At 62.4% G+C, this 56834-nt stretch carries 54 protein-coding genes and 2 pseudogenes (2 of these 56 cut by a window edge); 24 read left to right on the top strand and 32 right to left on the bottom strand.

What is annotated here, in order from left to right; all coding sequences use genetic code 11:
- Both EJ075_RS13430 and EJ075_RS13425 read right to left on the bottom strand, forming a co-directional pair.
- Positions 1-429: pseudogene (locus tag EJ075_RS13430) on the bottom strand (3-hydroxybutyrate dehydrogenase); it reaches 322 nt to the left of the window's first position.
- A gap of 69 nt (positions 430-498) precedes the next feature.
- A complete protein-coding gene (locus tag EJ075_RS13425; protein WP_095487096.1) occupies positions 499-1035 on the bottom strand; it encodes a TetR/AcrR family transcriptional regulator in 537 nt (178 codons plus the stop codon).
- Between the two features lie 145 nt (positions 1036-1180).
- On the opposite strand from EJ075_RS13425, the gene EJ075_RS13420 reads away from it, so the two are divergent.
- Together EJ075_RS13420 and EJ075_RS13415 are read left to right on the top strand one after the other, a co-directional pair.
- Positions 1181-2446, top strand: coding sequence for an efflux RND transporter periplasmic adaptor subunit (locus tag EJ075_RS13420; RefSeq protein ID WP_126107330.1), 1266 nt, complete (start codon positions 1181-1183; stop codon positions 2444-2446).
- Positions 2446-5532 carry an efflux RND transporter permease subunit gene (locus tag EJ075_RS13415; RefSeq protein ID WP_126104651.1) on the top strand — a complete coding sequence of 1029 codons (3087 nt, stop codon included), beginning with the start codon at positions 2446-2448 and terminating at the stop codon, positions 5530-5532. Before EJ075_RS13420 ends, EJ075_RS13415 begins: the two co-directional genes overlap by 1 nt.
- A 78-nt stretch (positions 5533-5610) precedes the next feature.
- Here EJ075_RS13415 and EJ075_RS13410 read toward each other — a convergent pair whose 3' ends face one another.
- Complete coding sequence (locus EJ075_RS13410) at positions 5611-6084, bottom strand: L,D-transpeptidase (RefSeq protein ID WP_095487655.1); 474 nt, start codon at positions 6082-6084, stop codon at positions 5611-5613.
- 237 nt (positions 6085-6321) lie between these two features.
- On the bottom strand, positions 6322-6822 hold the full coding sequence (locus tag EJ075_RS33120; protein ID WP_164547095.1) for a hypothetical protein: 501 nt from the start codon (positions 6820-6822) through the stop codon (positions 6322-6324).
- On the opposite strand from EJ075_RS33120, the gene EJ075_RS13400 reads away from it, so the two are divergent.
- Positions 6815-6982: a hypothetical protein gene (locus EJ075_RS13400; protein ID WP_126104649.1), complete on the top strand. Its 168-nt coding sequence runs from the start codon at positions 6815-6817 to the stop codon at positions 6980-6982. The two genes, EJ075_RS33120 and EJ075_RS13400, sit on opposite strands and share 8 nt — an antisense overlap.
- A 97-nt stretch (positions 6983-7079) precedes the next feature.
- Here the strand turns inward: EJ075_RS13400 and EJ075_RS13395 are convergent, their stop codons facing one another.
- Entirely contained in the window at positions 7080-7766 is a 687-nt protein-coding gene (locus tag EJ075_RS13395) for a response regulator transcription factor (RefSeq protein ID WP_126104648.1), read from the bottom strand.
- A 47-nt stretch (positions 7767-7813) separates the two neighbouring features.
- Here EJ075_RS13395 and EJ075_RS13390 point away from each other — a divergent pair, with 47 nt between their 5' ends.
- Positions 7814-8593: a response regulator transcription factor gene (locus EJ075_RS13390; RefSeq protein WP_185928140.1), complete on the top strand. Its 780-nt coding sequence runs from the start codon at positions 7814-7816 to the stop codon at positions 8591-8593.
- 73 nt (positions 8594-8666) lie between these two features.
- On the top strand, positions 8667-10754 hold the full coding sequence (locus EJ075_RS13385; RefSeq protein WP_164547093.1) for a PAS domain S-box protein: 2088 nt from the start codon (positions 8667-8669) through the stop codon (positions 10752-10754).
- Positions 10755-10887: 133 nt separating this feature from the next.
- On the opposite strand, the gene EJ075_RS13380 is transcribed toward EJ075_RS13385, so the two are convergent.
- Positions 10888-11298 (bottom strand): hypothetical protein, encoded by a 411-nt coding sequence (locus EJ075_RS13380; protein WP_095487107.1) that lies wholly within the window; start codon positions 11296-11298, stop codon positions 10888-10890.
- Between the two features lie 434 nt (positions 11299-11732).
- On the opposite strand from EJ075_RS13380, the gene EJ075_RS13375 reads away from it, so the two are divergent.
- Positions 11733-12935 (top strand): aromatic ring-hydroxylating dioxygenase subunit alpha, encoded by a 1203-nt coding sequence (locus EJ075_RS13375; protein WP_095487109.1) that lies wholly within the window; start codon positions 11733-11735, stop codon positions 12933-12935.
- A 177-nt stretch (positions 12936-13112) separates the two neighbouring features.
- Here EJ075_RS13375 and EJ075_RS13370 read toward each other — a convergent pair whose 3' ends face one another.
- Entirely contained in the window at positions 13113-14525 is a 1413-nt protein-coding gene (locus EJ075_RS13370) for an aminotransferase (RefSeq protein WP_126104647.1), read from the bottom strand.
- Between the two features lie 311 nt (positions 14526-14836).
- On the opposite strand from EJ075_RS13370, the gene EJ075_RS13365 reads away from it, so the two are divergent.
- The 3 genes from EJ075_RS13365 to EJ075_RS13355 are packed head-to-tail and all read left to right on the top strand — an operon-like array spanning position 14837 to position 17718.
- Positions 14837-15754 carry an ABC transporter permease gene (locus EJ075_RS13365; RefSeq protein WP_126104646.1) on the top strand — a complete coding sequence of 306 codons (918 nt, stop codon included), beginning with the start codon at positions 14837-14839 and terminating at the stop codon, positions 15752-15754.
- Between the two features lie 25 nt (positions 15755-15779).
- A complete protein-coding gene (locus EJ075_RS13360) occupies positions 15780-16604 on the top strand; it encodes an ABC transporter permease (RefSeq protein WP_095487113.1) in 825 nt (274 codons plus the stop codon).
- Positions 16605-16644: 40 nt separating this feature from the next.
- On the top strand, positions 16645-17718 hold the full coding sequence (locus EJ075_RS13355; RefSeq protein ID WP_126104645.1) for an ABC transporter ATP-binding protein: 1074 nt from the start codon (positions 16645-16647) through the stop codon (positions 17716-17718).
- On the opposite strand, the gene EJ075_RS13350 is transcribed toward EJ075_RS13355, so the two are convergent.
- The 5 genes from EJ075_RS13350 to EJ075_RS13330 form a co-directional block, all read right to left on the bottom strand.
- Entirely contained in the window at positions 17682-18992 is a 1311-nt protein-coding gene (locus EJ075_RS13350; protein WP_126104644.1) for a flavin monoamine oxidase family protein, read from the bottom strand. The two genes, EJ075_RS13355 and EJ075_RS13350, sit on opposite strands and share 37 nt — an antisense overlap.
- Positions 18989-20062: an extracellular solute-binding protein gene (locus tag EJ075_RS13345; protein WP_126104643.1), complete on the bottom strand. Its 1074-nt coding sequence runs from the start codon at positions 20060-20062 to the stop codon at positions 18989-18991. Before EJ075_RS13345 ends, EJ075_RS13350 begins: the two co-directional genes overlap by 4 nt.
- 114 nt (positions 20063-20176) lie before the next feature.
- Positions 20177-21259, bottom strand: a complete 1083-nt coding sequence (locus tag EJ075_RS13340; protein WP_126104642.1) for an ABC transporter substrate-binding protein — start codon at positions 21257-21259, stop codon at positions 20177-20179.
- A 27-nt stretch (positions 21260-21286) separates the two neighbouring features.
- Positions 21287-22003: a transcriptional regulator BetI gene (gene betI / locus EJ075_RS13335; protein ID WP_126104641.1), complete on the bottom strand. Its 717-nt coding sequence runs from the start codon at positions 22001-22003 to the stop codon at positions 21287-21289.
- Positions 22004-22009: 6 nt separating this feature from the next.
- Positions 22010-22804, bottom strand: a complete 795-nt coding sequence (locus tag EJ075_RS13330; protein ID WP_126104640.1) for a class I SAM-dependent methyltransferase — start codon at positions 22802-22804, stop codon at positions 22010-22012.
- A gap of 184 nt (positions 22805-22988) precedes the next feature.
- Here EJ075_RS13330 and EJ075_RS13325 point away from each other — a divergent pair, with 184 nt between their 5' ends.
- The 4 genes from EJ075_RS13325 (at position 22989) to EJ075_RS13310 (ending at position 27870) form a co-directional block, all read left to right on the top strand.
- Positions 22989-24608: an NAD(P)/FAD-dependent oxidoreductase gene (locus EJ075_RS13325; RefSeq protein WP_126104639.1), complete on the top strand. Its 1620-nt coding sequence runs from the start codon at positions 22989-22991 to the stop codon at positions 24606-24608.
- Positions 24595-26160 carry an NAD(P)/FAD-dependent oxidoreductase gene (locus tag EJ075_RS13320; protein ID WP_126104638.1) on the top strand — a complete coding sequence of 522 codons (1566 nt, stop codon included), beginning with the start codon at positions 24595-24597 and terminating at the stop codon, positions 26158-26160. Before EJ075_RS13325 ends, EJ075_RS13320 begins: the two co-directional genes overlap by 14 nt.
- Positions 26161-26371: 211 nt before the next feature.
- A complete protein-coding gene (locus tag EJ075_RS13315) occupies positions 26372-27607 on the top strand; it encodes an aminomethyltransferase family protein (RefSeq protein ID WP_126104637.1) in 1236 nt (411 codons plus the stop codon).
- 2 nt (positions 27608-27609) lie between these two features.
- Complete coding sequence (locus EJ075_RS13310; RefSeq protein WP_095487132.1) at positions 27610-27870, top strand: hypothetical protein; 261 nt, start codon at positions 27610-27612, stop codon at positions 27868-27870.
- A 249-nt stretch (positions 27871-28119) separates the two neighbouring features.
- Here the strand turns inward: EJ075_RS13310 and EJ075_RS13305 are convergent, their stop codons facing one another.
- The 4 genes from EJ075_RS13305 to EJ075_RS13290 form a co-directional block, all read right to left on the bottom strand.
- A complete protein-coding gene (locus EJ075_RS13305; RefSeq protein ID WP_126104636.1) occupies positions 28120-29178 on the bottom strand; it encodes a dipeptidase in 1059 nt (352 codons plus the stop codon).
- A 170-nt stretch (positions 29179-29348) separates the two neighbouring features.
- Positions 29349-29648 carry a GNAT family N-acetyltransferase gene (locus EJ075_RS13300; RefSeq protein ID WP_126104635.1) on the bottom strand — a complete coding sequence of 100 codons (300 nt, stop codon included), beginning with the start codon at positions 29646-29648 and terminating at the stop codon, positions 29349-29351.
- Positions 29649-29651: 3 nt separating this feature from the next.
- Complete coding sequence (locus tag EJ075_RS13295) at positions 29652-30275, bottom strand: alpha/beta hydrolase (RefSeq protein ID WP_126104634.1); 624 nt, start codon at positions 30273-30275, stop codon at positions 29652-29654.
- Between the two features lie 8 nt (positions 30276-30283).
- Entirely contained in the window at positions 30284-31216 is a 933-nt protein-coding gene (locus EJ075_RS13290) for a VOC family protein (RefSeq protein WP_126104633.1), read from the bottom strand.
- A gap of 223 nt (positions 31217-31439) precedes the next feature.
- On the opposite strand from EJ075_RS13290, the pseudogene EJ075_RS13285 reads away from it, so the two are divergent.
- Positions 31440-33016, top strand: a pseudogene (locus tag EJ075_RS13285) (alkaline phosphatase family protein).
- Between the two features lie 50 nt (positions 33017-33066).
- On the opposite strand, the gene EJ075_RS13280 reads toward EJ075_RS13285, so the two are convergent.
- On the bottom strand, positions 33067-34467 hold the full coding sequence (locus tag EJ075_RS13280; RefSeq protein ID WP_126104631.1) for a PRC-barrel domain-containing protein: 1401 nt from the start codon (positions 34465-34467) through the stop codon (positions 33067-33069).
- Positions 34468-34757: 290 nt separating this feature from the next.
- Between EJ075_RS13280 and EJ075_RS13275 the strand changes: the two genes are divergently transcribed.
- A complete protein-coding gene (locus EJ075_RS13275; protein WP_126104630.1) occupies positions 34758-35678 on the top strand; it encodes a diacylglycerol kinase family protein in 921 nt (306 codons plus the stop codon).
- A 29-nt stretch (positions 35679-35707) separates the two neighbouring features.
- Here EJ075_RS13275 and EJ075_RS13270 read toward each other — a convergent pair whose 3' ends face one another.
- On the bottom strand, positions 35708-35908 hold the full coding sequence (locus EJ075_RS13270; protein ID WP_095487148.1) for a hypothetical protein: 201 nt from the start codon (positions 35906-35908) through the stop codon (positions 35708-35710).
- A 178-nt stretch (positions 35909-36086) separates the two neighbouring features.
- On the opposite strand from EJ075_RS13270, the gene EJ075_RS13265 reads away from it, so the two are divergent.
- Positions 36087-37604, top strand: coding sequence for an HWE histidine kinase domain-containing protein (locus EJ075_RS13265; RefSeq protein ID WP_245458149.1), 1518 nt, complete (start codon positions 36087-36089; stop codon positions 37602-37604).
- 101 nt (positions 37605-37705) lie between these two features.
- Here the strand turns inward: EJ075_RS13265 and EJ075_RS13260 are convergent, their stop codons facing one another.
- On the bottom strand, positions 37706-38170 hold the full coding sequence (locus EJ075_RS13260) for a hypothetical protein (protein WP_126104628.1): 465 nt from the start codon (positions 38168-38170) through the stop codon (positions 37706-37708).
- 11 nt (positions 38171-38181) lie between these two features.
- Positions 38182-38508, bottom strand: a complete 327-nt coding sequence (locus tag EJ075_RS13255; protein ID WP_095487154.1) for a DUF883 family protein — start codon at positions 38506-38508, stop codon at positions 38182-38184.
- Between the two features lie 349 nt (positions 38509-38857).
- On the opposite strand from EJ075_RS13255, the gene EJ075_RS13250 reads away from it, so the two are divergent.
- Entirely contained in the window at positions 38858-39238 is a 381-nt protein-coding gene (locus EJ075_RS13250; RefSeq protein ID WP_126104627.1) for a response regulator, read from the top strand.
- Positions 39239-39276: 38 nt separating this feature from the next.
- On the opposite strand, the gene EJ075_RS13245 is transcribed toward EJ075_RS13250, so the two are convergent.
- The gene (locus EJ075_RS13245) at positions 39277-39828 is read right to left on the bottom strand and encodes an RNA polymerase sigma factor (protein ID WP_029348707.1); all 552 of its coding nucleotides are present in this window, start codon (positions 39826-39828) and stop codon (positions 39277-39279) included.
- 3 nt (positions 39829-39831) lie between these two features.
- On the bottom strand, positions 39832-40026 hold the full coding sequence (locus EJ075_RS13240; protein WP_095487158.1) for a NepR family anti-sigma factor: 195 nt from the start codon (positions 40024-40026) through the stop codon (positions 39832-39834).
- Positions 40027-40263: 237 nt separating this feature from the next.
- On the opposite strand from EJ075_RS13240, the gene EJ075_RS13235 reads away from it, so the two are divergent.
- From EJ075_RS13235 to EJ075_RS13215, 6 genes are all read left to right on the top strand, one after another.
- Positions 40264-41058: a response regulator gene (locus EJ075_RS13235; RefSeq protein WP_095487160.1), complete on the top strand. Its 795-nt coding sequence runs from the start codon at positions 40264-40266 to the stop codon at positions 41056-41058.
- Between the two features lie 216 nt (positions 41059-41274).
- Positions 41275-41442, top strand: a complete 168-nt coding sequence (locus EJ075_RS13230) for a DUF1328 domain-containing protein (protein WP_023797107.1) — start codon at positions 41275-41277, stop codon at positions 41440-41442.
- A 155-nt stretch (positions 41443-41597) separates the two neighbouring features.
- Positions 41598-42632 (top strand): sensor histidine kinase, encoded by a 1035-nt coding sequence (locus EJ075_RS13225; RefSeq protein ID WP_095487162.1) that lies wholly within the window; start codon positions 41598-41600, stop codon positions 42630-42632.
- 142 nt (positions 42633-42774) lie between these two features.
- Positions 42775-42957, top strand: a complete 183-nt coding sequence (locus tag EJ075_RS33115) for a hypothetical protein (RefSeq protein WP_095487164.1) — start codon at positions 42775-42777, stop codon at positions 42955-42957.
- A 135-nt stretch (positions 42958-43092) separates the two neighbouring features.
- Positions 43093-43419, top strand: a complete 327-nt coding sequence (locus tag EJ075_RS13220; RefSeq protein WP_126104626.1) for a hypothetical protein — start codon at positions 43093-43095, stop codon at positions 43417-43419.
- A gap of 79 nt (positions 43420-43498) precedes the next feature.
- The gene (locus EJ075_RS13215; protein ID WP_095487166.1) at positions 43499-43741 is read left to right on the top strand and encodes a YMGG-like glycine zipper-containing protein; all 243 of its coding nucleotides are present in this window, start codon (positions 43499-43501) and stop codon (positions 43739-43741) included.
- 94 nt (positions 43742-43835) lie between these two features.
- Here EJ075_RS13215 and EJ075_RS13210 read toward each other — a convergent pair whose 3' ends face one another.
- From EJ075_RS13210 to xylF, 4 genes are all read right to left on the bottom strand, one after another.
- A complete protein-coding gene (locus EJ075_RS13210) occupies positions 43836-45458 on the bottom strand; it encodes a CHASE domain-containing protein (protein WP_126104625.1) in 1623 nt (540 codons plus the stop codon).
- A gap of 129 nt (positions 45459-45587) precedes the next feature.
- Complete coding sequence (locus EJ075_RS13205; protein ID WP_095487170.1) at positions 45588-46388, bottom strand: ATP-binding cassette domain-containing protein; 801 nt, start codon at positions 46386-46388, stop codon at positions 45588-45590.
- Positions 46389-46400: 12 nt separating this feature from the next.
- The gene (locus EJ075_RS13200) at positions 46401-47732 is read right to left on the bottom strand and encodes a sugar ABC transporter permease (protein WP_126104624.1); all 1332 of its coding nucleotides are present in this window, start codon (positions 47730-47732) and stop codon (positions 46401-46403) included.
- A gap of 145 nt (positions 47733-47877) precedes the next feature.
- Complete coding sequence (xylF, locus tag EJ075_RS13195) at positions 47878-48918, bottom strand: D-xylose ABC transporter substrate-binding protein (protein WP_095487174.1); 1041 nt, start codon at positions 48916-48918, stop codon at positions 47878-47880.
- Positions 48919-49186: 268 nt separating this feature from the next.
- Between xylF and EJ075_RS13190 the strand changes: the two genes are divergently transcribed.
- Positions 49187-50434, top strand: a complete 1248-nt coding sequence (locus tag EJ075_RS13190; RefSeq protein WP_126104623.1) for an ROK family protein — start codon at positions 49187-49189, stop codon at positions 50432-50434.
- A 34-nt stretch (positions 50435-50468) separates the two neighbouring features.
- Here EJ075_RS13190 and phoB read toward each other — a convergent pair whose 3' ends face one another.
- The 6 genes from phoB to EJ075_RS13160 form a co-directional block, all read right to left on the bottom strand.
- Entirely contained in the window at positions 50469-51158 is a 690-nt protein-coding gene (phoB, locus tag EJ075_RS13185) for a phosphate regulon transcriptional regulator PhoB (protein ID WP_031254097.1), read from the bottom strand.
- A 16-nt stretch (positions 51159-51174) separates the two neighbouring features.
- Positions 51175-51882 (bottom strand): phosphate signaling complex protein PhoU, encoded by a 708-nt coding sequence (phoU, locus tag EJ075_RS13180; protein WP_126104622.1) that lies wholly within the window; start codon positions 51880-51882, stop codon positions 51175-51177.
- Positions 51883-51918: 36 nt separating this feature from the next.
- Positions 51919-52734 (bottom strand): phosphate ABC transporter ATP-binding protein PstB, encoded by an 816-nt coding sequence (gene pstB / locus EJ075_RS13175; RefSeq protein WP_095487180.1) that lies wholly within the window; start codon positions 52732-52734, stop codon positions 51919-51921.
- 12 nt (positions 52735-52746) lie between these two features.
- Complete coding sequence (gene pstA / locus EJ075_RS13170; RefSeq protein ID WP_126104621.1) at positions 52747-54360, bottom strand: phosphate ABC transporter permease PstA; 1614 nt, start codon at positions 54358-54360, stop codon at positions 52747-52749.
- Positions 54353-55741 (bottom strand): phosphate ABC transporter permease subunit PstC, encoded by a 1389-nt coding sequence (gene pstC / locus EJ075_RS13165; protein ID WP_126104620.1) that lies wholly within the window; start codon positions 55739-55741, stop codon positions 54353-54355. The genes pstA and pstC overlap by 8 nt, the downstream gene beginning before the upstream one ends.
- A gap of 121 nt (positions 55742-55862) precedes the next feature.
- Positions 55863-56834, bottom strand: the 3' portion of a protein-coding gene (locus EJ075_RS13160; protein ID WP_126104619.1) for a PstS family phosphate ABC transporter substrate-binding protein. It continues 33 nt past the right edge of the window; the window shows 972 of its 1005 coding nt (coding positions 34-1005); the start codon falls outside the window, past its right edge — the gene reads right to left on this strand; the stop codon is at positions 55863-55865.

The raw sequence follows: 56834 nt of genomic DNA, 5'->3' as shown, positions 1-56834 counted from the left end.
GGACTTGAACGGCGAGGCGACCAACGCGTGCGCCGACGCAGTGTTGATGATGCGGCCCCATTTGCGCGCCTTCATACCGGGCAGCACCGCCTTGATTGCATAGAAGGCGGCGAGCAAATTGATGCGGATGATGGCTTCCCATTTGTCGTCCGGGAATTCCTCGATCGGCGCGACATGCTGGATGCCGGCATTGTTGACCAGGATGTCGAGACTGCCGAAGGTCTCTTCGGCCTCGCGCACCATGGCGCTCACTGCTGCCGCATCCATCATGTTGGCGCCGGAGTAACGGCATTTGACGCCGAATCCGCTTCGATGCCGGCGCGCTCCCGCTCCATGGCGGCTGCTTCGGCCCAGGCCGTTGATGGTGACGTTGGCGCGCTCAAAAGCGCTGCTATCGACCTGACCCGAGGGTGCGCACCGGTTTTGGATAGGACGGAAAGGCTGCGCTGGGCCGCATCGGACGAGAAACCGTTGGCCGGCTCTGATGGCATCCTCGATCTATCCCGCAATTTCCAGCAAGGACGATACCAGCAATCGACGTTCGTCCCGTGAAAGGACGTCCGAATCGAAGAGGTTCATGCTGCGAAGCCCTTCGATGGCGAGATAGCAGACCAGCAGCGCCTTGAGGTCCGGCGTCTCTCCCTTGAGCCGCTCGAAGACCTGCCGCCTGAACGATTTTATCGGTGTCAGGAAATCGGGATCCTCGGCGATCGCCGAAAATATCCAGGAAGCCGACGGTTTCGACTCCTCGGCATGTTCGGCTGAAAGCTTGATGTAAGTCGCAAGCGGGCTTTCGCCGATGACGCCGGCCGTGCGGGCGGACTCCAGCGCCTGCTCGAAGGCGCGCAGGTAATCCTCCACCAGCGCCTGCATCAGTTTCGCCTTGGTCGGGAAATTGTACAGCAAGCCGCCTTTCGACACGCCGGCACGGCTGGCGACGGCGTCCAGCGACAGGCTGCCGGGCCCTGTCTCGCGTGCCACATCGGCGGCGGCGGCGAGAATCTTCTCACGCGAATTTGCTCTGCGGGCTTTCATCAATCGCCTCCCCATACATTAGCCTATGCGGAATTGACAAGACCGTCCAGACGGTACAGTAAGATCGCCGTCATTTGAAATCGGGACCAGTCACAGGTATGTGTTTCGGTCATCCGACCGTTATGCCGGGCCATGGCCAAGGGGACTGTTCGTGATCAAGCGCTTCATCATCGCCTTCATTCTGCTCGTGCTGGTGTGCGGCGGCATCGTCGGCTTCAATTTGTTCCGCGACAATGCGATCCAGCAATTCTTCGCCACGATGAAGCCGCCGGCCGCGACGGTGTCGACGACAATCGTCAAGCCGACCAGCTGGACGCCGGGCGTCGAAGCGATCGGCACGGTAAGCGCGGTACGCGGCGTCGACCTGACCGTCGAAACCGCCGGCATCGTCAAGGACATCCTATTTCACGCCAATCAGAAGGTTGAAGCCAACGCGGTTCTCCTTCAGCTCGACGATGCCGCCGAGCGCGCCGATCTCGATGCGACGAAGGCGCAAGCAGCGCTCGACCAGACGGCGTTGACACGCGCCCTTGAATTGCAGAAACGCGGTGTCGGCTCGGAATCGACGCTCGACACGGCGCGGGCAACTGCATCGGCTTCCGCTTCGCAGGTCAACAGGCTGCAGGCGGTGCTCGATCAGAAGCTGCTGACAGCGCCCTTCGGCGGCACGGTCGGTATTCCCAGGATCGATCTCGGCCAGTATCTCTCACCCGGCACTTCCGTAGTGACACTGCAGGACCTGGAGACGATGCGGGCCGATTTCTCGATTCCCGAACAGCAGCTCCCGCTACTGAAGATCGACCAGAAGCTGCGGCTGGGCATTGGCGACGGCGAGCTGCCGTTCGCCGGCACCATCCGCGGTATCGACCCGAAGATCGACCCGACCAGCCGGCTGGTGACGGTCAGGGCCGAGGTCGCTAACCCCGAAGGCAAGCTGACCCCTGGCCAGTTCGTGCAGGTGCGCGTCGAATTGCCCGAGGAAAACAACGTGCTGACGGTGCCGCAGACCGCGCTGACGTCCAGCCTGTACGGTGACTTTGTCTTTGTGGTGCGTCCGGCGAAGCCGGCCGCGGCCAGTGGCGCGGCCCCTGCTGCTGCGAAGCCGGAAGAAAAGCCCGCCACGGACACCGCGAAGCCCGCGGCCGAAGCACCCGCGGCAAAACCGGAGGAAAAACCGGCTGCTACCCCGGCCGAACCGAAAGCGGAAGAACAGAAGCCGCAGCTCGTGCTTGCCCAGGTGTTCGTTAAGCCCGGCCGCCGCAACGCCGGCCTAGTTGAGATCCTGGAAGGCATCCAGCCCGGCGACGAAGTCGTTACCGCCGGCCAGAACCGGCTCTCCAACGGCATGTCCGTTGCCGTCGACAACACGATCGACCCGACCAAGCCGGCAAACCAGCAGGCAACCCAGTAATGAGCTTTTCCGACCTCTTCATCCGCCGTCCGGTCCTTTCGACCGTGCTCGCCTTGATGATCCTGCTTCTGGGTTTCCAGGGCATCTTCAACCTTTCGATCCGGCAGTATCCGGAAGTTGAAGAAACGGCCATCACCATCACCACGGCCTATCCCGGCGCCAGCGCCGACTTGATCCAAGGGTTCATTTCCGCGCCGATCGCCCGTGCCGTCGCTTCGACCGAAAACATCGATTATGTCACGTCGGCGAGCCGGCCGTCCTCCAGCACCGTGACGGTGCAGATGAAACTCGGCTCCAACCCCGACATCGCGCTGAATGAAGTCTTGTCGAAGGTACAAGGCGTGCGCGGCGAGCTGCCGGACGAGGCCGAAGACCCGGTGATCGTCAAGGGCACCGGCGAGCAGTTCGCGATGATGTATATCTCGATGCAGAATCCGAACATGACGCCGGAACAGCTCACCGAATATATCGAACGAGTCGTGCGGCCGCGCATGTCGACGGTCGAGGGCGTTGCCGACGTGCAGATCTTCGGGGCCGCCGAATATTCGATGCGCGTCTGGATCGACCCGATCAAACTGGCGGCGCGCGGCGTGACGGCGGCGGAAGTGCTGACCGCCATTAACGAATCGAATTTCCTCTCCGCGCCCGGCAATACCGAAAACGAGTACGTGGCTTCCTCGATCACCGTCCGCTCGACGCTGCAGACGCCGGAGGCTTTCGCCGCCCTTCCGCTCCGCTCCAACAACGGCAATGTGGTGAGGCTGCGTGACGTCGCGCGCGTCGAGCTCGCCGCGGCGAACACCGACACCAGGGTCAGCTTCAACGGCAAGCCCGGCATCTTCCTCGCCATCTTCCCGACGCCGGCCGCCAATCCGCTGACGACAGCGGAGGCGATCCACGAAATTGTGCCGACCATCCAGGAGACGCTGCCGCTCGGCATGACGATCGAGATCGTCTACGATTCGACCGAGCAGATCAGCGCTTCGATCGAGGAGGTGTTCAAGACCATCGGCGAGGCGGTCATCATCGTCATCGTCGTCATCCTGCTCTTCCTCGGCTCATTCCGCTCGGTGTTGATGCCTATCGTGACCATTCCGCTGTCGCTGATCGGCGTCTGCTTCCTGCTGTTTTCGTTGGGCTATTCGATCAACCTTTTGTCGTTGCTGGCTATGGTGCTGGCGATCGGCCTCGTCGTCGACGATGCCATCGTGGTGGTGGAAAACATTCACCGCCACATGGAAGAAGACAACATGTCGCCGATGCAGGCGGCCTTCAACGGCATGCGGGAGATCTCCTCCGCCGTCGTCGCCATGACGATAACGCTGGCCGCCGTGTTCGCGCCGCTGGCCTTCACCGGCGGCCTGACCGGCGCACTGTTTCGCGAATTCGCGGTGACGCTTGCCGGCTCGGTGGTGCTTTCGGGTGTCGTCGCCCTCACCATCACACCGATGATGTCGGCACGCATCCTGAGGGCCGGCTCGCACAGCCGCTTCCAGCGCATTGTCGACAACACGTTCGGGCGCGTCGAAAACCTCTACGAGCGGCTGGTCAGCGGCTCGCTGAAATATCGCCCGGTGACGCTGATGATCGTCATCGCATTGGTCGCCACGACCGGCTTCATGTTCACCAGGACCGCGAGCGAACTGGCGCCGGAAGAAGACCAGGGCTTCCTGCTTTCGCTGGTGACCGCGCCGCGCTACGCGACGTCGGACTATACCGAGAGCTACGTCAATCAGATACTTGGCCTGGTCGATGACCTGCCTGAGACGCGGGCACGGTTCTCGGCGGTCGCCTTCGGCGGCGGCCAGACGAACACCGCTTTCGTCGGCTTTGCGTTCAAGGACTGGGCCGACCGCACGCGCAGCTCGAAGGAACTCCAGGAAGACATCACGGGTCGCCTCAGCAAGGTGGCGGGCGTCGAAGCTTTCGTCTTCGCACCGCCGACGCTGCCAGGCTCGGGCGGCGGCCTGCCGATCACAATGGTGGTGCGTTCGACCGGCGAGGCCTCCCAGGTCTACGAGGCGGCAGAGGACATCAAGAACAAGGCGCAGGCCTCCGGCCGCTTCATGGTCGTGCAGAACTCGATGACCTTCGACGCGCCGCAAGTGACGGTGACGATCGACCGCGACCGCGCTGCGGCGCTCAACCTGCCGATCGCCGACATCGGCCGGACACTGACCCTCTTGGTCGGTGGCGCCGAAGTGGCGCAATTCGACCGCGAATCCAACAGCTACGACATCATCCCGCAGGTGCCGCAGAAATTCCGCGACAACCCTGAAAAGCTGGCCGAGTATTTCGTGCGCAGCGCGTCGGGCGAGATGGTGCCGCTCTCGGCGGTGGTGAAGATCTCGACCAATGCCTCGCCGGCCGTGATCGAGCAGTTCAACCAGTTGAACTCCGCCACGATTTCCGCTCTGCCATTGCCCACCGTCACCACCGGCGACGGGTTGAAGACCATCGAGGATATCGCCAGGGAAAGCCTGCCCGACACGTTCTTCATCGACTATACCGGCCAGTCGCGGCAGGAGAAGGAACAGGGCTACACGATCATTATCGCCTTCGCGGCAGCCGTTCTCGTCATCTATCTGGTGCTGGCGGCGCAGTTCGAAAGCTTCCGCGATCCGTTGATCATCATGATGTCCGTGCCGCTGTCGATCTTCGGCGCGATCGTGCCGCTCAATCTGGGGCTGGGAACGCTCAACATCTATACGCAGGTCGGCCTGATCACGCTGATCGGTCTGATCACCAAGCACGGCATTCTTCTGGTCGAGTTCGCCAACCAGCAGCGCGAGCACCACGGGATGCGGCGCCGCGATGCCATCATCGCCTCGGCCAAGGTGCGGCTGCGGCCGATCCTGATGACGACGGCGGCGATGGCGCTCGGCGTGGTGCCGCTGATCATCTCCAGCGGCGCGGGTGCTGCGGCACGCTACTCGATGGGCCTGGTGATCTTCACCGGCATTCTGGTGGGAACCATGTTCACCCTGTTCGTGGTGCCGATGTTCTACACCTTCATCGCCAGCAAGGACCTGCCGCATCATGCCGAGAAGCCGGACCCGAAGCTGATGCCGGTGCCGATTGATTGAATGACGAAAAAAGGCCGGAACTTCCGGCCTTTTTCTTGGGCAGTCAGTCATACTCGTCAGGCCGATCGTCTCGGCTAGCTATTTGACGATAACGATCCGGGTATTGGCCGGGCCAAAAATCTCGACAAGCTGGTAGAAATCGGCGGCGTTGGCCGGATGCAGCCGCACGCAGCCATGCGAGGCCGGCTGTCCCAGGCGCTTGACGAAATTAGTCGCATGGACGGCGTAGCCACCCTTGAAGAAGACCGAATGCGGCATCGGCGCGTTGTCGTATTTCCTCGAATACCACATTTGGTGCATGCGGGTCGGCTTGAACGAGCCGGTCGGGGTGACATGCCCCTTGGCGCCGGTCGAGACCTTCCACGCGAAGGTCGGCCGCCCGTCGACCAGGACTTCCATCGTCTGTTGCGAAATCGAAATCCGCGCCACGATCTGATTGGCGGCCCGATTGGCGGCATGGGCGACGCCATTACCGGCGCCGAACAGAAGAGCTGCACCCGTCAGGGCGGCGGCAGCGACGTTGATGAGCTTGGCAGAAATGGCAGTGTACATGAGATCCCCCTGTCTGCCGGACATGGCCGGCTCCAATTCGATGACCGGCTTATCGTCGTGCGATGTTTCGAATTGATTTCGTGTGGCAGGCATTTCTGTTTCGAATCTGTTTCCTCTGGTTAACGACCGGAAGCCTATCCGTGGACATCCGAAAGGCGGAACCCGGAGGACATGACGCCCTCGTTTGACCGGCGGAAGCAGAAGGCGCAGTCATTGCTAAACGAAAGTAATATTGCCTCATATGAAAGAAATTTGACTTGCATCGAAACCAATTTGCAACAAAGCGCGCGCGCTAGCGGCATGATCTGGATACAGGCTACCCGCAGAGTTGACCCAACGAAAACAGCCGGCACAAACGAAGATGAACCTGCAATCGAACGCGATGTCCTGGGTTTTCAGGATAAGCATAGCCGCAGCGGTCCTTGGCGGCGTCGGCACCTTCGCTGGCGGCCCGACGACGAAGCTTGCGGGGATGACTTCAAGCGAAGTTTCGACGCTACATGCCGCACTGTTTTTCGCCACGGTCTGGATTGTGTCCAGCCTGCGCATCAACCGGCTCAAGGCCCTCTGGCGGGTCGGTTTTGGGCTGAAGAAGATGCGCGGCCCCTCCGGCAACTTGCAGCCGAGAGGACCGAAGGCCCGCGCCGCGACGGGGGGCTCCGCTGGCGGCGCGGGCGCTTCGGGGGTTTCCCTGAAGCGAACCTGAAACCGAATTTGGGGAACAAAACCGATGAACACGAAATTTGCTGCTTCGGTGCTTTCCGCACTGCTCTACGCGCAGGGCCTGCTCGGCTTTGCCGGCCTCGCCACCGTGCTCCTGAAAGATCGGGCCCATGCCAGCGAACTCGGCACGGCCTACGAAAGGCCGTCAGGGCCGTCGCTCCTCGTGGTGCGCTGAGTTGCAAGCGCATGCCCCCGAAATCGGAGACGATTTTCGCTGGGGATCATGCGCAAAATTGAAGTGCTACAGTATCCTTTGCGAAGTGGGCCAGCCGTCAGTCGGCGAACTGCGTCGGCGGATCGAACCGGTAACCCGCCCCCCTTATGGTGGTGATGGTTTCGGTGTCGAGCTTGCGGCGCAGCCGCACGATGCGCGAATCGATCGAGCGATCGAAGGCATCGGCATTTTCGGCGGGCGCGGCGGCAATGATGTCGTCGCGCGTCAAAACCTTGCGCGGGCTGGCCAGAAACAGTCTGAGCAGCGCCACCTGACCCGGCGACAATTGTTCTTCAGTGCCGGAGCGATGCATCACCATGGCCGACCGGAGGTCGACCGTCGCGTTCTCCAGCACGACCAATTCCCCGACGTTCCTGCCGCGCCTTGCCAGCAAGCCGCCGATACGGGCGGCGAGTTCCCTGACGTTGAGCGGGCTTTCGACGACATCGGCGGCGCCGAGTTCGAGCGCCAGCACCTTGTCGACGAGATCAGCCGGCCGGCAGATCAGGATGAAATCCGGCCCGCCCTCGCCGCCATGGCGCCTGAGCAGATCACGCCCTTCCGCCTGGCTGAGGCTGTCGCCGACGACGACGACATCGATGCCCTTTCCGGAAAGCAGGGATTCGGCCTCCCACGGCTGCCGCACCGCGCGCACGTCATGACCGCGCCGTTCAAGATGGTCGGCGAGATCGGTCGCGACCACTTCGGCGACGGAAACAAGCGCGATAATGGATCGTGCAGCCATTTTTTTCCCACCCTGCAACCGGCAACCCAAGATGAGCGCTGGACATGATGTTTATACCCAATCTACTTTCCACTGAAAGCGGGAGCGAGAGCATAGTGCGGGCACGAATTGTCATCGTCGAGGACGAGCCCGATCTGAGGGACGCGGTCGCCGAGTATCTCGGCGCCAGCGGCTATGATGTCGCCACGGCCGAGAGTGCCAGTGCCGCGCGAACCTTGCTGGAAACGCAGTCGTTTCACCTGGCCATCCTCGACATCGCCATGCCAGGCGAAGACGGCCTGTCACTCGGCCGCTGGCTGCGCTCGAAAATGCCGATCGGCATCATCTATGCCACCGCCGCCGGCACCGCGCTCGACCGCATCGTCGGGCTGGAACTTGGGGCCGACGACTACATCGTCAAGCCTTATGAATTGCGCGAGGTGCTGGCGAGGGTCCGCAGCGTGCTGCGCCGCGTTCCGCAGCCGACCGAGCCGCAGAGCGCCAAGGCCGAAGCAACAGCCAATCGCCGTTACATGAGCTTTGGCCCCTTCCATGCCGATCTCGACGGCAGGTTTGTCACCGGCACCAATGGGACGGTCATCGACATGGCCAAGAGCGAGTTCGACGTGCTGGAGGTCTTCCTGACACGCGCCAACCGATTGTTGACGCGTGCGGCGATCTCCGAGGCGATCGGCTTCGTGGAAGATCCTGAATCGTCGCGCGCGGTCGACATCCGCATCATGCGGCTGAGAAAGAAGATCGAGGCGGACCCGGCCAATCCGAAATTCCTGCGCACGGTGCGCGGCGAAGGCTATATCTTCTCGCTGCCGACCGGCGAAAGCAACTGAGCGGAGCGACCGCCTGGTATCATCTAGCCCGGCGTCACTCTGGCTTGGTACGATTCTGAAATGATGGCTGACCATGACGGTTGAAGCAGCACCCAGCGATATGCACGGCGTCAGGCAGGGCGCGGCGATGGCCGCTGTCCATGTCGTTCGCCGGCTTCGCGAAGCTGGCGACTGGCAGCGCGAGATGGACAGCATTCTTGAAACGCTCTGCGGGGCCATGGATTGCCAGCGCGGCATCCTGTTCCGGTTGCGCGAGCTGCCCGGCCAGGGGTTTGCCCAGTCGGTCGCGGCCTACTGGATCGATCCCCGATTTGGCGACGAGCTGGCGTCGCCGACGATCATCATGCAGTCGGTCGTCAATTCGGACCCGCTGCTGGAACGGTTGGCGGAGGACGAGCGGCAAGGCAAGATCTTCGCCGGACACACGCGCGACCTCGAAGGCTTTCTGAGGACCGACTTCGAAAAGCAGCACATCAAGTCATTCCTGTCGGTGTCGGTCTTTGCGCATGGCCATTTGTGGGGCACGCTGGCGGTCAACGCCTGCGTGAACGAGCGTGAATGGACCGACGAGGAAGAGGCGACGCTGCACATCGTGGCACTGGCCATCGGCGACGCCATCGAACGATCGCTTTCCGATGCCCATGCCAGCGAAGTGATCCGCCGCACGATGCTGCAGGCTTCTCTCGACGCCATCATCGTCATCGACGAGACCGGTTCTATCATCGAATTCAATCCGGCCGCCGAAAAGATGTTCGGCTACCAGCGCAGCGGCATCCTCGGCAAGGACCTGCTCGACACCGTCGTTCCGGAATATTATCGCAAGGGCTATGTGTCGGGCGCCGAATACATGTCGGGCCGCGGCGCGCCGATGGTCGGCCAGCGGATCGAGACCGTCACCCAGAATGCGGCCGGCGAGGTCTTTCCGATCGAACTGACAGCGACCGAGATGCGGGTCGCCGATCGCCGCCTGATCTTCGGCTCGATCCGCGACCTTCGCGACAAATTGCGTGCCGAGGAGGAGATCGGCCGCCAGCGTGAAAAGCTGCACCAGAACGAGAAGATGGCGGCGATGGGCTCGCTGCTGGCCGGCGTGTCACACGAGCTCAACAACCCGCTTGCCGTGGTCGTCGCCCAATCGACGCTGTTGCATGAATTCGCATCTGACCCGCAGACCAAGGTGCGCGCCGAGAAGGTGCGCGCCGCCGCCGAGCGCTGCGGCCGTATCGTCAAGAGCTTTCTCTCGATGGTCCGCCTGCATCCCGCGTCGCAGGCCGAGACCGACCTCAACCAGGTGGTCCGCGCGGCACTCGAAGTGACCGCCTACGGCGCCAGGTCGAGCGGCATCATCATCGACACCGATTTCGCCAGCGGTCCGCTGCTGGCCATGGCCGACGCCGACCATGTGACGCAAGTGGCGGCCAATTTCCTTATCAACAGCCAGCATGCTTTGGCCGGCATCGCCGGCGACCGGCTGATCAAGGTCCGTACGTTTCGCGGCGACCACGGCAATCCCGGATTTTCGGTCGAGGACAACGGGCTGGGCGTGCCGGAAGCGATACGCTCCCGCATCTTCGAATCCTACTTCACCACCAAGCCGGTCGGCGTCGGCACCGGCATCGGCCTGTCGATCTCGAAATCGATCATCGAACGGCACAATGGCAATGTCTGGTTCGAAGAAGTTCTGCCGAGGGGCGCCCGTTTCGTCGTCCAGTTGCCGGCGATCTCCGCCGGCGCGGCCATCGCCGGCGAAAGCCCGGCGCGCTCGAGCGGATTGCGTCATGCCCTGATCATCGACGACGAGCCGGATGTCGCGGCGTCGCTGTCCGACATTCTGGAGTTGATGGGAATCAAGTCGCGGATCGTGCCGGCCTGGGCATCGGCCGCCGCGACCTTGAACGGCCATATGCCGCCGGACATCGTTTTTTCCGATCTGCGCATGCCCGGCATCAGCGGCATCGCCATCTATCGCGAGCTGCTCGCCGAAAAACCTGATCTGGCGCGGCGTTTCGTGCTGGTCACCGGCGATCTGATCGGTGCGAAAGCCGAAATCGAGGGGTTGCCTGCGCCGCAGCGGCCGCAGATCCTGGAAAAGCCGTTCAGCACACTGGACGTGCGCGGCGTGCTCTCGGCCATTGCCGAGCAGGCCGCCTTGGGCAGCTAGAACTTCGGACCGGTGGAAACCGGTTTTTGGAAAATGCGATTCTCAACAAAGAGCTAGCGCCCGGAGAAAAAAGACTCCCGACCGACGATGCGGTGGGAGCCTGCCTGGAGCGCTGGAGGGTCGCTCGGGGGCATCAAAAAACGTTCGGCGTATCGGTGGCTGGCGCGGCATTGGCGATCACGCGGACCGTGCGAGCCTTGTGGATGCCGGACTGCTCGGCGATGACGCGCAGGCAGTCCGCACTCTCGGCGCCCCAGGCCTGCCCTTTGCAGACAAAATCGATCTCCGGCATCGGCAGGCGCGCGGTCTTGGTCGTGGTCGGCGCGCCGTCGACGATGTTTGCCGGTGGATTGAGTGAGGCGAAGGCTGGACCAACAGTCGGCGCGAACGCCATGCCGACGAATGCGGCGGCAGCCAGCACCGCGAACAGCGCCATCGGATGGTCGTTGGCGCGTTGGCGCAGTGCCAGCTTTGGCCGGCGGTCGTTGCGCTCCGGCGCCTGCACACGGCGGTCATTGTAGGCAGTCTGGATTTTCGTATACATCGCCGTTCCCTTCGTTGATTTTCTTTTTCTGTTGAAACGAACGTACTCGCGCTTTGTAACAAGCCAACGATGACGCGCATCCGGCAATGTAACGGGCAAGAAACCGATTTTTCGGCATCTTGGACAAAACCGGTTCGAGCATCGGCGGACATCGGAATTGCCCTGAAAACAGGCGAGCCCTGGGCGGTTTTTTTCCATCTTCGGGAGCCATGTTTTCCACGCGGCTCTCATGGCTCAAGCCGAGATAAGACGTCTATGCGAACCTTGGCTAACACCCGGAATTTTCGAGATTTCTCAAGCCTTGAGCGTTTGGCTTCCGACAAACAACGTCGGAAGATTTCGCAGCAAGAACTGGACCAATTCCGACAAGCCATTGCAATTCAATGAAAAATATGCTTTTATTGAATGAGCATTCAACAAAAGATGAGTCTTTTATGAACCCACACCTCCGTGACGTGGCGATCCCCAACGAATGGGACCGGCGGGGTCTGCCGGGTTGGAGCTATCATTCCGACGCCCTGCTCGAACTCGAGAAAGAATACGTCTTCCGCAATCATTGGCAGATCGCCGGTCACGTCTCCGACCTGCCGAACGCCGGCGACTATCTGACCATGGACGTAGTCGGCGAGCGGGCGCTGATCGTGCGCGGTAAGGACGGCGTCGTGCGCGCTTTCAACAATATGTGCCGCCATCGCGGCAGCCGCGTCGTCGCCGACAGCCAGGGCACCTGTAAGAATGCTCTGGTCTGCCCTTTTCATGGCTGGGTCTATAATCTCGACGGCACGCTGCGGGGCGCCGCCCGTCCGCGCTCTTTCCCGGATCTCGACAAGACCGAATTCGGCCTGATGCCGCTCGATCTCGAGATCTGGATGGGCCTCATCTTCATCCGCTTCCGCAAGGGCGGCCCGCAGCCGTCGGTGGCAGAGCTGCTGAAACCGATCGAGACCGAGATCGCCCATTACAATGTCGCCGAGATGGTGCCGTCCTGGGGTATCTGGACCCAGAAGAGCCCGGTCAACTGGAAGTCGGTGCGCGATGTCGACAATGAAGGCTACCACGTTGCCATGGCGCATCCCGCATTGCAGGACCTTTACGGCGCGACCTATTTCGACGAGCCGTTCATCAATGGCGTGTCGCGTTCCTTCGCCACTTACAATCCGCATGCCGGACGGCGCTGGAGCGTCGGGCAATACATCAAGATCGCGCCCGAGGCGACGCGTCTGCCGGAACACCTGCGCAAGGCCTGGATCTATTACGGCATCTTCCCTAACAACGCGCTGTCGATCATGCCGGAATCCGTGCAGTTCTATCAGGAGTTTCCGCTATCGACCGGCGAGACGCTGCTGCGCGGCGCCATCTACCGCTACCCCGACGAGACCAGGGAGCAGGCAGCGGCACGCTATCTCGCCTACCGCATCGATCGGGACACCATGAACGAGGACGTGCAGCTTTCCGTGTGGTCCAATGAATCCATGCTGTCGGAAGCCTTCGGCGGCTTCTATCTCTCCGACCTCGAATATGGCGTGCGCACCCACCACGACCATCTGCGCAAGCAAATCCCCGTGCTCGGGCTGGAAACGGCGCCGAAGGAAAAGGATATGTGGGCGCTGAACGACGCGCTGCGGTCGCAGATGTAAAGGCGAGACGGAGAAGCTGCCGATCTCCCCCCTTGCGGGGGAGATGGCCGGCAGGCCAGAGGGGGTCGCCCCACATAGAGCGCCAACCTCCATCTACCGCAGTAGGTCGCGTCCGGTCGAACCGACCCCCTCTGTCGCCTTCGGCGACATCTCCCCCTCAAGGGGGGAGATCGGCTGTCACCCTTGCCACACCCCTTCCTTCCGCAAATCGTCCATCGTGCGCGAAATGCCTTCGCGCAGGATCGACACCATGTCATCGATCTGCTCTCGCGTAATGATCAGTGGCGGCGACATCACACACATGTTGATCAGCGGCCGGACCAGCAGGCCAAGTTCATGGCAATGCGCATCGATCCGCTTGCCGACATCCTTGTCGAGCTGCAGCGGATCGTTGCTTTCGCGATCGGCGACGCATTCGACGCAAGCCATCAGCCCCAGGCCGCGCACCTCGCCGACCAGCGGCAGCTCTTCCAGCGTCTTCAGTTGCGCCTGGAAGTAGGGCGCGACCTCGCGCGTATGGGCCAGCACGCTTTCTTCCAGGATATCGAGGTTCTTCAGCGCCACTGCGCAACCGACCGGATGGCTGGTGTAGGTCAATCCATGGCCGAACATGGCGTCCGGATGGTTTGAGCGGCGCAGCTGCTCGAGAAGCCGTTCCGAGATGATGACGCCGCCAAGCGGGAAATAGCCTGACGTGACGCCCTTGGCAAAGGTGATCATATCAGGATCGATGCCGAACATATCGCCGGAAGCAAAGACATGGCCAAGCCGGCCGAAGGCGGTGACCACCTCGTCGGAAACATAGAGAATGTCGTTGTCGCGGCAGATTTGGCGGATGCGCTTGAGATACCCGTCAGGCGGCACGATGACGCCGCCGGACGCCTGCACCGGTTCGCCGACGAACGCGCCTATCCTGTCGGCGCCAACACGGCCGACAGTATCGCGGAATTCGTCGACCAGGACATCGGTGAAGGCTGAAATACTCATGCCGCGCGGACGGCGGAACGGATCGGGCGACGACAGCTTGACGACCAGATCGTCGGCGCCGTCCATCCAGTCGCGATCGCGCGGGCGCCCGTTGAGCGAGGCCGACAGATAGGTCGAGCCATGATAGGCGCCGCCCCTGCTCAGGATCAGCTTCTTTTCCGGGCGGCCGCGGACATTGTTGTAGAACTGCATGAAGCGCAGCGCCGTCTCAACGGCCGAAGAGCCGCCGGTGGTGAAGAAGACATGGCTGAGGTCGCCGGGCGCATAGCCGGCGATGCGCATGGCGAGTTCCGCCGACGGCGCGTTCATTGTGTACCACGGCGTGTTGTAGGACAGCGCCATCGCCTGATCGTACATCACCCGCGCCAATTCCTCGCGGCGGTGGCCGATATTGACACACCACATGCCGGCCGGCCCGTCGATCAGCTTTTTGCCGGTGCCATCGGTGATGTAGATGCCGTCGCCCTCACCGATCAGGGCGCGCGCCTCTGCGCCGACCGAGCCGGCGAACGGCCAGGGCTGGACGAGGTGGCGCTTGGCCAGCTCGACGGCATCGCCAGACCCAGCCGTTTCAGTCGCCTTCAAATCTCTTGCAGCCGCCATCGTCGCCTCGCATCGTTTCATCGCAAATTTCATCGGACACAAAGCTCGGCGCCAAGCACCGGAAAAGCCGGCTTTCTTGGCTCCATTTTGAATGTCTGTTCAATCAACATTGCAGAAATAGCGCTTGATTTCAATCCACGGATGCGCGCATGATGAAAGAAAGCCGGCAAGCTCGGAGCGCGATCAGTGATTGCGCCCTGGGCATAAAATTGGGAACAAACAGCCGGTGCGCTAGCAATGGGACGCCGCATGGCAGGACAATCCGCGCCAGCAACCGAGATCACGCCCAGGGCCCTGCCCGAGGGCCCGCAATGACGGCGGCTGCAGAAGGATCGCCCACGTTTGGCATGACGCGGGCCAGGCGAAACGCCCTTCTGCAATCCGAACCCGTCCAGGGCTTTGCCCTGATCAGCCCGACCTTTCTCTACGCGCTCGTGCTTCTGGTGCTGCCGATATTGGTCGTCGTCGCGCACTCGTTCTGGACGCAGAACTACCTGACCATCGATCGCACCTTCACGCTGGAAAACTACCGCGTTGCGCTGACCGAGCCGATCTATCGCGACCTGCTCTGGCGCTCGCTCTACATCTCGCTGATGGTGAGCTTCTTCACGGTGGTCCTCGCCTATCCGATCGCCTACTTCATCTCGTTCCACGGCGGCCGCCACAAGAGCCTGTGGCTGTTCCTGATCACCATACCGTTCTGGACCAGCTATCTGCTGCGCGTGATGTCGTGGAAGGTCATCCTCGGCTACAATGGCGTGCTCAATTCCGGCCTGATGGGTCTTGGCGTCATCGACGAGCCGTCGACCGCGCTGCTTTACAATTCGAGCGCCGTCATCATCACGCTGACCCACGCCTGGGCGGCCTTCGCAATACTGCCGATCTTCGTCTCGCTGGAAAAAATCGACCGCACGCTGGTCGAAGCGGCCAAGGATCTCGGCGACGGTCCCATTCGCTCCTTTCTGCGCGTGACGCTGCCGCTGTCGACGCCCGGCATCATCTCGGCGGCGCTGATCGTCATGATCCCGACCGTCGGCGACTATGTCACGCCGAAGCTTGTCGGCGGCAAGGACGGCGTCATGATCGCCAACGCCATCCAGGCGCAGTTCGGCAAGGCCTCCAACTGGCCGCTTGGCGCCGCGCTTTCGGTCACCACGATGCTGATCGTGACCCTGATGGCCGGCGCCACCGTGCTGGTCATCCGCGCCGCCCAGAGGCTAGCACGATGACGGCTGGCACGATGAGGCTGGCGCGATGACGGCGATGCGGCGCTTCCTGGCCAGCGGCTGGCTGTCGACCTATGCGTTCCTCTATGTCGTTTTCCTCTACCTGCCGGTCATCTTCCTGCCGATCTTTTCGGTCAACAGCGCCGCGACGCCGAAATTCCCGCTCTCCGGCTTCACCCTCAAATGGTATGAGGACCTGCCACGCACGCCGGCGCTGCTTGACGCTGCCTGGAACAGCCTGGTCGTCGGCGTATCGGCTTCCATCCTCTCCACCGTGCTCGGCATTCTCGCCGCCCGCTCGATCACCCGTTATCGCTACCCCGGCCGCCGCGCCATCAACGGCCTGATCATGGCGCCGCTGGTGCTGCCCGAAATCATCGTCGCCATCTCTATGCTCCTGGTGATACTGCAACTGGGTTTGAGCCTGTCGCTGTTCACCATCGTGCTCGGCCACGTCCTGATCTGCATTCCTTATTCGATGACCGTGCTGACCGCCGGCTTCGAGGGCTTCGACCGCAGCCTGGAGGAAGCCTCCGCCGATCTCGGCGAGAGCGCCTTCGGCACCTTTAGACGGGTGACGCTGCCGATGGTGGCGCCGGCCATCATTTCCAGCCTGCTCGTCTGCTTCACCATCTCGCTCGATGAGTTCATCATCGCCTTCTTCCTGACCGGCACCGAGGCGACGCTGCCGATCTATATCTGGGGCCAGTTGCGCTTCGCCTCGAAGCTGCCTGGCGTGCTGGCGCTGGGCACGCTCTTGCTGGCTGCTTCCTTCCTGCTGATGACCATCGCTGAAATCCTGCGCCGCCGCGCGGCAAGGCGCACCCAGAACGAGGGAGGCCTCCATGCCTAAGCCGCCTCAAGCCGAACGATCCCACCAAACCGAACGACCAATGATCGAGATTCGCAACGTCACCCGCAACTATGGGTCGTTCAAGGCGCTAGACGACGCCTCGCTGACCATCAAGGAGGGCGAATTCTTCTCGCTGCTCGGCCCGTCAGGCTGCGGCAAGACCACGTTGTTGCGCATGATCGCCGGCTTCGACAATCCGACCAGCGGCTTGATCTCGGTCGACGGTCAGTCGATGGAGGGCATCCCGGCCAATCGCCGGCCAACCAACATGGTGTTTCAGAGCTATGCGATCTTCCCGCATCTCAATGTCGAGCAGAACGTCGCCTATGGGCTGAAGCGGTTGAGGCTCGAACGGTCGGAAGAAAAGCGCCGCGTCGAAGAGGCGCTGGACCAGGTGTCGCTGACCGGCCTCGGCAAGCGCCTCGCCACCGAGCTGTCCGGCGGCCAGCGCCAGCGCGTGGCGCTGGCCCGCGCGCTGGTGATGCGGCCCAAAGTGCTGCTGCTCGACGAGCCGCTGTCGGCGCTGGACAAGAAGCTGCGTGAGCAGATGCAGGTCGAGCTGCGCCGCCTGCAGCAGGCGGTTGGCATCACCTTCGTCCTGGTCACGCACGACCAGTATGAGGCGCTGGCGATGTCGGACCGCATCGCCGTGATGTTCGGCGGCAGGATCGCGCAGGTCGCTTCGCCCAAGGAGATCTACCAGCGGCCGGTCAACCGTCAGGTCGCCGACTTCCTCGGCGGCATGAATTTCGTCAAGGCCGAGATCGTCGAGGAGAACGGCGCTTCGCTGGTCCTCGACACGCTGGGCTTCGGCCGCGTCAAAACCGACAAGCCTAGGGCTTTCGTCCGCAATGGCGGCGCTGCGACGCTCGGCATCCGGCCGGAGCGTCTGCGCGTGTTGTGGGACAACGCCACGGCGAAGTTCGAGGTGGCCGGCAAGGTGGTGGAGCGCCATTACTTCGGCGAGATCACCCATCTGATCGTCGAGATCCCGGGATTGGAAAAGCCGCTTTCGGTGACCGAAACCAACGATTTCGGCGCCGACGACATACCGGTCGGCACCTCGATCCGCCTCGCCTACGATCCCGAGGCGCTGGTGGCGATGGCAGACTGAAGGCCCGAGATGATCTTTCGTGCAGCGATGCGCCCAGCCATAACAGCGCCCTCAATGTAGCCCGGGAATGACGGCGACAGTTCGGACGCGGCGAAATGCAGTGGCTGCGCGCCGGCAAGGATGATGCGTTCGGCATCGGTCGCCGTCGCATCGACGATAAGATCGCTGTAGCCGCCGCCGCTCCAGCGATCATGCGTCCAGTCGCGATAGCTGAAATCGAGCATGTCGGCGGCCTCCGTGCCGAGCGCATCCTTCAGCCTCGTCGTCACCTCGGCGCGCAATGCCGTGTCGCCGAGCTCACGCCAGCGCAGGGCCAGCGGCCCGCCGACGAAGACGACCAGCGCGGCATGGTCGTTGTCCTTGCTCACGTCGCAGGCAAACAGCCCTGGCAGGTCGCGCCACATCACCACGCCGCTCAGACCTCTTGCACGCCAGAAGGCGCTGGGATAGCGCACCAGCACTTTGATCACCGCGCCGCTTTGCCAGACACCGAGCGCCCTTCTCAGGCCAGCCGGCAGCGGCGGTGCAAAGTCCAGCTTCGAGGCCGTCATCGGCGGCACCGCGACCAGGGCCGACCGCGCTTCGACCACACCCATCGCCGAGGCGAGACGAACCCCTTCCGGCCCGTGCTCGATGGTTCCGACCGGCGTGTTCAGCCGCACGCGATCACCGAGGTCGCCGGCCAGATCGTCCGCCAGCGACTGCATGGTTTCACGCACGAAATATTGCAGCTCCGAAACCTCGTTGGTGATGCGACGGTCATTGTCGATCAGGTGCCACAGCGGCAGCTTTTCGAGCGCCTGGCACCACAAGCCCTCGATCATCGAACGGAAGGCCGCCTTGGCCTGGTCGGGATCAGGCTGACGGTCGAGCCATTCCGCGACGGTCAATCCGGCAATATCAGGCTCGTCCGGCGCGATCGCATTCATCCGGTCGCGAATCGCCATCGAGCCCAGGTAAGCTCGGTCGGCTTGCTGAGCGCTCATCCGCGGTTGCGTGATGAATTCCCCCTTTACATAGGTCTCAACCAGCGTCTTGCCGCGAGCCTCGACCAGCGCCATCAGTTCCGGCATGTCCTCGCACAGGAATTGGCCACCGCTGTCAACGCGCTCGCCGAGGCCGATCTCCATTGACTCAACCCGCCCGCCGACACGGTCGCGCGCTTCGAGCAGCAGGAAATCGACGCCGGCCTTCTTTAGTTCCAGCGCCGCCGACAGGCCGGTGAAACCGGCGCCGACGATGACGACATCGGTTCGTTCGATCCCGCTCTTCAATAGCCGGCCTTGATCTTCTCGAACTCCTCGATCATCCGCTGCTTGAACTCCGGCGCCACCGGCTGCTGGAACAAGGTCTTGTCGAGGAATTTGTCGAGATTGTCGAAGCCCCGCTCGGCCAGCAGCTTGGGCTCGATCGCTTCCATGCCGGCGCCGTTGCCATGACCATAGCCGAATGTCGTGACCATGTAGCCTGACACATCAGGCGCATTGACGGCGTTCAGGAAATCATAGGCGTGGTCGAGATTGCCCGGCGCGTCCTTCATCAGCACATAACCGCACACCCAGGTCGACAGGCCCTCCTTGGTGTTGCGGTTCATGGCGATCGGCACGCCTTGGCCCTTGAGCGTCACAAACGTCTCGTTCCAGCCCCAGGCCAGGTCGACCTCGTTGCCGGAGAAGGCCTGATTGATGTCGGTATCGTCGGTCCAGTAGAAGCGGATGTTCTTGTGCACCTGGCGCAGGAAATCGGACGCCTCCTTGAACTGCGCATCGGTCATCTTGGTCCAGTCCTTCAACCCGATGACGAGGCTTGCCAGTGCATAGGCGTCGTCGACATTGTCGCCTATGGTGACGCGCCCTTTGAATTTCGGATCAGAGAAGATCCGCAGCGACTGCGCTTGTTCCGCCGTCACGTTGTCGGTGCGATAGAGCAGCGATGTGTTGCCCCAGTCGAAAGGCATGAACCAGGCCTTGCCGTCGGCGGCAGTAGTGAGATCCTTCATCGCCATGATGCCGGGATTGAGGTCTTTCCAGCCGGCGATGCGGCGGGTGTCGAGCGGCTGCAGCATGCCGGCCTCGCGCCACTTCACCACGCTTTGCGAGCAGGGGTGCGCAATGTCGGCCCTGAAGCCGGCCCGCATCTTCTGGAAGGCCTCGTCCTCGTCACCAAAGAAAGCGAAGGTCGGTTCAGTGCCGTATTTGACGACGTAGGCCGGATGGAGCAGCGGATCCTCGTAGCCCGACCAGTCGAACACGACGAGGTCGCCCCCGTCCGCCGCAACGGCGAGGGCAGCTGGGCCGATCGTGCATGCGGCAGCAACGGCAAGGCGGCGAAGCATGGAACCCATGGCGCGAAACTCCTCATCGTGGGAAGTGGCGCAGCGACGTTACGGAATTTCAGTGACCTTGGCGAGCCCGCCTGCCCGCCGGTTTGGTGGGCAGGCGAGATAGGTAAAACAAGCTCAATAGCCGGCTTTGATCTTCTCGAACTCGGCGATCATCTTGAGCTTGATATCCGATGGAACCGGCGCCTGGAACAGCGTCTTGTCGATGAATTTCTGCACGTCGTCGTAGCCCTTTTCCTTCAGCACGGCCTGATCGACAGCGGCCATGCCCTTGGCGTTGGCCTGGCCATAGCCCCAGTCCTTGACCAGGATGTTGGCGACTTCCGGATCGTTGACGGCATTGAGATAATCATAGGCCTTGTCGGTATTCCCCGGCGCATCCTTGAACAGCACATAGCCGCAGACCCAGGTCGAAATCCCCTCTTCGGTATCCTTCTTGGCCTTGATCGGCACGCCGGCGGCGACCGACTGCACCGTCGCGTCGTTCCACGCCCAGGCAAGGTCGACCTCGCCGCCGCTCAACAGCTGGACGATATCGGTGGAATCGGTCCAGTAGGAGCGAACATTCTTGTGCACCTGGCGCAGGAAGTCCGACGCCTGCTTGAACTGGTCGTCGGTCATCTTTGTCCAGTCCTTGAGCCCGATCGCCAGCGAGGCCAGCGCATAGGCGTCGTCGACATTGTCGCCGATGGAAACCCTGCCCTTGAACTTGGGATTGGCCAAGGCCTTCAGCGACTGGACGTCCTTCTCATCGACCTTGTCGGAATTATAGGTCAGCTGCGAGTTGCCCCAGTCCCATGGCATGAACCAGGCCTTGCCGTCGGCGCTGGTAGCGAGATCCTTCATCGCCATGATACCGGGATTGAGGTCTTTCCAGGCCGATATCTTCGAGGTGTCGAGCGGCTGCAGCAGGCCCGCGTCGCGCCATTTCACCACGCTCTGCGAGCAGGGATGGCCGAGATCGGCCTTGAAGCCGGAGCGGGCTTTTTCGAACGCCTCGTCCTCGTCGCCGAAGAAGGTGAAGGTCGGCGAGTCGCCGTTCTTGTCGACATATTTCTGGTGGAAACCGGGATCCTCGTAGCCGGACCAGTCGAACACGACCAGGTCCTTGTCGGCAGCGATCGCAAGCCCTGCGACTGAGGCCGCCAAGGTTCCGGCTAGTGCCAATGTCAGTGTCAGCCGTCGGGTCATGGTCTTCATTGCTGTTCCATCCTCTTTTTGATTGTTTCATGCAGTCTTGTCGCTGCCGGCTGTTGGCCACGGATAATGCTTTGGAAATGCAGCCGACAGGAACTCGTTCGCCGCCTGCAGCGCGGTTTCGCGGGTGACGTCCTCGGTGCCCATCATCAGCCGCAGCCACAGACCCTCCAGCATGGCACTGAGCGCCAGCGCCATGACTTGCGGCTCGAAGGCATAGCCGCCGCTTTGCTTGAGCGTCGCGCAAAGATCGATGAAGACTTTCTGATAGGCCGCGTCGCGCGCGCCGCACAGCGCTTGATAAGTCGGGCGCGACTTTGCCTCGCCCCAGAAGGCGCACCAGGCGGCCAGCTTGCGCTTGTTGCAGATCGAGCGGTCGAAATCGGCGGCAACCAGAGCCTGCAACTGGCGGGCAGGATCGTCGCCAGCCTTGGTGAGGGCAGCGCGCCAGTGCGCGGCATATTCGTCGGCCATGTATGCTAACGTGGCGACGAGCAGCTTCTCCTTGCTCTCGAAGTGAAAGTTGACGATCCCGCGCGACAGGCCGGCGCCATCGGCGACATCGGCCATCGTCGTCTCCGAATAGCCGCGCTTGGCCAGCGAATCGATTGTCGCCTCGATCAGCTGCAGCTGCCTGACCTCCTTCGACGCCTTGCGACCGCGCTTTTCGGGCTCGTGTCTGCGCGCTGATTCGAGGAGGGCCTCCCTGGCCTCGGCTGTCTTCATGGGCGTGATGGTCTCCAGCATCGCCAGCTATCCAACCGGCTTTCGACCGCGAAGATGAGTGGGACGGTGCTCGCCGCTGTCAAGAACCTTCTGCATGGCTTCCCAGGTTCGTATGTTCTTGTCGACATAGGCCGCACCGACCGCAGCCACAACCGCCGGGTAGAGCGGGCCCTTGAGGCGCTTCAATTCCTCCCGCGCGACGTCGCGATACCAGGGATTGCGGTCATGCACCGTGACGTCTGCAAAGCCTGCCCGGCGCATCGCCGCGGCATAGCGGGCCGGCGATGCCATGGCGAAGGACAGGCCTTCCGCGGCGACATAGGCCTTCATCTCAGGCGACGGCTCGCCGTCGCGCGAGATCATCCAGTTCGATGCCGCGAAGACACCGCCCGGCTTCAGCACGCGAAAGATTTCGGCAAGCAAGGTTTCCTTGTCAGACACATGCAGCAGCGCATCCTTCGAGAAGACGACGTCGAAGGAACTGTCGGCGAAGGGCAACGGCCCGGGCGGCGTCTGGACGAAATTGGCGCGACCGGAAAGCCCGCGTGCGGCCGCCCTTTGCCTGGCCATCTCGATTACCGGCGGCTCGACATCGAAGCCTGTAACGTGGGCAGCGCCATGGCGCTCGAGCAGATGCAGCGTGATGCCGCCCGAGCCGCAACCTATGTCGAGGATCGTCTTGCCCTTGAGCGCAAGGCCCTCGACAACCCGGTCGACCTCATCCGGCCCGCCAGGCGACAGATAGCCGTCGCCCCACAGCGCCTCGAGGAAGCGGATGGCAGTGTCGTCATACTCCGGCTCGGCATCTACCGTTTCGATCATCAGACCTCAGTCCAAAGCCCATACCGAATGTTGGCAAAGCCTAGCGGATTAACGCGAAAACGCAACATCATTTGTTGAACATTCATTCAAAATGGCTGGACAATATGGCGACAGCCATGCCAGATTTCGCGCATTCGGGATCGATCACACGAAGCGGTCGGGCAGAAATGAAGGCTGAGCCAAGATGAAATCCTGGGATGCGATCGTCATCGGTGGCGGCCACAACGGTCTGGTCAATGCCTGCTACCTACAGCGTGCCGGGCTCGACGTGCTGGTCGTCGAGAAGAACGGCTGGGTCGGCGGCGCCGCCACCAGCAGGGAATTGACGCCTGGCTTCCTCTATTCCAACTGCTCCTATGTCTGCTCGCTGTTTCGCCCCGAGATCATGCGCGACCTCGAACTGCCGCGCTTCGGCCTGCAGGTGATTTCCTACGAGGGCGGCGCGGTGTTCACCCGCGACGGCGACTACCTCGCCAACTACCGCGACCACGATGCCCACCGGCGCGAGTTCGCCCGCTTTTCCAGGCGCGACGCCGAAGCCTATGACCGTTACGCCCGCGACGTGACGCGGCAATGCCGCTTCATCCAGCCATTGCTGATGCGCACCGCGCCCGATCCGACCAGTTTACGGCCGCGCGATCTCGGCGAACTTCTGTATCTGGGCAGAAAGTTCGCCGGGCTCACGCCTGAGGAAATGGCGCTGACGCTGCGCTTCTGGACCATGTCGATCTCGGACTTCCTCGACGAATATTTCGAGACCGATGTCATCAAGGCGAATTTCGCGCTGTCCGGCATCATCGGCACTGCGCTCGGCCCGATGTCGCCCGGCACGGCCTATGTGCTGCTGCACCACTATATGGGAGAGGTCGACGGCTCGGTCGGCGCCTGGGGCTATGCGCGCGGCGGTATGGGCGCCGTCACCAAGGCGCTCGCCGCCTCCTTCCAGGCCTCCGGCGGCACCATCCGCACCGGCGCCGAGGTCGACCATGTGCTGATCCAGCGCGGCAGGGCCAAAGGCGTCATGCTGGCCGACGGCGAGGAGATTTATGGCAAGCTCGTCGTCTCCAACGCCGATGTGAAACGCACCTTCCTCAAGCTGGTCGAGGAAAAGGAGCTGCCCGACGCCTTCCTGCGCCGAGTCAGGAATTTTAGGATTCGCGGCTCGTCGGGCAAGGTCAATATCGCGCTGGATTCGCTGCCCGAATTCCCGGCGCTGCCGAAGGATTCGCCGGTCTATCGCGGCGATATGCATTTCACCGATTCGATGGAGCGCATGGAGCGCGCCTATGACGACTGGAAGGCCGGACGCTGGTCGGCCGACCCCTTCCTCGACATGGTGATTCCGACGACGCTCGACCCGACCATGGCGCCGCCCGGCAAGCATTTCATGAGCTGCTTCGTGCAGTACGCGCCACCGAAGGTGAACGGCCGCGACTGGACCGACGCCGACCGCGATGGTTTTGCCGAAAGCGTGATTTCGCAGATCGCCGAGTATTCGCCGGGCTTCCGCGACCGCATCGTCCATATGGAGGTGCGCACGCCGCGTGAGATCGAGGCCGAGGTCGGCCTCACCGAAGGCAATATCTTCCAGGGCGAGCTGACCTTCGACCAGCTGCTGTTCAACCGCCCGGTGCCGGGCTACGCGCAATACCGCTCGCCGGTCACGGGGCTCTATATGTGCGGGTCCTCGACCCATCCCGGCGGCGGCGTCATGGGCGCGCCCGGTCGCAATGCAGCGGCCGAAATCCTGCGCGACCTTGCCAAGCCGACTAAGCATATGAGCCCGGCCCATGACGTTATTTGATGTTGTTGTCATCGGCGGCGGCCACAACGGCCTCGTCGCTGCCGCCACGCTGGCGAAAGCCGGCCGCAAGGTGCTGGTGTTGGAAGCCGCCCGAGACGTCGGCGGCGCGGCGCGCACCGAGGAGTTCGCGCCGGGTTTTCGCGTCTCCTCAATCGCTCACCTGCTGAACCGTCTTCACCCCGAAGTGGTGAAGACGCTGGAGTTGGAGAAGCACGGCCTGCAATTCGCGCGCGACGACTTCGTGCCGTCCGTGGCGCTGTCGAAAGACGGCCCGTCGCTTGTCCTGCACGGCGCCTATGGCGAGGTGCTGACCGGCGCCAGTTCCTCCGAGCAGACCGCCTGGAAGGAGCTGCGTGCGCAACTGCTGCGCTACGCCGGCATCCTGAAGCCGTTCCTTGCACGCCGGCCGCCCGACCTCGGCAGCATGTCGCTGCTTGAGACGGCATCGCTCGGTCAGACCGCGCTGGCATTGAAGAAGCTTGGTAAGGAGGATATGCGCGATTTCCTGCGCGTGCTGCTGATGAACGTTGCCGACCTGCTCGATGAGCAGCTTGCCGATATCAGGCTGAAGGGGCTGCTCGCCTTCGATGCCACGCTCGGCAGCCATCTCGGCCCGCGCTCGCCGACCTCGCTGCTCGGTCTCTACTTTCGGCTGGCAGGCGAGGCAGGCGGCACTGCCGGCGCGCAGGTTCTGCCAAAGGGCGGCATGGGTGCTGTCATTTCAGCCATCCGCGCAGCGGCGGAAAAGGCAGAGGTGACCATCCGCACGGCGACTCCGGTGGCAAGGATAATCGTCGAGAAAGGCTGCGCCGCCGGCGTTGTGCTGGCCAGCGGCGAGATGCTCCGCGCCAAGACGATCGTCTCCGCCATCAATCCGGCGACCACTTTTTTCGACCTTATCGGACCGCGCGAGATCGACACCGGCTTTGTCCGCAAAGTGAAGAACATCCGCATGAAGGGCGATGCGGCGAAGCTGCATCTGGCGCTTGACCGGCCGCCGCAATTCACCAGCGTCGATGCCGCCGGCCACAAGGGCCGTCTGGTGATGGCGCCCTCGCCCGATCATATCGAGCGCGCCTTCAATCCATCGAAGTACGGCGAGTTCTCGCCCGAGCCGGTGATGGAGATCACGCTGCCCAGCCTTGCCGACTCGTCGCTGGCGCCGGACGGCGCCTGTGTGCTGTCTGCGGTCGTGCAGTATGCGCCCTATGCGCTGAAAGAAGGCTGGAGCGTTGGCAAGCCGAAATTCCTCAAGGCGATCATGGCTCAATTGGAGACCTATGCGCCGGGAATCGGCAAGACTGTGCTTCATGCAGAGCTGCTGACACCGGCCGACATCGAGGCGCGCTACCGGATGCCGGGCGGTCACTGGCATCACGGTGAACTGCAGGCCGACCAGATGATGATGTCGCGCCCCGTCTCCGGCCGGTCGGGCTACGACACGCCGGTCGACGGGCTGTTCCTCGCCGGCGCCGGCTCGCATCCGGGCGGCGGCGTTTCCGGCGCGCCAGGGCTGAATGCCGCGCGGCGCATTATTGGGATGAAGGGGTAGGCATGAATACTCAATCGGCCAAGGCCGTGCTCTACGGCGCCCCCCTCTGTCCTGCCGGACATCTCCCCCACTTAGGGGGAGATTGGCCGCCATCCCGACTTTCGCCAATCACCAACGCCCGAGGAACAAGAGGAGGCGCCCAAGCTGCCGATCTCCCCCCTCGTGGGGGAGATGTCCGGCAGGACAGAGCGGGGCGCGAAGGAATGCAGTCATGAATCAGCTACCTACCCTCGACGCCTCAGCAGCCCGCGCCGCAGCACAATCCCATTTCCGTACCTTGCGGCTCGGCACGCCGTTCCAGCCGCGCATCGACGCGCTGGCCAGGACCAATGACTGGTACAATTGGGCCGGCTACCGTGCCCCACATTCGCTGTGGGACGAGGAGCTCGAATATTTCGCCATCCGCAGCCAAGCGGCCCTGTTCGACATCTCGCCGATGACGAAATACCGCATCGCCGGGCCGGACGCCGAGGCCTTCCTCAATCGCGTCACGTTGCGCGACGTGACCAAGCTGAAGTCGGGCCGCGTCCACTACACCGCCTGGTGCGACGACGACGGTTTTGTCCTCGACGACGGCACGCTGTTCCGCCTGTCGCCAACACGGTTCCGGCTGTGCTCGCAGGAACGGCATCTGCCCTGGCTGCTGGATAGCGCCACAGGCTTCGACGTGACGGTCGAGGAAGAAACAGAGGCCGTCGCCGGTCTGGCGCTGCAAGGCCCAACCTCCTTTGCCGTGCTGCGCGATGCCGGTTTCGCCGGCGTCGAAAGGCTGAGGGTTTTTGATCTAGCCGAGTTCCCGCATGACCACGGCACCATCACCATCTCGCGAACCGGTTTCACCGGCGATCTCGGCTACGAACTGTTCGTGCCGGCCGACAAGGCGCTCAGCCTCTGGGACCGGCTGATACTGGCCGGCGAATTACGCGGCATCCGCGCCATCGGCTACACCGCGCTCAATCGCGCCCGGCTCGAAGCTGGGCTGATCGTTGCCAATGCGGATTTCACGACGTCCGAGCATGCCATTCGCGCCGACCGCTTGCGCATGCCGGATGAGATCGGTCTCGGCTTCATGGTCGACCTGCAAAAGGGTCATTTCAATGGCCGCCGCGCCATTCAAGGCGCGCGGGCGAAGAGGCGTCTTCGCCATGTGCTGGTCGGGCTTGAGATCGAGGGCAACATTCCCGCCGAACACGCCATCGTCTACTATAGGAAAAGCCAGGAGGTCGGGCTGGTCAGTGCCGCCATGTGGTCACCGATGGCCAAGCGCAACATCGCCATCGCCTCTCTTGCGCGGCCGTTTGGCGACACGGTCGTCGACGACCTCTGGGTCGAAATCTACGCCATGCGCGAGTTGCAATACCAGAAGCTGATGAAGCGGGCCAAGGTGGTGCAGCGACCCTTCATCAAGCTCGACCGGCGCACCGCCAATCCGCCGGCAGATTTCTGACCATGACGGATGAGGCAAACAAGCACGACGTCGATGCAGAAGCCAGCGAGCAGTGGGAGCTGGTCAACACGCCGCTCGGCGAAAAATGGTCGGGGCGCACGCGCTATGCCGCGGCCATGTTCTTCTACAAGCGCGGCGAGATGAGCGCCGAGACGCTCGAAGTCTACCGCATCTGCGCGCGGCTGGATTCGACGGATCCGCTGCCGATCATCCGCGACCGCGGCGTCGGCCAGGATTGGCTGAAGCGCATGAGCTTTGAATAGCTCGCCCCAGGGTGTGTTGAGATTCAGGTCAGGCCGCGCCGAGAATGGTGGTTTCCGAGAACCGGAGCGGAGCGTACTTAAAGTACGTGAGCCCGCGCATGACCCCGAAATCGAGATCGATTTCGGAAAGATCATGCGCAAAATCAAAGTTCTACAGCGTCCTTTGCGCGCCCAATAGGGCGCGCGGCGCTGTAGGTAAGCGCAGGAACCGCCGTTCGCAGGCCGGCATCACCTGAATATCAGCAGACCCTACCCGATCGTCTTTTCCAGCATGCTGATCCAGTTGCGATAGGCGATCTTCTCGATCAGCGCGCGACCGAAGCCGCGCGCGGCGAGCGCATCGATGAGCTTCGGCAGGCCGGTGACATCGCCGATCACAGCCGGGATCATGGCGCCGTCGAAATCGGACCCGAGGCCGGCGCCGTCTTCGCCCAGCGCCTGCAGCAGCGAATCGACATGGCGCGCCATGATGTCGAGACTGGTGTCGGCATTCATCCTGCCGTCTTCGCGCAAGAATCCGGTGGCGAAATTCAGCCCGACCATGCCGCCCGAGTCGCGGATCGCGCCGAGCTGCCAGTCGGTGAGGTTGCGGGAATGGCCGCAGATCGCATGGACATTGGAATGGGTCGCGACCAGCGGTGCATCACTGATCTCGACCACGTCGCGAAACCCCTTTTCGTTGAGATGCGAAAGGTCAACCATGATGCCGAGCTGGTTGCAGGCCTTGACCAGCGCCTTGCCGGCATCGGTCAGGCCAGGTCCGGTATCGGGTGTCGACGGAAAACGGAACGGCACGCCGTGGCCGAAGGCGTTCGGGCGGCTCCAGACGATGCCGAGCGAGCGCAAGCCGGCGGCATACAGCACGTCGAGCATCGTCAGTTCGGGGTCGATCGCCTCGACGCCTTCGATATGGAACACCGCAGCGATCGATCCTTGCGCCATCGCGTTTCGCACGTCGCCGGCGCTGCGGCAAACGGTGAGCGCCGACGCCCGCTCCAGCCTGTACAGGATCGAGGCCATGGCGATGGTGGAATCGAGCGCATCGGCACGGGAGAGTTCGGGCGGCAACGGCTCGTTGTCGCTGGGTGCCGGCGGCACCGCGCTGCGCCTGGATTTCTCAGCCGGCGGCGGGAAGATCGCGAACATGCCGCCGGCAAAGCCGCCCTTCTTCGCGCGCGGCAGGTCGATGTGGCCGCCCTGCGTCCCTTCGATGAACAGCTTTTCGACATCGGTGTCTTTCGACTGATAGAGCCGGAGCAGCGTATCGTTGTGGCCGTCGAAGACAGGGACGAGATCGGATTCGGTCATCAGGGAGCCATTCGGTTAAGGGGGTGTGCCTCAGACGCAGCCAGTCTGCAGGCGATACGCCTAATTAGGCAAGATGTGCGAACTGCGCAAATGCCAGAGACGTTACCCGTTGTGGCCGTCCGCTCTTGCACCGTCATCCCGCGCGCTCAGGTGGCCGAATTGAGCCGAACCTACTGTTTCAGCACGTCGGCCCATTCCTTGTGACGATGGAACTGGGCATTGGCGAACGGGCAGAGCGGGATGATCTTCTTGCCCGCCGCGCGCGCGTCCTCGACGGCGCGGGTGACGAGGCGAAGCCCGGCGCCCTGGCCGCGAAATGCGTCCGGCACCTCGGTGTGGTCGATGATGATCTGGTGCTCGCCGACCTTGGTGAAGGTCATCTCCGCCTCGGCGCCGTTCGGCCCGCGCAAGAGATAACGGCCCTTGGAGCCGCGGTCCTCCAGTTCGATCTCCGGCAATTGGTCAAGCATTGCTTACGCTCCTTCTACCGGCGTAGCGGACAGGAACCGCCGCGCCGCCTCGATCTCGTTCGACTGCACCTCATGGCCGCCGTCATGCCACTCCACTGTGACATCGGCGCCATCGGCGCGCAAATACGCCTCCAGCCGCGACGTCAGGTTGGGCGGGCAGATCGGATCGCGCCTGCCGGCGGTGACCAGGATGCGGCGGCCGGCAAGGCTGCCGTGCACCTGCGGCTCGAACGGGATCAGCGGATGCATCAGCACCGCCGCATCGAAAAGCGTCGGCGCCGCGAACACCACCGAGGCCAGGATGTTGGCGCCGTTGGAATAGCCGAGGCCAAGCACCGACGAGGGTTTTGCCGCCTCGACATGTGCCCTGATGAAACCCACCATCTTGTCGGTCGCACGCGCCAGGTCGCCCATGTCGTAGACGCCCTCGCCGGTGCGGCGAAAGAAGCGTGCCGCACCGTGTTCCGAAACATCGCCGCGCGGTGAAATGATGGTCGCCTGCGGCCCGAGATCGCGCCCGAGCGACAGAAGCTGGCTCTCGTCGGCCCCAGTGCCGTGGAAGACGAAAAGCAGCGGTCCATCAGGCGAACCGGGCAGCACCTTGTGAATGTAAGCGTCCTTGCTCATGGCCTTCCTCAGTCTTCCAGCTTCTGCAAATGCTGTTCGAGATAGGGCCTCAGATGCTGGTGCTGCGTCGGCAGCTTCAGCGCCTCGCCGAGATGGGCCGTATCCTCGTCGCGATCGAAGCCCGGCTCGTTGGTCGAGACCTCGAACAGGACGCCACCAGGCGTGCGGAAATAGATCGCCCAGAAATAGTCGCGGTCGATCACCGGCGTCACCTGGTAACCGGTGTCCATCAGCGCCTTGCGCACTTCGAGCTGCTTGGCGCGGTTTTCGACGGCGAAGGCGACATGGTGAACGGAGCCAGCGCCGAGATCGGCGAAAGCAGCGCCCGGCAGCGACTCGATGTCGACGACATTGGCGCCATTGCCGTTCCTCACCGCCAGCCGTCTGACATTGCCTGCCTTGTCGATCTCCTCATAGCCCATGAATTTCAGCAGCTCTTCGGTGGCGCCTCCATCCTTCAGCCTGAGCGACACCGAGTGAAAACCGCGGATCGCCTCGTCGGCGGGAATGCCAGCTTTTACCCAGGGCGCTCTGGTGTCCGCCTTGTCTTCCACCAGCGCAAACCCGTCGCCATCGGGCCCGGCGAAGGCAAGCCGTTTTTCACCGAATATCTCTTCGCGCGACAGTCCCGTGACGCCCTCATCGGCAAAACGCTTTTCCCAATAGGCGAGCGTGCCTTCGGGCACCGAATAGACCGTGGTGCCGACCTCGCCGACGCCGTGACGGCCCTTGCCGATGTTGGGGAAGGGGAAATAGGTCATCACCGAGCCGGGCGTGCCGACCTCGTCGGCATAGTAGAGATGGTAGACATCCGGCGCATCGAAATTGACAGTTTTCTTGACCCGGCGCAGGCCGAGCTTTTTTGTGAAGAATTCATTGTTCTGGCGTGCATCCCTGGCCATCGAGGTGACGTGATGCAGGCCCTTGATCTGGTCGAGCATTTTCCTGCTCCTTCCCTTGTCCTGTGCGGCCCATGCCGCGGTCCACGCCAATATGAGGATACCGCCGTCGACGGCAAAGGCCGCAAACGCAGAATAGACTGTGCTGTAAAAGTGAACAATACGGCGATTTCTGTTCACTATTCAGAAAACCCGTCAAGCTTGCGTCATCGCCAAAAGAGCGGCACGCTTCACTGAGGGATACTGATTGGGAAAGATACAGCGGTTGGCCGAAAAAGGCAGACGCCAGAACATTCTCCTGATCACCTGCGATCAGTGGCGCGGCGACTGCCTGTCGGCTGTCGGTCATCCGGTGGTGCAGACGCCGAATGTCGATGCACTCGCCGCCGAGGGCGTACTGTTCAGAAAACATTATGGCGGGGCAGCACCTTGCTCGCCGGCGCGCGCTTGCCTCTACACCGGCCTATACCAGATGAACAACCGCGTTTGCCGCAACGGCACGCCGCTCGACGCCCGCCACGGCAACATCGCGCTCTCGTTGCGCGGCCTCGGCTATGATCCGACGCTGTTCGGCTACACCGACGTGTCGCCCGACCCGCGCGGCCTGGCGCCAGGCGACCCGCGGCTGAAAAGCTACGAAGGCGTGCTGCCCGGCTTCACCGTGCGCCAACTCCTGCCGGAGCATCAGAAACCGTGGCTGTCCTGGCTCAAGGCGCGCGGCGTCGATAGCGGCGCCGGCTTTCCCGACATCCATCGCCCAGCGGACGAGATTGGAGGCAGGATCGAAAGCGCGGTGACCAGCGCGCCGCCCGTCTATTCGAAGGACGCGACCCCAGCCGCTTTCCTGACTGGTGAATTCGTCCGCTGGCTTGGCGAACAGGAGCGCGACACACCGTGGTTTGCGCATCTTTCCTTCCTCAGCCCGCATCCACCCTTCATCGTGCCGGAACCTTACAACCGGATGTATGATCCGGCCGACGGCACAGCCTTCCGCCGCGCCGCGAGCTGGCAGGCCGAGGCGGAGAGCCACCCCTACCTTGCCTATGATCTTGACCAGCAGCAGCGGGCAAAATTCCGCCCCGGCGCCGAGGGCAAGGTGCGCGACTGGGGCGACGATAATTTTCGCCGCATCCGCGCGCTTTATTACGGCATGATCTCGGAGGTCGACGCGCAGCTTGGCCGGATCTGGCAGGCGGTCAAGGCGGCGGATGCCTGGGATGACACCATCATCGTGCTGACCTCGGACCACGCCGAGATGATGGGCGACCATTTCATGCTGGGCAAGGGCGGCTTCTTCGACGGCAGTTTTCATATTCCGCTGATCATTCGCGACCCGCGTCGCCGCAAAGCGGCCGGCGCCAGCGTCGACCGCTTCACTGAGGCGGTGGACATAGCGCCGACATTGCTCGATCTGCTTGGTGAGGAAACGCCGCCGCATCTCGACGGACAATCGCTGAAGCCGTTCCTGGATGCCGGGGAGCCGGACAACTGGCGCGAGGCCGCGCATTGGGAGTTCGATTTCCGCTCGGTAGCCGACGGTGATGCCGAGCGCCACTTCGGCATCGGTCCGCGCCAGTGCAATCTGGCCGTCATCCGCACGGAAAAATTCAAATATGTACATTTCGGCGGTGGCCTGCCGCCGCTGCTGTTCGACCTGGAGAAGGATCGAGACGAGCTAACCAATGTCGCTGGCGACCCGGCCTATCTGCCAATCCGGCTGGAGCTTGCCGAAAGGCTGCTTGCCTGGCGGGCCGAACATCTCGACCAGTCGCTGCGCTTGCCGAACTGACGGAGAATGGCGTTGCCGGCCACGTCGCAGGCCTGCCACCTTTCCAGTCGTGAAGAAAGCCCGCGCCGTTGCCGGCGCGGGCTTTTTTCGTTGTTGGGGCGAACTACCGCATGATCATGCGCTGCTCGTCGCGCTTCTCGGCATAGGTGCCCTTGTCATAGGCGACCTGCGCCTCGAGCTGTTCCTTGGTGAAGTTCGTGTAGAGATAGCGCTTGCCATCCTTGTCGGTCATGAATTTCAGGTTGTCCATGCCGATCGCCACCTCCTTCTCGCCAACGCCAAGGAAACCGCCGACATCGATGATGACGGCGTCGACCTTCTTGTCGCCCGTCAGCACGACGTCACCAATTTCACCGACATTGACATCATTGGCGCCATAGACGGTGGTTCCAACCAGATCCTCGGACCGGATTTTGTCGACCGGCATTTCGGTCAGCGCCGACTTGTCGATCGCAGCGGTCTGCGTCTGGTCGGGGGCGGAGGCGTCAGGCGTTGCTGCAGCCGGAGCCTCGGCTGTCTTGTCCATTGGGGCCGGAGCAGCGGTGTCAGGCGTTGCCGCGGGGGCTTGCGCCGTCTTGTCCGCCGGTGCTGGAGCCGGAGTGACGGTAGGGGTGGTAGCTACCGGCGCCGCCGCGTCAGTGGATGCGGTAGTCACCGGGGCGGGATCATAGGGCCTGCGGTCGAACTCCGGCAACGCCTCCAGCCCCTCCTTCGTGGTCTCGGCCACCAGCCAGCGATCACCGTCCCTCTCCGCCCACTTAGCCTTGTCGAACTGATAGGCCACGTTCTTTTCGCCAACCTCAAGGAAGCCGCCGACGCCAATGATTAGCGACTCGGCCATGCCATCCTTGGCCAGGACGATGTCGTTCACGTCGCCGATGTTTTGAGCATCGTCGCCAGTGCCGTTGTAGACGGTTTCACCGATGATGTTGGTGGCAAGGTTCCCATCGGCGCGCTTCACGGGTTCGGCAGGAGCCGGTTCAGCCGGAGCCGCCGGAGCGTTCTGTGCGGTGGTATCGGTCGCGCCAGAAGGGGCTGAAGGAGCCGTGGCCGTGGTGTCGCTGGCCGCAGGAGCCGGATCATAGGGCTTGCGATCGAAGTCCGGCTGAGCCGTCAATTCATCCTTTGTGGTTTGGGCAATCAGCCAGCGGTCGCCATTGCGTTCGGCCCACTGCAGCTTGCTGTAGTCGAAAGTGACATTCTTGGCGCCGACGCCAAGAAAGCCGCCGACGCCGATGACGACGGATTTCGCCTGACCGTTTTCATCGAAGATGACATCACTGACATTGCCGATGTTCTCGGCATCGTCGGCTGTGCCATTATAGACAGATTCACCGATGATATTGGTTACCAAGCTGCCTTCGGCGCGCGGAATGGGAGCAGCCGGAGCGGTATCCTGGACTGCTGGATCCTGCGTCGGCGCCGGGGTTGTGGCCGTCTGCGCGTATGCGCCGGTCGCAATCAACGCTGCGAGTGCGGTGGTGGTTAAAAGGGTGCGGATCATTGTAATCTCCTCGTGCGTTATTTCGTTCACGCCACGGGCCGCCGGTGGGAGATTGGTCGCGGCGTTACATATTCACAACGTCGTGACCGCGCCGTTGTTCCGAAACCATGGCGAGCGTCGTGAAAAAACCCTCCGAACCGCGCCAATCAGGCAGTCGGCCGGTGAGATTCGCGCCTGTATTTTCGTTAGAGCTGCGGAACTTTTTTTCAGCCGCCCCGTTTCAGCCTATGGCTGGGTCTGTCCTGGTCGATGATTACCCAATGGCTGACAAGAAAAAACGGAGCGGGGGGATGCGATTTGCGGCGGTGCTGAACCAGGAGGGCGGCACCTTGCGCACGATTGATCTTTCCGCGTTCACCGACCGGATGCGCCAGACATTGGAGGCAGCAGGTCACTCCATCGATATCGACATCGTTGCCGGCAATGACATCGTTAGAGCGCTGGACCGCATCGCTTCGAAGCACAGCATCGACATTGTTCTGGCCGGTGGCGGCGACGGCACCATTTCGGCCGCGGCGGCTCGGTTGATGGGCAAGAAGAAGGCACTTGCCATTTTGCCGGCTGGCACGATGAACCTGTTCGCGCGCGGGCTCGGCATCCCACAGACCCTTGACGCGGCAGTGAAATCCTTTGCCGACGGCGAGGTGATCGCAGTCGATATGGCAACCGCCAATGGCCAGCCATTCGTGCACCAGTTCTCGATCGGCATGCATGCCAGGATGGTTCAACTTCGCCAGACCATGGAGTTTGGCTCGCGGTTGGGAAAGATGCGGGCCTCGGCGAAGGCTGCCTGGGCGGCGATCAACAATCCGTCGGCAATGAAGGTGACGCTGACTATCGGCGAAGCCGAGATCGTGACGCGCACCACCGGCATCGGCATCACCAACAATCTGTTCGGTGAGGGTCATCTACCCTATGCCGACAATCCCGCCGGCGGCGTGCTCGGCATCTATGTCACGGTGGCGCGGCGGCGTGGCGAACTGATCAGGTTCCTCTTCGACATGGCGCGCGGCAAATGGCGCGACAGCGAGCACGTCGAAATCCACCAGGCCGACCGGGCCGTTTTGAAAGTCCACTCGGCAACCAAGAAATTCCGAGCCGTCATGGATGGCGAACTGGTCAGGCTTGACCGCGAAACGACGATCGAAATCCGTCCTGGCGCGCTGAACGTTCTCGTCCCGGCGCGCGCTGTCCAAGCGAAGGCCGCGTGATGCAGGCCGGCACAGTCGATCGGAAGGCTTCAGCCTTTGGGAATCTCGCCCTGTTCGTTCCTGGGAAGCTCGCCCTGTTCGGTTGTCGACGTCTTGTCTATCATGTTGCCGTAAATCTCCGCGATGCCCCAGGCGATAAACGCCAAAAGCAGCGCGGCGATCAAGATACGGAAAGTGTGCCACCCCCAGCGTCCCTGGCGGGCTTTGTCTTCAGGAACGATCTTGGGCATGATCGGCCTCCATGTTGTTTGGCGCAAGCATGTCGTTTGGCGCCGGCGGGCGCGGCTGGCAAAACGTGGTTGGGTAACGGTTCCTCAAGGCGAAGGTTCCGGTTTCAGAGCCAGGCAACTGGCCTAGCGCGAATGGCTGCAAGCCGATGCATTTGGGGGCCTTGTGGATAGCAGGGTAGTGAAAAAGCCGACTCTGCCGGTCGATGTGCTTGGCGCGGTTGGCGCCGCGGACCGGCTTGCCGTGCTCCACGGTCTCGATGCAATCGACACGACGGCCGATCCTGACTTCGACCGTATCAGCGCTCTTGCCGCCGCGGTGATGCAAGCGCCTATCGCGCTCGTCACGCTGCTCGGTGTCGAGCGGCAATGGTTCAAGTCCTGTGTCGGCCTGGATGAGACCGAGGCCGCGACCGATACATCTTTCTGCGCCCACGCCATTGCCGCCGGCGACGAGCCGATGGTGGTGACCGATGCGAGCACGGATTCGCGTTTCAACGCCAGCCCGCTGGTCACCGGCGAGCACCATGTCCGTTTCTATGCGGGTGCGGTGATTGTGGTAGCCGGCGCCCGGATCGGCACGCTCTGCGTGCTCGACCGCAAGCCGCGCGCGTCGCCGTCTACAGCCAAGCTCGAACAATTGACGGCGCTCGCCAGTCTCGCCGCCAGCCTGTTCGCATTGAAGGACGCCACCCGCAACGGCGCCAGCGCCGCTGCGGCGCTGGCGCGTGAGGAAAAGCGGCGCGCCATAGCGCTCGACGCCGCCTCGCTCGCTAGCTGGGCATGGGATATCCCCACCGATATGATCGAATGCGATGTCCGGCTGTCCGAGCTGTTCGACCTGCCGCGCTCGAATCGGCTAAGGGCGCGCGATATCCTTGCTGCCATCGACCCGCGCGATGTCTACCAGACCGAGACGCACTTTCGCGACGCGCTGGCCAGCGGTGACGACTATTTTGGCGAATACCGCGTCAAGGGCTTCAGTCCGCCGCGCTGGCTCGCTACGCGCGGCCGTGTCATCGAGCGCGACGGCGACGGCAAGCCGACGTTGATCTTCGGCGTCAATTACGACGTCACCGAACGCAAGCTCGGCGACGAGCGGCAACGGCTCTTGCTGCGCGAGCTGAACCATCGCGTCAAGAACACGCTGGCGACCGTGCAGGCACTGGCGACGCAAACCGTTCGCCATGCCCGCCAGCCGAGCGAGTTCCTCGAAGCCTTTAGCGCCAGGCTTCAGGCGCTAGGCGCCGCCCACAGCCTGCTGTCCGACCGCGAGTGGCGCGGCATCGGCATTCGCGAACTCGTGCAGATCGAGGTCAAGCCATTCGACACCGCCCAACAGCCGCGCATGACGATCTCAGGCGCCGATCTCCTGCTTTCGCCCGACCAGGCGGTCGGGCTCGGCCTGATCCTGCATGAACTGGCCAACAACGCGCTGCAATACGGATCGCTGTCGGCGGCTGCGGGCAAGGTCGATCTCGACTGGAAGGCACAGGGCCGGAAAGGCGCACGGCGTCTTGTGCTGACCTGGCGCGAAAGCGGCGGGCCTGAAGTTGCCTCGCCCGAACGCCACGGCTTCGGCTCGATCCTGATCCGCCGCAGCCTGGCTAAGGTCATCTCCAGCGAAGTGACCCACGAATTCCGACCGGAAGGCGTGTTTGCCGAAATATCGATGCCGCTGGAGGATCTGTCGAAGTGATGGCTCGACCCTGATCCCGAACCGAAGGTCCTCGTCAGCGAAAAGTGGGGTCCGGTTTTCGGATAAGATCATGGTCGAACAAGAAGAAGAATCGCTTCGAGCTATTTCGCTTCGCCGGCATCCGGATCGTCGGCATCGGGCTTTATATTCTCGCGGTAGATGGCGTAGGCGGCGAGTGCGATCGCCGGACCGAGAATGGTGCCCAGGCCACCTTTCCCCTTGAGCAGCGTCGGCAGTATGGCGAGCGCAGCCGTGATGCCGATCGCCTTCATGTCGGCATTGCGCCTCCGCGCCCTGCGTCGGGCGCGCGCGCCGGCCGACAGCTGATAAATAAGCAGGAGGACCCCTGCGATCACCAGGAAGCCGATTCCGAAACCAAAGCAGGCTGCCATCGGCCCGTAGCGGCCCGCCACCCAAATATAGGCCGCTCCGACGAGGAAACCGAGGCCGCATAGTGCTGCAAGTGCCGCGAGCGCATAGACGATTGCAGCCGTGCGTGCGCGACGCACGGCTGCAACGGTTTCACCCGAGGCGAGGCCCGAGATCAGCGATGCCAGCATTCCCATCTGGGCTGAGGCTAGCGGCGCGCGAGAAGCGCGAACAGAAAGCCGACGCCGGCGGCGATCGCCAGCGACGTCACCGGCTTTTCGCGCACGCTCGCCGCCACTTGCGCTTCGAGGTCCTTGGCGTTGCTGCGCAGGGTGTCGAAGGCCGCTTCGCCCTGGGCGCGCAGTTGCTCGACGCCTTCGGTCGCGGCGCGGCGGGCCGTCCCGTAACCATGTTCGCCGGTCTTGGCCAATTGCTTGGTGAGTTTTTCGATATCGGCTTTCAATTGCCTGATGTCGGCCTCGAGATCCGAATTCGCCCGGCTTGCGTTCGCGGTCTTTCCTGCGGCAGTCGCCATTGCTTAACTCCTTGCGCTTGCTTGGTTTCAAACGCTCGATACACGCCAAGGTTCCGAAATCGGAACAAGGTCCATGAAAGGGTGTTTCCGCGTATGAGTCCAGCCCGATCCGAACATCTCAGGACCGGCGTCAGATCAGCAGCCGGCGTTCCTCGCTCAACCCTCCCAGCGCGAGTTAAACCTGCGGATCGTCTGTTGAAGGATCGAGATTCCGTCGTCTGCGACGGACGTGTTTTTTTACATAACAGAATGCCAAATAACTTTAGATGACAGGACACCAAATAGCGATCATGACTCCTCTGTTCCCTGCGCTTCCCCTTTTCCCTGCGCGCCACGGAGACATTGCCACGTGCCACCCCTGCTTGACGGATTGCGGATTCTTGTTTTGGAGGATGAATTCCTGATCGCCATGGATGTCGAGCAGCTTTGCCGCGACTATGGCGCCGGCGACGTGACCATCGCCCGCGATCTGGGTGAGATCGATCGCAAGAACGTTGCCTTGCGATTCGACGCAGCCATCGTCGATCTCATGCTGGGCGGCGCTTCGACGCTCGATTTCGCTTCGCGGCTGCGCGAATCGGGCGTGCCTTTCGTCTTCGCCTCGGGCTATTCCGACATGGACGAAATCAAGGTGTCCTTTCCCGATATCAGATTGGTCACAAAGCCCTATTCGGGAGACGATCTCGTGCAAGCAGTGGCGGCGGCGTGCGGGCGCGGACCTCCTGTTTGAGGGTCCGGAAACGGGGGCGCGGATTGCCGGGTCAGTGTTCAGGCGGCGTTCGACCCCGTCACCTGAGCCGAGATTGCGTCCGGGCCAAACTCGTCATCGCCGGAAATCTTCAGGATTTCCTGCAACCGCGTGCGGGCGCGGCTGACGCGGCTCTTGATCGTTCCGACCGCACAGCCGCAGATCTCGGCGGCTTCCTCGTAGGAAAAGCCCGAAGCGCCGATGAGGATGATGGCTTCGCGCTGGTCCTCGGGCAATTGCTCGAGCGCGCTACGAAAGTCCTTGAGGTCGAGTTGGCCGTGCTGGGCCGGATGGACGGCTAGCCTGGCCGTCATGATGCCATCGCTGTCCTGCACCTCGCGGCCGCGCTTGCGCATCTGCGAATAGAATTCATTGCGCAGGATGGTGAACAGCCATGCCTTGAGATTGGTGCCCGGCTCGAAGCTTTCATGCTTGTCCCAGGCCTTCACCAGCGTTTCCTGCACCAGATCGTCGGCCTTGTCGGCGTTTTGCGTCAACGATACGGCGAAGGCCCGCAGGCTCGGAATCGAGCCGAGCAGATCGGTCTTGAAGCTCTGGGAGACAGCCGCCATGCCTCAGTCCTTTTTCTGTGCAGGTTGGGCCCGTTCCAACTGGCTGAGCAATTGGGCGAAGCGATCCGGCACATTGTCGGAGACCAGCTCGTCGTAATATTGTTTGAGTTTGCGGCCGATTTCCGAATTTGGCCCGAGCGGGTCGCCGGAAGCAGCCCGGCGCCTGTTTGCAGCGCCAGCCGTGGTATTTTTCGTCATGTCTTCATTTCGCCCTTTGTTCCCAGCACCCGGCCGCCCCTAAACACAAGACGCAAAGCAAGCGGCCCCCTCGTCGGGTTGCCCCATCCCGACCTCAAACGCCGACCCATTATATTAGTTCCACAACCATCGGAACTTTTTCGGAAATCCGGCGTTTGTGTTTTCAGGGCTATTTTCGGGACTTGTAATCAGCTTAGCCTGCAATCTATGCATTTACGTCAGAGGGAGACGTCCGTCATGAGCCTATCCGCAACCATCGCTCCACACCTGCCGTTCCTGCGCCGCTTCTCGCGGGCGGTTTCCGGATCGCAGGAGAGTGGCGACGCGCTGGTCGCCGCGATGCTCGAAGCCATCATCGCCGACGTCGACATCTTTCCGAACGCGTCGAACGACCGGATCGCGCTCTACAAAGTCTTCGCCAGGCTGTTCACCTCGGTCGCCATCCGCGTTCCGCAAGAGCACCCGCAGTCGGCGTGGGAACAGCGCGCCGCCGCCAATCTGAACGCGATCTCACCGCGCCCCCGCCAGGCCTTCCTGCTGGTCGCCGTCGAAGGTTTCAGCGAAGACGAGGCGGCGGAGATTCTCGACGTCGACGATGAGGAGTTCTCCGAACTTCTCACCGAGGCCAGCAACGAGATTTCCCGCCAGGTGGCAACCGATGTGCTGATCATCGAGGACGAGCCGCTGATCGCCATGGACATCGAGCAAATGGTCGAAAGCCTGGGTCACCGCGTCGTCGGGACTGCGCGTACCCACGCCGAGGCGGTGGCTATGTTCGCAAAGACGCGGCCAAAAATGGTGCTGGCCGACATCCAGCTTGCCGACGGCAGCTCGGGCATCGAAGCGGTGAACGAAATCCTGTCGTCCACGCCGGTGCCGGTGATCTTCATCACCGCCTTTCCCGAACGTCTCCTGACCGGCGAGCGGCCGGAGCCGGCCTTCCTCGTCACCAAGCCGTTCAATCCGGAGATGGTCAAGGCCCTGATCAGCCAGGCGCTGTTCTTCGACCGGCATGCGAAAGCCGCTGCATAGGACCGGATAGGCCCAGCCTAGCGCCGCTCTGTTTTCCACAGATCAAACGACGCTGGCCCTTTGCGGCTGGCAAACGTCCTTTGCGCCTAGAACTTTCCCTGCTCGTGACGATTCAATTCGGGCCGGAAAGATTTCCAGGGATCGTCTTTTTCGGGAAATGGTGGAACAAACGGCAGCGAAAGGCGTTTTTGCCACACCATTCGAAGGAGATGGATCATGCTTTACTGGGCGCTCGTATTTCTCGTCGTCGCGATCATTGCAGGCGCTCTTGGTTTCGGCGGCATCGCCGGCACCTCTGCCGGTATAGCGCAGATATTGTTTTTCATCTTTCTCGCTTTCCTGATCATTTCGCTTATCGCGGGCTTGTTCAAACGGGCGTCGTGAACGCTAGGTGCGATCAGACACTGGGAGCCGCACCCCTCAAGCGGTTTCCAGCTACCGCCGGGCGGTGTCCTTCAACGGGACGTCGCTCGGCGGACCTGTTTTGGGAACCCATTTTTCCGTCATCCGTTCAGCCTGGACTGGGCGGGTGAAGTGCGATGCAATCCAGAGCCGGAGACATGAAAGACAGCGGACGAAGTGATGAGATCATCGCTTTGCATTCCGCTGAGAGTGGAATGCAGCTTGGCCGGGCCCTTCTCCATGCGCTGCACAATGCCGGCATCTCGGTTCTCTATCAGGATCGCGAGATGAAAACCGTCTGGGCCCGCAACATGCGCCCGCCATGGGCCTCCGATACGGCCGACAGCAACGGCAACCTGCCACTGGCGCAGGCGGAGCGTATCGGTGCGGCCAAACGCAACGTCATCGCATCCGGCAATCCCGAACATCTTGAGCTCAGCATTCCCGCCGACGATGGCGTTCGCTGGTTCCAAATATGGGTGGATGCCGATCACGACGACGGCGGCGCCGTGCAGGGCGTCGTCACCACCATGGTCGAAACGACCGAGCAGAAACGTCGCGAGCAGACCCTGAAGACGCTGCTGCGCGAGGTCAGCCACCGCTCGAAGAACCTTTTGGCCATCATCCAGAGCATCGCCACCCAGACCAGCCGTTATTCAGACACGCTCGGTGATTTCCTGACACGCTTTCGCGGCCGGCTGCAGTCGCTTGCCTCATCCCAGGATCTGGTGACCTCGTCCAACTGGCGGGGAGCGGCACTGCGCGAACTGGTGTCCGGTCAGGTTGGCCGCTATGGAGCCGACCCCTCGCGCAGCCTGCGTTTCCAGGGTGCAAATCCATACCTCAACCCCAATGCCGCCCTGCATATCGGCTTGGCCATGCACGAGCTAGCCGTCAATTCGGTCAGCTACGGCGCGCTGTCGCGAGCCGACGGATTCGTCGAGGTGACGGCCGATCTGACGGCTGCTTCCGCTGGTGAGACCGCCCTGTCGCTGACATGGGCCGAAGCCATCGGAGCCAATGACAATCAGCCCAGCGAGAAGCGTTTTGGCAGTGTCGCGCTCGAGCGCGTCGTCCCTGCGTCGCTGAACGGCACGGCGACACTTGAAATCACCAGGGACCGCCTCGAGTATCGCCTTATTGTTCCTCGCGGCAATTTCGAGACCGATTGAACGGACAACAGCCGAGCCAAAGTGGACTGATCACGGCCGCCCCGGCTTTAACCACCTATTCACCATAAAGTCCGATGCTGTTTTTCCCAGCACCGCTACGCATGACGTTTTCGATCGCAGTTTGCTGCGCAGCACGGGAGGAGTGGCTTTGACGGTTGCCGACATCAACAGGCTGGAACAGGCCGCACGCGTTTCGATGGGCGGGTTTCAGGATATCGAAGCATCCGCGATGCCATCGCCCCGTGCTTCCCTCCCGACCCTCGGCGTCGCCGCAATTGCGCTGGCCGCGGCGGTCGTCCTGGCCGCCGCGTTCCAGTTGATCTAGAGCATCGGAACCAAAGTGGCCGGCGGGTTGTGCTTGCCTCATGTTGACCTGTTTCTCGAATCAATCGCGCGCCAGCCTGCATCGCAGGAACTTTGGCGAATGTGGCCCGTTTCTTATGGCGAGAGGACCGTCGCCATGGAACACATCGCTGCCGTGCTGCTGGTCATTGGTTGTTCGAACACAATGACCGAATGCCGCGAACTGCCCGCATCGATGAGCGTGTTCGAAACCGCTCAGGAATGCACCGCCGAGCGTCCGTTCGCCCTGGGCGATGTGCAAGGCCAGGCCCCGCGCGTAATTGCCAAATGCCTGCCCGTCGATCCGGCACTGGAGGATGATTACGACCAGATCGTCTGGAATGTGCGTCCAGACGGCACGCTCGACGCTTCCGTTGAGATTTCCAACGTCGAGGTTGTTTCGAACGGCGCGCGCCCCGTAAAAGATTCTCTTAGCCAACAATAAAATCGAGCAGGCAAAACCCTTTTTCGCATGATAAGTGACGGGTGGAGCTACAAGTGAGGCCAAAGCGAGGAGTGACTCTATGCGGAAGATGATTATTGCCATGGTTGCCGTGGTCGCAGTCAGCGGTTGCAGCACCACCGAGCGGGATGTCGGCGTCGGCGCCGGTGTCGGCGCTTTGGCCGGCGGCCTGATTGACGGAGGCAAGGGTGCGCTTGTCGGCGCAGCCATCGGTGCCGGTTCCGGCTTGCTGGTGCGCAACCTGCGCAATGGCTATTGCCAGTACCGCGACAACCGTGGCCGTCTCTATACGGCTCGCTGCTGATCCGTTCAAACGCATGAGGCAATAGAAGCAGAGACCGGCTCGTCCGGTCTCTGCTTGCTTGCGCCTTCGAAAACGGTCGGTTTGCGGCAGCGTTTCAGCCCGACAGTGGAATCCTGATTTCCACGCTCAATCCGCCATCGTGAAAATCGCGATTGATCGTACCGCGCAATTCGCGTGTCACGTTCAAATCGATCAGCTTGGTGCCAAAACCGGTTTTGACAGGTGCTTCGAGCTTCTTCTGGCCAACTTCGCGCCAGTTGAGAACCAGCGTCCTATCGCGCCTGCGACCTTCGACCGACCAGTCGACCTTGAGCGAGCCGACTGAGTTGCCGGTTTCGCCATATTTCAGTGCATTCGTCGCCAGTTCGTGAAAGGTCAGGCCGAGCGCTTGCGTTGTCGTCTCGTCGAGCAGCACCTCTGGCCCCGACAATATCCCCTCGGGAAGCTCCTTGCCGAACACCTGGCCAAGCTCGATGCGCAAGAGATCGCCGAGATCGGCCTTCTGCCAGCGCGAGCGCGTCAGCATGTCCTGGGAGGCCGCCATCGCTTGCAACCGGGCCGAAAAGGAGGAGGAGAACTCGTGGACGTCGGTGGCGTGCGACGCCGTCTGGCGCGCGATCGCCAGCACCCGCGTGATCGAGTTCTTGATGCGGTGCTTCATTTCCTGCAGCATCAGGTCTTTTTCGAGCAGGCTCTTTTCCGTCGTCTCGTGAAGCAGCGAGACCGCGTCATAGGCCCGCTCCTGATAGCGTGCCACCAGCGCGATGGTGCCTGCGAGCAACAGCCCGAACAGGCCGAGCATCACCGGAATGGCGCGCGAGGAGGGTTGCGAGAAGGCGCTTGTCGGCCTGAACAGGATCGTCCACGGTCGTCCGGCGATGGTGATCTTGCGGGAAGCCAGCAGCCTGTCGCCGAAGGTCGACACCGGCGGCGTTTCCGACTGGAACAAAAGATGGTCGGCATCCACCTTGCCGTCATAGATTTCGATGTTCACCGGCAGCAGCGGCGTCCGGCTGAGCGCGGTTTGGAACAGATCGCGGGCGCGGAAGGCCGCATAAAGAAAGCCTGATGTCGAGGATCTGGACGCATCGATGCCGTCCGGCGCGGTTTCGACGTTGAGCCGCACGAAAACCAGGAAGCCGGTGAAGGTTTGCGCAGCACCTGTCTCCTGGCCTAGCTGCACGCGCCCGGTCGCGTGCTGCTGGTCGTCGGCCATCGCCTTTTCGATCGCCTCGCGCCGCACCGGGTCGGTGAACATGTCGTAGCCGATGCTGGATTGATTGGAAGCGTCGAGCGGCTCGAACAGCATGATGGGCGTACGCCACGGCAATGTCGTATCCGGATAGACGGCATGGCTGGTGCCATAGTCGTGCAGGATGGCACGCTCGACCGCTGCCTCGTCGCCGGCTCTCGCCAGTCTGAGAAAGCCTATGCCGCGCAGGCCGGCGAAATTGTCGTTAATGCCAAGCGCATCGAAAAACGCCTTGAACTCGCCCCGCGAAATGCCGCCATTGCGAGCGTCGAACAGCGCCTGGGTCGATCGCAGCAGCGACAGATGCAGGTCAATGCGGCTATCGATCCGGTTGAGCGCGTCGTCCGCCGTCGCCTCGAACTTGATGCGCGCCGCTTCCTGCGTCGCGAAATAGGCGAATCCCGCCATCGTCAGGCTGATCAGCGCGACGGCGATGAAAGCGACGGTCGGAAAGAACTTCTTCAATTGCTGCTGCGGCCCATGAACGGTTCCCGACCTTTATGGGCAAGTCCCCGCGCCAACACAATGGCGCGGCCAAACCATCATGACGGCTGGCATATCATGTCGGAGATATTTAGCCGGCTATTTAAAGCCTCAGGCTGCGATCTTCAGCGCACCTGGCCCCGGAATGGCACCGGGCGGACACTTCCCCAGGATGATCATGCCGAGCACCTCGTCCTGGGTCACGTCGCTGGTGCGCGCCGTTCCAACGACCTGACCATTCTTCATCACGCAGACGCGGTCGGCAAGCTCGAACACGTCGTGGATGTCGTGGCTGATCAGGAAGATGCCGATGCCGTCGGCCTTGAGCTGCATGACCAGTTCGCCGACCTGCGCCGTTTCCTGCGGCCCCAATGCCGCCGTTGGCTCATCCATGATCAGGATACGGGCGTTGAACAGGATGGCGCGCGCGATCGCCACCGACTGCCGCTGGCCGCCCGAAAGCTTGACCACCGGTTCCTTGAAGCGCTGGAAGCGGGGATTGAGCCTGCCCATCACCTTGCGCGCCTCGGCCTCCATGGCGCCATCGTCGAGCGTGCCCCAGCCGGTCATCAGCTCGCGGCCGAGGAAGAGGTTGGCGGCGGCGTCGACATTGTCGGCGAGCGCCAGCGTCTGGTAGATCGTTTCGATGCCGTATTTCTTGGCATCGCGCGGATTGGAGATCGAGGCCTCCTCGCCATTGACGAATATCTGGCCCGAGTCGCGCTTGTAGGCGCCGGACAGGATCTTGATCAGCGTCGACTTCCCGGCACCGTTGTGGCCGAGCAGCGCCACCACCTCGCCCGGGAAAAGGTCGATCGACGCGTCGTCGACCGCGCGAATACCACCAAAGGCAATCGAGATGTTCCGCATATCGATCAACGGCGTGCCTGTGCGAGCAGTTGTGTCAACCATGATCGCCCTTCCCTAAACGCGCTTGCGGTAGACGGTGTCGAGCCAGACGGCGATCACCAGGACGGCGCCGACGACGACGCTCTGAAGCGGTGAATCGATGCCGAGCAACACCATGCCGGACTGCAACGACTGCATCAGAAGTGCGCCCAGCATGGCGCCGAGCACCGTGCCGGAGCCGCCGGCCAGCGACGTGCCGCCGATGACGGCTGCGGCGATGACCAGCAACTCGTCCAGCGTACCCAGCGCATTGGTCGAGGCATTGAGGCGAGCCGACGCAATCGCCGCGCTGATTGCGGCCAATACGCCCATGATCATGAACACCTTCATGGTCACCCAGCGCGTGTTGATGCCGGCGAGTTCCGCCGCTTCCGGGTTGCCGCCAATGGCAAAGACATAGCGGCCGAAACGGGTGCGCCTGGTGATGAAGGTCATGACGATGCCCACTGCGACCGCAATCAGCACCGGTATGGCGATGCCATGGGCGATGAACAGCCCGCCTTCGGGGACGGTGATGCCGTTCCGCTGCGCGTATTGGCGCACGATGCCGATTGGCCAGGGATAGGAATTGGCGATCCACACGGCGCCGAGGATGGCGGCGCAGGCGACAACACCAAGCAAGCTCTCCGCCCAGACGGGACGCAGCGGAAACTTGAACCGCTTGCGCTGCGACCGGCCGTTGAGCAGCATGAAAGCGACGGCCGCACAGGCGAGAACGCCGACGATCCAGCTTGCGGTTGCCCCGATCGAGCCACGCGGCCCGCCACCCATGAGCTGGAAGGTGGCGTCGAGCGGCGCGACGGTGCGCCCGCTCGTCATCAGCCACGCCATGCCACGCCAGATCAGCAAGCCGCCCAGCGTCACGATGAAGGCCGGAACCTCGAGATAAGCGATGATGAAGCCCTGGAGCGCGCCTATCATGAGGCCGAGCACCACACCGGCAGCCAATGCGATAATCCATATCCAGGGATTTCCCACCTGGAGCCCCATGACGCGGATCAGGAATTCGGCCTGCGCCACGCCCATCACCATGCCGATCACGCCTTCGACGGAGCCCACCGAAAGATCGATGTTGCGCATCACGATGACCAGCACCATGCCGGTCGCCATGATCGCCACCGAGGAGGTCTGCACCGACAGGTTCCAGAGATTGCGCGGCGTGAGGAAAAGCCCACCCGACAGGATGTGAATTCCAACCCAGATGACCAGCAGAGCGCCGACCATGCCGAGCATGCGTATATCGAGCTCGGTTGCCTTGAGGAACCGTCCGATGGCGCTGAGCTCGGATTCGCGCGCCCGATCTTCGGCCGTGTGGGCGACCGGTGGGTTGGATGCCGTGTCGGTCATGATGTCCTCCGACCGGGTTGCCGTCTGGCGCGGATGCCGGAACAGAATGCTATTTGCTTTCCACGGTCATTTGAAGCGGAAAGCCTCTCGAAAAACGCCGCGGCATGACAGCCGCGGCGTTCGTTTCCTTGCGAAATGATCCAGATCAGTTGCAGGCCGCAACGCTGCCCGCGGCGACACCCGCGCAGACTTCGTCCTTCTTGATCCAGCCGGCGTCAATGACGACGTTGAGATTGTCCTTGGTGATGGCAATCGGCGTCAGGAACAGCGACTTGACGGCATTGCCGCCCGGCGTGGTGAAGTCCTTGACGCCCGCAATGTCGGTCATCTGCTTGCCATCAGCAAGCTGCGAGGCGATCTCGGCGGCGTTCTTGCCGAGCTCTCGCGCGTCCTTCCACACCGATACGGTCTGTGTGCCGAGCGCAATGCGGTTCAGCGCTGCATGGTCGCCGTCCTGGCCGGACACCGGGACGGATCCGGCCAAGCCTTGCGCCGTCAGCGCCGCGACGACGCCACCGGCAGTGCCGTCATTGGCGGCAACCACCGCATCGACCTTGTTGTCGTTGGCGGTCAGGAACTGTTCCATGTTCTTCTGGGCGTTGGCGGGAAGCCAGCCGTCGGTATACGCCTCGCCGACATTTTTGATCTTGCCGCTGTCGATGGCATCCTTGAGCACTTCCATGGAGCCGGCGAACAGGAAATCGGCATTCGGATCGGCGCCCGAGCCCTTGATGAAGACGTAGTTGCCTTCCGGCGCCACCTTGAACACTTCGCGGGCCTGCATGCGGCCGACTTCCTGGTTGTCGAAGGTCAGATAGAACACGTCCTTGTTCTCGATCAACCGGTCATAGCCGACGACCGGGATGCCTTCGTCCAGCGCCTTTTGCACCGCCGGCCCGATGGCCGACGCATCTTGCGCAAGGATGATGAGCGCGTTGGCGCCCTGCGAGATCAGGCTCTCGACATCGGTCAGCTGCTTGCCGGGATTGGACTGCGCATCGGCGGAAATATACTTGTCGCCGGCGGCCTCGATCGCCGTCTTCATGGCGGCTTCGTCGGTCTTCCAGCGCTCTTCCTGGAAGTTCGACCACGAAACGCCAATGACCTTGTCCTTCGCCTGTGCGACCGACGCGAGCGTCAGCGACATGGCGACCCCCGCCAGGATGGCGGCTGCGAATCTCTTCATGATAGTCCTCCCTGCGCCGCGATACGGCGCGACCAAACTGGCCCGAAGGCCGGCACAAAGGCTCTATTTTTTCGAGCCTCGAAAAAATACTGGTCCAACGCCGAAGCGCTGTCAACATCAATTCTGATGGATTTTGATGTCTCTGCCGACTTTTTTCGAGCCCCGGAATAAACAATGACAGGGCCTTCTGCTTCTGCCAGTATTTGTCGGACGCTGCCGACGGCTTCCGGTTCATGAGCGGCCGCGGCAAGAGGGAGGAAGCAAAAGAATGTCGGTTGGAATCCGTCATGACGATTTGCGTCGGCGCAACCGGGCGATGGTGATTTCGGCCGTACGCCGGGCAGGCCAGCCGTCGCGAACCGAGATCGCCGCGACCACCGGCCTCAGCCATTCGACCATATCGGCGATCTCTTCCGACCTCATCCAGGAAGGCATCCTGACCGAGAGCAAGGCGAGCGAGACCGTTTCGCTGAAACGCGGCCGGCCGCAGGTCGGCCTCAGCCTCAATCCGGAAGCGGCGGCGGTGTTGGCCGTCGTGTTGTCGCTGAATTTCCTTTCGGTCGCCGTCATCGATTATGCTGGACAAGTGGTCGCCGAGGAACAGCGCCGGCTGGACACGCTGACCATGTCGCGCGACGAGCTGATCGACGAATGTGTCGCCATCGTCCGGCGCCGGCTCGAAGATCCCGATCTCAATGTCCAAAGCGTCGCCCGCATCGCGCTGGCGATCCAGGGCATCACCGATTCCCATGCGCGCGCCATGTTGTGGTCGCCGATCACGCCGCAGACGAACATTGCCTTCGCCGACATTCTGGAACGTGAGTTCGGCATCCCGGCCATCATGGAGAACGATTGCAACATGATGGCCGTGGCGCTGCGCTGGCGCGACCCGGATCGCTACCGCGACGATTTCATCGCCATCCTGCTCTCCCACGGCATCGGCATGGGACTGGTGCTGAAGGGCGAACTGTTCACCGGCACCCATTCCTCAGGCGGCGAATTCGGCCACATGATCCACCGGCCGGGCGGCGCGCTTTGCCGCTGCGGGCGGCGCGGCTGCGTCGAGGCCTATGCCGGCAACTACGCCATCTGGCGCAATGCAAGGCAGTTGAGCGAGAACGCCGAGCCGGTCGCCGATGTCAGCGACGCCGAGATGCGGGCACTGGCGGCCCGGGCGCGCCAGACGGACGGACCGGAGCGCGAAGCCTACCGCAAGGCCGGCGAAGCGCTCGGCTTCGGGCTCGGCAGCCTGTTCGCGTTGATCGATCCGGCGCCGGTCGCCATGGTCGGCGCCAGCGCTGCCGCCTTCGACCTGATCGAGCCGGCCCTGCGCGAGGCCATCGCTCAGACCGCCGGCGGTCAGTATTCGGGTTCGATTTCCTTCGACACCGAGCCGAACGAGCTGCCGCTGATCCGCGAAGGCTGCGCCATGCGGGCGCTGAGCTTCGTCGACCAGGAGATTTTCGCGCCGGGCGCGCAAGGGAAGTCCGGCACGGCCAGGAAGCACGTGGCCTGAATGGAAGAACGCAGCTTGAATTCAGGCAGTCTGTTCAGTCTTCCCTGATCGCATAGCCCGCGCCGCGGATGGTGCGGATGACATCGGGCATGCGGCCATTGTTGACCGCCTTGCGCAGCCGGCCGACATGGACGTCCACCGTGCGCTCGTCGATGTAGATCGTCTCGCCCCAGACATTGTCGAGCAACTGGCTGCGCGAGAACACCCGACCCGGGTGCCGCATCATGAATTCGAGCAGCCGGAATTCGGTCGGCCCGAGCCGGATCTCGCTCTTCTTGCGATAGACCCTGTGCGATTCGCGATCGAGCATGATGTCACCGACCTTCAGCACGCTGGACAGCACTTCGGGCTTGGCACGGCGCAGCAGCGCCTTGACCCTGGCCATGAATTCCGGTGTCGAGAACGGCTTGACCAGATAGTCGTCGGCCCCGGTCGAGAGGCCGCGCACCCGGTCGCTTTCCTCGCCGCGCGCGGTCAGCATGATGATCGGCAGCCGCTCGGTTTCGGGACGCACGCGAAGGCGACGGCAAAGCTCGATGCCCGAAACCGCCGGCACCATCCAGTCGAGCACCAGAAGATCGGGCACGTTTTCCTGAAGCCGGATTTCGGCCTCGTCGCCGCGCGTCACCACCTCGACCTGATAGCCTTCGGATTCCAGATTGTAGCGAAGGAGGACGCCCAGCGGCTCTTCGTCCTCCACCACCATGATGCGCGGCGCGATCATCGGCCGGTTACCCCTGTCATGTCGCCGACGCCGACATCGTCGTTTCGTCGAGCTTCGGCCGATCCGCCGGCAATTGCTGCCCGGTCACGACATAGTAGGCGTTTTCGGCGATGTTGGTGACATGATCGCCGATACGCTCGAGATTCTTGGCGCAGAACAGAAGATGCGTGCAGGCGGTGATGTTGCGCGGGTCCTCCATCATGTAGGTCAGGAGTTCGCGAAAAACCGCCGTGTATTTCACGTCGATCTTCTCGTCGGCGGCGCGCAGCTCTTTCAACGCGCCGGCGTTGCGCGACACATAGTGCTCGACCACGCCGCGGAGCTGCTCGAGAACGAGATCCGCCATCGCGTCGATACCGTGCGAGAGATTACGCGGCGTGGCGCTCTGCCCGACGGCGCTGACCCGCTTGGCTATGTTCTTGGCCAGGTCGCCGATGCGCTCGAGATCGCCGGCCATCCGGATTGCGCCAACCACGGCGCGCAGGTCTTGCGCCATCGGCTGCCGCTTGGCGATCAGCGTGATCGCGCTGTCGTCGAGTTCGCGCTGCCGCGCATCCATGATGGCGTCATCCGAGACGACGCGCTGCGCCATCGCATTGTCTGACGCAAGCAACGCGCGGATCGACGCTGCGACCATCGCGGCGGCGAGCTCGTCCATGTCGCGGATCAGCCTGTCGATGTGCTCCAATTCCTCGTCGAAAGATGCGACGGTATGTTCACCCATGATACTGTCCTCGTGCTCGAAAATTCGCCGGACCGCTTAGCCGAACCGGCCGGTGATGTAGTCCTGGGTGCGCTTGTCGTCGGGGTTGGTGAACATCTTGTCGGTCGCGCCCTCCTCGACCAGATAGCCGAGATGGAACATCGCCGTGCGTTGCGACACACGCGCTGCCTGCTGCATCGAATGGGTGACGATGACGATCGTGTAGTTCTGGCGCAGTTCGTCAATCAGTTCCTCGACACGGGCGGTGGCGATCGGATCGAGCGCCGAACAAGGCTCGTCCATCAGGATCACTTCCGGCGACACAGCGATGGCGCGCGCAATGCACAGACGCTGCTGCTGGCCACCGGAAAGGCCAGTGCCCGACTCGAGCAGGCGATCCTTGACCTCGTTGAACAGGCCGGCCTTCTTCAGGCTCGATTCGACGATGCCGTCCAACTCCGCCTTGCTCCTGGCCAGACCGTGAATGCGCGGACCGTAGGCGACGTTTTCGTAGATCGACTTCGGAAACGGGTTCGGCTTCTGGAACACCATGCCGACGCGAGCTCGCAGCTCGACGACATCGATTTTCGGGTCGTAGACATCCTCGTTGTCGAGCGTGATCTTGCCGCTTACCCGCGCGATGTCGATCGTGTCGTTCATTCGATTCAAGCAACGCAGAAAGGTCGACTTGCCGCAGCCCGATGGGCCGATCAACGCCGTCACCTGGTTCTCGCGGACATCGAGATCCACGTCGAACAGAGCTCGCTTCTCGCCGTAATGAACGGAGACCTTTTCGCCCTTCATCTTGATCGAAGGCTCGTTGGTTCCGCTACTCAGTTTCTGCTCGACGCTGGCTTCCGTCATGATGTTCATATCCTCTACTCCTTACCAGCGCCGCTCGAAGCGCCTGCGCAGTATCACCGCGATGGCATTCATGATGACCAAAAATACCAGCAAAATCAAAATCGCCGCCGAAGTCTTCTGCTGGAACCCCGCTTCAGGAAAATCGGCCCACATGAATATCTGCACCGGCAGGATCGTCGCGGGATCGGTGAAGCCACCGGGAATGTCGACGATGAAGGCGACCATGCCGATCATCAGCAACGGCGCGGTTTCACCCAGCGCATGCGCCATTCCGAGGATGGTGCCGGTCATGATACCCGGCATCGCCAGCGGCAGGACGTGATGGAATACGGTCTGGACCTTGGACGCTCCGATGCCAAGCGCCGCCTCGCGGATCGACGGTGGCACGGCGCGCAGCGAAGCGCGTGAGGCGATAATGATGATCGGCAGGGTCATCAGCGCCAGCACCATGCCGCCGACCACCGGGGCCGAGCGCGGCAGGCCGAAGAAATTCAGGAATACGGCAAGTCCAAGCAGGCCGAAGACGATCGAAGGCACCGCCGCCAGATTGTTGATATTCACTTCGATGATCGTCGTCAGCCGGTTCTTGGGCGCAAATTCCTCAAGATAGATCGCCGCCGAAACGCCGATCGGGAAGGCGATGGCGAGCGTTACGATCATGGTCAGGAACGATCCGACGACCGCGCCCCAGATACCGGCCAGTTCCGGCTCGCGGCTTGCGCCGGTGAAGAAGAAGATCGAGTTGAACCGGCTTTCGATCAGGCCGGCGCTCTTCAGCGTATCGAGCCAGACGATCACCTTGTCCGAAATCTTTCGCGATGCTTCCGGCGTGTCGATGACCCGCAGGAATGCCTGGCCGCTCGCGGCTGGCGCCGTGCTGTCCAGCGCCTCGATCACCGTGCCCTTTGCGACCGCCGTTCCGTTGGCCCCAGGCGACAGCGCGGTCAGCTTGACCGTGCCGCCATTGAACGCGACCAGCAGCGACGACGCGCCGCTCGTCAGCGTGAGCATGCCGTTTTCGCCCTCGGTCGCACCATGGCCGCGCGCCAACGCCAGCATGGCATCGTCGCCGAAGGTCAGATCGATGTCGCCGCTGCTTTGCGAAGGCGTGACGCTTGTCGAAATCGCCTCGTCCGAACCGACGTCGGCAAGCAAACCCTTGAGATAAAGGTCGGCAAAATCGTCAAGTGGAACCGCGTAGTCCACAGTTCCTCCGAGCATCCCCGGATCAGCAGCGATATCTTTGCGCAGGAACACGCCTGTGCCCGTGGAAATCAGTCCGCGCAGCAGGCGCTTGTCCTGACGGCTCGTCACATCCGGAAATTTTGCCGTAAGCGCTTCCTGGGCGATGGCGTCGTAGTTGACGGCGTCGAGTTTCGCCGGGTCTACCTTGGCCGCCGAAAGATCGATCGGCAGCGTCAGATAGTTCTGCCGCAGCGCCGGGATCGCCTGCGTGACGATCGTCGACAAGAGCAGCACAAGGAACAAGCCGGCCAACGCGACGGCTGCGGCGCCAAGCCATTTGAACCACGTTTCCGCGCGGTAACGGCCCTTCAGCCGTGCCTTCGCGGCATCGTCGGTATGAATGCTGACCGGCCGTCTGCCGGCGCCGAATGACGCGATCGCATCAGTCATATTGCTCTCGGTATTTCTGGACGACGCGCAAAGCGACGATGTTGAGGGTAAGCGTGATGCAGAACAACACCAGGCCGAGCGCGAAGGCTGCAAGCGTCTTGGCGCTGTCGAATTCCTGATCGCCCACAAGCAGCGTCACGATCTGCACCGTCACTGTTGTGACCGCTTCGAGCGGGTTGGCCGTGAGGTTTGCCGCCAGCCCTGCGGCCATGACCACGATCATTGTTTCACCGATCGCGCGGCTGACTGCGAGCAGCATCGCCGAAACGATGCCCGGAAGGGCCGCCGGAAGGATCACCTTGCGGATGGTTTCAGACTTGGTCGCGCCGAGGCCGGCGGAACCGTCCCTCAGGGATTGCGGAACGGCGTTGATCACATCGTCGGAAAGCGAGGAAACAAAGGGAATGATCATGATGCCCATGACCACGCCTGCGGCGAGCGCGGATTCTGACGCAACGTTGAGACCCAGGCTTTCGCCCAGACCACGGAAGTAGGGCGCAACCGTCAGCGCAGCGAAGAAACCGTAGACGACGGTCGGAATGCCAGCAAGGATTTCCAATACCGGCTTTGCGACCGCGCGGACGCTTTTGGAGGCGTAATCCGAAAGATAGATCGCAGCCATCAGCCCGATAGGCGCAGCTACCAGCATGGCAATGAAGGTGATGAGCAACGTGCCGGCAAACAGCGGCACCATGCCAAAAATGTCCTGGTTGACCGCCCCGGCTTCCGCTCCGGCGCCGGTGAAGGCGCTCTGTGGCGACCAATGCGTGCCGAACAGGAACTTATAGAGCGGCACCTGTTGGAAGAACCGCAAGGATTCAAAGATGAGCGACAAGACGATGCCGATCGTCGTCAGGATCGCGACCGCCGAACAGGTGATCAAGAATGCGCGAAGAACGCGCTCGACCACGTGGCGCGCCCGGTAGGCCTGTGCGATGCGCGAATAGGCCCAGTAAAATCCGGACGCGGACAGTATGAGCGCGATCCCCCAGATGATCCAGGCGCTGGTCGCATGGATCGATTTGTAGACGGCCGCGGCCGCCTCTTTCGTGGGATCGGCGAAGCCGACAAGCCCGCCAAAGGCCATCGCGCGAGCGTCGCGGATGAAAGCTTCGACCTGCGGAATGCCCATTCCCGACAGCTCGGCGGAGAAGCGGTCGGCAATGATCGACGATTCAATTCCCGGCGTCACCATCGACCACAGCACGATCGCAAGCAGCGCGGGACCGGCGGCAAAAAGCGCCAGGAACATGCCATGCTGGCCAGGCAGCGAATGCAGCCGGGCGACGTCGCCATTGACACTGGCAATGGCGCGTGTGCGGCCTATCCAATAGGCCGCAGCAGCCAGAACTAACAGAAGAACAACGAGATAACCGACCATGATTCAGGACGTCCCCTCGACCGCCGGCCATTCACCGGCTCAAAGCACGGGACGTTGGTCCCGCGCTTTGTGCTTTAGAGCATGAGGGTCAGAGCGGATATTTGCCCGGACCCCGAAAAAATCAGGAGCCCATGCCCTTCAGGGCCTTGGCGTTTTCGGCCCACGTGGCGCGCTCGGCGTCCGGCAGCGGGATCAGGCCCTTGTCGGCCAGATAACCCTCAGGACCCCATGCACCCTCCGAGGTGTACTCTGCGATGAACTCTTGCATGCCGGGGATGACGCCGACATGCTCTTTCTTGGCATAGATAAAGAGCGAGCGGGAAACGCCGTACTTGCCGGATGCGATGTTTTCGAAGGTCGGCTCGACGCCGTCGACCTTGTGGCCCTGCAGCTTGTCGGCATTCTGGTCAAGGAACGAGAAACCAAAGATGCCGAACGCATTGGGGTTGGCTTCCAGCTTCTGGACAATCAGATTGTCGTTTTCGCCGGCCTCGACAAAAGCGCCGTCTTCGCGGATTTCGCCGCAGCCCTTTTCATTAGCCGCCTTCACCTCTTCCTGGCAGGCCGCATCCATGACGAGTTCAACGAACGCGTCGCGCGTGCCAGACGTGGGCGGCGGGCCAAGCACTTCGATCTTTGTCGCGGGAAGCGACGCATCGACATCCGACCAGTTCTTGTAGGGGTTGGCGACGACCTTTCCGTCAACTGCGACATTCTTGGCGAGCGCCTTGAAAACCTGTTCCTTGGTCAGATCAACGACAGTCCCTGCCTTCGAGTTGGCGAGCACGATGCCGTCGAAGCCGACCTTGATCTCGACCGGCGTCACGCCGTTTGCCTTGCAGGTTTTAAGCTCGCTGTCCTTGATGGCGCGCGAGGCATTGGTGAAGTCGGCGGTATTTTCGCCGACGCCCTGGCAAAACAGCTTCATGCCGCCGCCGGTGCCGGTCGATTCGACGACCGGGGTCTTGATCTGTCCGCTCTGGCCGAGCTTTTCGGCGACAGCCGTCGTGAAGGGGAACACTGTGGACGAACCGACGATTTGAATCTGGTCGCGCGCGGCGGCATAACCAGCCGACGCGGCGAGCGCAAGCGC

Origin of the sequence: Mesorhizobium sp. M6A.T.Cr.TU.016.01.1.1, assembly GCF_003952585.1 — a bacterium.
Taxonomy (GTDB): Bacteria; Pseudomonadota; Alphaproteobacteria; order Rhizobiales; family Rhizobiaceae; genus Mesorhizobium; species Mesorhizobium mediterraneum.
The sequence above is the reverse complement of the archived record's forward strand: the minus strand, read 5'-3'. Positions and strand labels throughout refer to the sequence as shown.

Bases quoted from the DNA above. Each gene is read 5' to 3' on its own strand.
- EJ075_RS13375 (WP_095487109.1), top strand. From the start codon at position 11,733: ATGAACCCACACCTCCGTGACGTGGCGATCCCCAACGAATGGGACCGG.
- EJ075_RS13345 (WP_126104643.1), bottom strand. From the start codon at position 20,062: ATGGGTTCCATGCTTCGCCGCCTTGCCGTTGCTGCCGCATGCACGATC.
- EJ075_RS13205 (WP_095487170.1), bottom strand. From the start codon at position 46,388: ATGGTTGACACAACTGCTCGCACAGGCACGCCGTTGATCGATATGCGG.
- EJ075_RS13390 (WP_185928140.1), top strand. From the start codon at position 7,814: ATGTTTATACCCAATCTACTTTCCACTGAAAGCGGGAGCGAGAGCATA.
- phoB (WP_031254097.1), bottom strand. From the start codon at position 51,158: ATGATCGCGCCGCGCATCATGGTGGTGGAGGACGAAGAGCCGCTGGGC.
- EJ075_RS13230 (WP_023797107.1), top strand. From the start codon at position 41,275: ATGCTTTACTGGGCGCTCGTATTTCTCGTCGTCGCGATCATTGCAGGC.
- EJ075_RS13315 (WP_126104637.1), top strand. From the start codon at position 26,372: ATGAATCAGCTACCTACCCTCGACGCCTCAGCAGCCCGCGCCGCAGCA.
- EJ075_RS13365 (WP_126104646.1), top strand. From the start codon at position 14,837: ATGACGGCGGCTGCAGAAGGATCGCCCACGTTTGGCATGACGCGGGCC.
- xylF (WP_095487174.1), bottom strand. From the start codon at position 48,918: ATGAAGAGATTCGCAGCCGCCATCCTGGCGGGGGTCGCCATGTCGCTG.
- EJ075_RS13295 (WP_126104634.1), bottom strand. From the start codon at position 30,275: ATGAGCAAGGACGCTTACATTCACAAGGTGCTGCCCGGTTCGCCTGAT.
- EJ075_RS13190 (WP_126104623.1), top strand. From the start codon at position 49,187: ATGTCGGTTGGAATCCGTCATGACGATTTGCGTCGGCGCAACCGGGCG.
- EJ075_RS13240 (WP_095487158.1), bottom strand. From the start codon at position 40,026: ATGACGAAAAATACCACGGCTGGCGCTGCAAACAGGCGCCGGGCTGCT.
- EJ075_RS13340 (WP_126104642.1), bottom strand. From the start codon at position 21,259: ATGAAGACCATGACCCGACGGCTGACACTGACATTGGCACTAGCCGGA.
- EJ075_RS13245 (WP_029348707.1), bottom strand. From the start codon at position 39,828: ATGGCGGCTGTCTCCCAGAGCTTCAAGACCGATCTGCTCGGCTCGATT.
- EJ075_RS13380 (WP_095487107.1), bottom strand. From the start codon at position 11,298: ATGTATACGAAAATCCAGACTGCCTACAATGACCGCCGTGTGCAGGCG.
- EJ075_RS13290 (WP_126104633.1), bottom strand. From the start codon at position 31,216: ATGCTCGACCAGATCAAGGGCCTGCATCACGTCACCTCGATGGCCAGG.
- EJ075_RS13305 (WP_126104636.1), bottom strand. From the start codon at position 29,178: ATGACCGAATCCGATCTCGTCCCTGTCTTCGACGGCCACAACGATACG.
- EJ075_RS13330 (WP_126104640.1), bottom strand. From the start codon at position 22,804: ATGATCGAAACGGTAGATGCCGAGCCGGAGTATGACGACACTGCCATC.
- EJ075_RS13255 (WP_095487154.1), bottom strand. From the start codon at position 38,508: ATGGCGACTGCCGCAGGAAAGACCGCGAACGCAAGCCGGGCGAATTCG.
- EJ075_RS13415 (WP_126104651.1), top strand. From the start codon at position 2,446: ATGAGCTTTTCCGACCTCTTCATCCGCCGTCCGGTCCTTTCGACCGTG.
- EJ075_RS13220 (WP_126104626.1), top strand. From the start codon at position 43,093: ATGGAACACATCGCTGCCGTGCTGCTGGTCATTGGTTGTTCGAACACA.
- EJ075_RS13385 (WP_164547093.1), top strand. From the start codon at position 8,667: ATGACGGTTGAAGCAGCACCCAGCGATATGCACGGCGTCAGGCAGGGC.
- EJ075_RS13260 (WP_126104628.1), bottom strand. From the start codon at position 38,170: ATGGGAATGCTGGCATCGCTGATCTCGGGCCTCGCCTCGGGTGAAACC.
- betI (WP_126104641.1), bottom strand. From the start codon at position 22,003: ATGCTGGAGACCATCACGCCCATGAAGACAGCCGAGGCCAGGGAGGCC.
- EJ075_RS13270 (WP_095487148.1), bottom strand. From the start codon at position 35,908: ATGCCCAAGATCGTTCCTGAAGACAAAGCCCGCCAGGGACGCTGGGGG.
- EJ075_RS13225 (WP_095487162.1), top strand. From the start codon at position 41,598: ATGCAATCCAGAGCCGGAGACATGAAAGACAGCGGACGAAGTGATGAG.
- EJ075_RS13410 (WP_095487655.1), bottom strand. From the start codon at position 6,084: ATGTACACTGCCATTTCTGCCAAGCTCATCAACGTCGCTGCCGCCGCC.
- EJ075_RS13300 (WP_126104635.1), bottom strand. From the start codon at position 29,648: ATGCTTGACCAATTGCCGGAGATCGAACTGGAGGACCGCGGCTCCAAG.
- EJ075_RS13425 (WP_095487096.1), bottom strand. From the start codon at position 1,035: ATGAAAGCCCGCAGAGCAAATTCGCGTGAGAAGATTCTCGCCGCCGCC.
- EJ075_RS13395 (WP_126104648.1), bottom strand. From the start codon at position 7,766: ATGGCTGCACGATCCATTATCGCGCTTGTTTCCGTCGCCGAAGTGGTC.
- EJ075_RS13355 (WP_126104645.1), top strand. From the start codon at position 16,645: ATGATCGAGATTCGCAACGTCACCCGCAACTATGGGTCGTTCAAGGCG.
- pstC (WP_126104620.1), bottom strand. From the start codon at position 55,741: ATGGTCGGTTATCTCGTTGTTCTTCTGTTAGTTCTGGCTGCTGCGGCC.
- EJ075_RS13310 (WP_095487132.1), top strand. From the start codon at position 27,610: ATGACGGATGAGGCAAACAAGCACGACGTCGATGCAGAAGCCAGCGAG.
- EJ075_RS13400 (WP_126104649.1), top strand. From the start codon at position 6,815: ATGAACACGAAATTTGCTGCTTCGGTGCTTTCCGCACTGCTCTACGCG.
- EJ075_RS13280 (WP_126104631.1), bottom strand. From the start codon at position 34,467: ATGATCCGCACCCTTTTAACCACCACCGCACTCGCAGCGTTGATTGCG.
- pstB (WP_095487180.1), bottom strand. From the start codon at position 52,734: ATGAACATCATGACGGAAGCCAGCGTCGAGCAGAAACTGAGTAGCGGA.
- pstA (WP_126104621.1), bottom strand. From the start codon at position 54,360: ATGACTGATGCGATCGCGTCATTCGGCGCCGGCAGACGGCCGGTCAGC.
- EJ075_RS13320 (WP_126104638.1), top strand. From the start codon at position 24,595: ATGACGTTATTTGATGTTGTTGTCATCGGCGGCGGCCACAACGGCCTC.
- EJ075_RS13275 (WP_126104630.1), top strand. From the start codon at position 34,758: ATGCGATTTGCGGCGGTGCTGAACCAGGAGGGCGGCACCTTGCGCACG.
- EJ075_RS13215 (WP_095487166.1), top strand. From the start codon at position 43,499: ATGCGGAAGATGATTATTGCCATGGTTGCCGTGGTCGCAGTCAGCGGT.
- EJ075_RS13370 (WP_126104647.1), bottom strand. From the start codon at position 14,525: ATGGCGGCTGCAAGAGATTTGAAGGCGACTGAAACGGCTGGGTCTGGC.
- EJ075_RS13200 (WP_126104624.1), bottom strand. From the start codon at position 47,732: ATGACCGACACGGCATCCAACCCACCGGTCGCCCACACGGCCGAAGAT.
- EJ075_RS13360 (WP_095487113.1), top strand. From the start codon at position 15,780: ATGACGGCGATGCGGCGCTTCCTGGCCAGCGGCTGGCTGTCGACCTAT.
- EJ075_RS13235 (WP_095487160.1), top strand. From the start codon at position 40,264: ATGAGCCTATCCGCAACCATCGCTCCACACCTGCCGTTCCTGCGCCGC.
- phoU (WP_126104622.1), bottom strand. From the start codon at position 51,882: ATGGGTGAACATACCGTCGCATCTTTCGACGAGGAATTGGAGCACATC.
- EJ075_RS13325 (WP_126104639.1), top strand. From the start codon at position 22,989: ATGAAATCCTGGGATGCGATCGTCATCGGTGGCGGCCACAACGGTCTG.